Below are 54,954 nucleotides of genomic sequence, written 5' to 3'. Positions count from 1 at the left end.
TGGCCTTGCTTTCGTCAGATTGACTATACATTATGTATATCTAATTTCCCAGCCCATTCTCAATGCCCTTTGGAGCAACATCATGCAGACCGCCCTCATCATAGCCCTGTCCCTTCATGTCCTGTCATCGGTGTTTTGGGCCGGCTCCAGCTTCACCTTGGCGCGCACCGGCGGTCTCGGCGGCGAGAAGCTGCTGGGCCCGCAGATCGGCGCCGCGACGGTCGCGATCGTCACCGGCGCCACGCTCTGGCGTCTGGTCCATGAGGGCTCGTTTGCGCTGTCGGAGAAGATCCTGGCCGGGGGCGCGATCGCTGCGCTGGCCGCAATCGCGGTGCAGATCATCGTCGGCGGCGGCGCCGTCAGGCAGTTGCGCACCAGCGCAGGCGATCCGTCAGCGGCGCGCGCGCGGCTCGCGGTCGCCCAGCGCATCGCGGCCGGGCTGCTCGCGATCACCGCGCTGTGCATGGGCGCGGCGCGCTATGCGTGAGCTCAAAACTTCCGCACCAGGTCCGGGGTGATCTCCTTCAGGCTGCGGATGCCGAGCAGGGCGAGGTCGCGGTCGATCTCGTCATGCAGCAGCGAGATCGCGCGCGCGACGCCGGCTTCGCCCGCGACCACGGCGGCATAGAGGAACGGACGGCCGACCCAGACGAAGTCCGCTCCCAGCGCCAAGGCCTTGATGACGTCGGTGCCGCGACGGATGCCGCCGTCCACCATCACGGTCATGTTGCCCTTCTGCGCCGCGATCTCCTGCAGCGTGCGCAAGCCGGAGACGGTGTAGTCGAGCTGGCGGCCGCCATGGTTGGAGACCATCACGCCGTCGCAGCCGTGCTCGCGCGCCAGCCGCGCGTCTTCCGGCGAGATCAGCCCCTTGACCACCAGCTTGCCGCTCCAGCGCTTGCGGATCAGCTCGACATGCTTCCAGGCCAGCTGGTCGCGGCTGCCGATGTTGCGCATCAGGTTCTTGGACAGCACCGGCGGACCCTGCTTGGCGTCCATGTTCTCGAAATGCGGCATGCCGTGATTGAACACGGTGCGCGCCCAGGTGTTCAGCAGCCAGTCGGGATGGCTGATGGTGTCCCAGAACACCCGAGGCGTGATCGCAAGCGGCACCTGGAAGCCGTTGCGGATGTTGTTCTCGCGGTTGGGCGGCACCGGGACGTCGGCGGTGACGACGAAGGTGTCGTAGCCGGCCGCCGCGACGCGATCGACCAGCGGCTCGATGCGTTCGTCGAGCCCGGCGAGATAGGCCTGGTACCAGGCTAAAGGGTTGGCGGCGCGGACGTCCTCCAGCGTGATCAGCGAGGAAGCCGAGAGGATCATCGGGACGTTGGCGGCGGCCGCGGCGCGGGTCAGCACGATGTCGCCGCGATAGGCGCACAGCGCTGACGAGCCCATCGGCGGAATGCCGAACGGCGAGGCGTAGGTCTTGCCGAACAGCGTCGTGGTCTGGTCGCGGCCGGAGACGTCCTTCAGCACCCGCGGCACGAAGCCGTATTCGTCGAACGCCCTGCGATTGTCGGTGCGGGCCGCGTCGGTCTCGGCGCCGCCCGAGATGTAGCCGTAAAGGAATTTCGGCAGCAGCCGCCGGGCCTGCGGCTCGAAATCGTCGAGCGTGAGATAGTGCCGCAAGCGCCGCGGCACAGCGGGTGCGGCGCGGTTGACGGTTGCGGGAGGCGGGGAAGGGGCTGCGGTTCGGTCGTGCACGTCTGGCGTTTCCGTTGTTCTTGGTTCTTGGTTGGAGCTTCAGGTTAGCGCCTGCCCCCTGAACCGACAATCTTCTCGTTGAACTTGTTGACGGACTGGCTGACGTCGATGAGTGTCTTGCGGGTCTCGGCGATCACGGCGCCGGATTTCTTGTCAAAGCTCTGGATCAGCTCGCGCAGCGAGATCACGGTCGGCAGCAGATCGCCGCCATATTTGTCGCTGCCGAAACTCTTCAGGAACTTGTCGGCCGAGGTCATCTTGTCGTCGACCGCGCTGACGCCGGCGTCGGCGGCGTCGATGAAGGCGGCGATCAGCTCGCCATTGCCCGACAGCGAATTGGTGAAGTTCTCGAGCCCGAGCAGCGAGTCCTTGATGTCGGCCTCGTTCTCGGTGATGACGCGGTCGACATTGCGCAGCGCGACGCGCAGCTTCTCTTGGATGCCCATCGTGCCTTCGGCGTCGGCGGTCAGCTCCGGAATGCCATCGGCGCCGACCGGCGGCGCCGCGGCGTCGTCGGTGCCGCCGCTGAAGGAGATCGAGGCGATCCCGGTCAGGCCCTGGAATTCGAGGCCGACCTGGGTGTCCTTCTTGATCGGAGCGTTGCCCTCGATCCGCGTCATCGCCACCACACGGTGGCGGTCGAGCCTGATCGAGACCACCTCGCCGATCCGCACGCCGGCGAAATTGACGCTGGCGCCGCGGCGCAGGCCCGACGCCGAGCCCTCGAACACGACGCGGAACGGCACCATGCGCTTGATGCCGGCATAGCGCTGATAGCCCAGCCAGCCGCCGAGCGAGCCGGCGATCAGGGCCAGCGTCAGGGTGCCGATCAAGAGATTGCTGGCGCGCGCCATATGTTGGGACCTGTCCGCAAAGCAGACCCTAGGAGATAGCGGATTTGCCGCCGATAGTCACCGCAGACCTCGGGGGCGCAGGGACCGATCAGGCCTACTGCTTCCGCGACGCCACGAAGACGCCGGCCAAGACCAGCGCGAAGCCGATGAAATGGAAGGCCTGCGGATGCTCGCCGATGAACACGATCGACATAATGGTGCCGAACACCGGAACCATATGGAAGAACGGCGCGGCGCGGTTGGCGCCGATCAGCTGCACCCCGCGGTTGAAGCACAGATAGGCCAGCGTCGAGGGGAACACCGCGACATAGAACAGCGACAGCAGGTTGTTGGTCGTGAGCTGCATCACCGGGCGCGCGCCGAGTTCCCAGATGAAGAACGGGACCAGGAACAGCGCGCCGCAGCCGAAGGTGAAGGCCGCGACCGACAGGCCGTGGATGTTGGGCCGCTTCAAGGTCAGCACCGAATACAGCGCGAAGATCACCAGCGCGACGGTGAAGATCAGGTCGCCCTTGTTGAAGTCGATCTTCGACAGCGTGGTGAGGTCGCCATGCAGCAGGATCACCAGCACGCCGCACAGCGACAGCGAGACGCCAAGCAACTGCGCCAGCGTCAGCCGTGTGCCGAGCAGGATCAGCGACCACAGTGCGACCACCAGCGGCGCCGCCGATTGCAGCAGCAGCGTGTTGAGCGCCTGGGTGTGCTCGAGCGCCCAGTATTGCAGCGTGTTGAAGGCGCTGATGCCGGTGATCGACAGCAGCATCATGATGCCGAGATTCTTGCGGATCGCGGGCCAGTCGCGGGCGAGGTGCTTCCAGGCGAACGGCAGGATGATCAGGAACGCCGCCGACCAGCGCAGGAACGACAGCGTCACCGGCGGAATGTGGCCGGCGGCGAGCCGGCCGACGATGGCATTGCCGGCCCAGCACATCGCGGTGATGCAGAGCAAAAGATACGGCTGGTTGGCGATCCAGGAACCGGACGCAGGCGTGGTGGTGGAATCGGAGGCAGACATGCGACAGGCCCGGGTTCACGACGCCGCGGCCTGCCCGGCTGGCATCGCCGGGCCGGTATGGATCTCCCCGGCCCCTGTCACAGACACGGATTCCGCCGATCCTTCAATGGGGATGGACGCATCGCGACCATGCGCGAAGGCCCCTTTCGCGGCGGGCGACGGCGCTTCCGCTACTACGGCGCTTTGCGGGCCGGGATGAGCCTCTAACTGGTTTGCGGCGGCGTGGTCTGGCGCTTGACGATCTGCTCGGCGAGCTCGATCAGGATCCGCTTGGTGTCGGGATCCTGCACCTCGCGGAACACCCGCAGCATGCGCAGTTCGAGCAGCGATTGCAGCGATTCCGCGGTGTGGCCGCCGCCCTGTGTCGGCGCGGTGGTTGCGCTCCGCCGGTTGAGGATGTCGGCGGCGATCCCGAGCATCTCGGCGACGGTCGCCAGACGGCCGGTATCGATCTTCACCGTACCGCTCACGCCGTTCTTTTGCAGCGAGGCGCCCGCGCACAGGATCTCGGCGAGATCGGCCTGCGACAGCCCGATCTCGCGCCAGCGCGCCTGCACCAGTTGGTCGATCTGGTCGTCCTGCGATGTGCTCATGGTGCGTTCAGACCATCTCCGGCAATGGCTGTGGACCGCAATTTGTCGACGAAGGCTGCCGGCAAATGACCAGCGCGCCGCAATGGGACTCCGGCGGATCATTCGGATAGACAAATGGTCCCACCGAACCGGGCGACGCGCAGGACGATCCGTACCTGGACTCCAGCCGCCCAATCGCGCGGCCCGCGCACCCCATGGCCCGAGATGCTCGCATCCGCATCATCCGACCTTCGCTTTTTTATCAAGACCGTCCGCGAATGCAATCAGGGGGCGATGCGTGTGACGAACCCAACCCGGATAGGTGACCTTGCCACATAATGCCGCGTTTGCTGTTCGCGGGGCCATGCGGTGGGCGCGGCAGCAGCCCTGAGCACGCTGCGATGGCCGCGCGGCGCCGCTCACAGGTCGATGATCCCGAGCGCGATGCTCTTCGCCACGCCGTGTGTCTTGTTGGACGCCTGGAGCTTGCGCAGCGCCTGCTTGATGAAGCCCTCCACGGTCTCCGGCGAGATGCCGAGGATCTGCGCGGTGTCGACCACGGTCTTGCCGCGCGCCGCCCACGCCATCACTTCCTTTTCGCGGGCCGTGAGCTTGATCGTCTCGGCAGCGTCGGCAGGCCGCAGGATGGTCGGCGCGTTGCGCTGGTCGCGGTTGACGATGTCCATCGCCCGCTGCACCCAGTAGATCATCAACAGATGCAGTTCATGCCGATGGCAGACGAACAGCTTGTCGAAATCGCGCGGCTGGTCTTGCCAGAAAAACACCGTCGAGCTCGAATGCACGGCGCCGAGCCGGTCGCGATAGTGGAACGGCACGACGAAGCCGTCCTTGAATCCGAACTCCCGGGCGGCATCCATCGTCTTGACCTCGGGCGCCCGCTTGTGTCCGCTTCGCTCCGGCAGCTTCAGGCTGCTCCAGCTGAACGGCGTGTTGGTACGTCGCGAGCGCGCCAGCGCCGGATCGGCATGCACGAACTCGTTCTGCACATACGCCCGCTTCCAGGCGTCGGGAAATGTGCCGATATGGTAGGGCAGATCAAGATCGGGCCGGCCGGCATCGACAAAGGCGAAGCCCGAGAAGCCGTAGTTCTGGACAATGCGATGCAATGACGAGCTGAGCTCGTCGATGGTATCTGACGCCTCGATGGTCGAAATCGCGTCTACCAGGCCCATTGACTAAAACCCCCGGTTTCCGGGGGTACCACAGTTGGCCCCTTTTGTTCCAGATGTTCCGCATTTGGAGGAAAGGATAATGCCGCATTCATTGGACGGCTTTCATGCACTCATCACCAGGGAAGAGCTTGATCCGGCGCATGTCGGAGCGATGTTGCGGCTGCGCAAGCGGCTGTTCGTCGACCATTGCGGCTGGCTTCTGACCACGGTCGGGGATGTCGAACGCGATCAGTTCGACTGCTGGTATACCGAGCACTGCCTGTTGTTCTCCGGCGTCGAGCTCGTCGGCGGCTTCCGGGCGGTTCGCACCGATTATCCCTATCTCACCAAGTCGGTGTTCCCGCAGCTTGCGGTGCGCCGCTTTCCGAGCCGCCGTGACGCCTGGGAGATCAGCCGTTTCGGCGTGCTGCCTGGTGTCGCGAGGTCGCAGACTGCACGCGTGAACTACGCGCTGATGTTCCGCTTCGCCGAGCTGCGCGGAGCGAAGGCGCTCGTGGCGCTGGCCGACCTCTCCTATGAGCGTTTTCTCACCCGCATGGACGTCCGCACCCGCCGCTACGGCCCGCCGCAGGTGATCGGCAATGATCGCATGGGCCGCCCGCTGACGGCGCTCGCCGGAGAAATCCCGCTTGGTCTTGCCGACAATCCCGGCCTGACCAAATTCCTCGACCTTGGACGGCAATTGGAGATCCACGATGCTTCACATGTTCTCGGACGTTCGAGCATTCCAGCATGATCCGCTGCGTCTGTTGCTGACGCGCGGTAACGAGGCAGAGCGGGGGCTGGTGCCGTTGCGGCTCGGTCCTGCGCCGGTCTTCCTGGTGAACGATCCCGATCTGCTGCGCCCGATCCTCAAGGCGCCGGAGACCGACATCGGAAAGGGCAAGCTGATCAAGAAGCTGACGCCGGTGCTCGGCCGCAGCTCGCTGATGCTTAGCGGCGAGGAGCACAAACGGCGGCGGGCGGTGCTGCAGAAACACATGGCCAAAGGCAGCGTCGAGAAATTCCTGCCGCATATGTGCGCTGAGATCCGTGCGGTCGGCGCCAGCCTGGCGCGGCTCGGATCGTTCGATCCGCACCACGTCACCGCGATGCTGGCGCTGCGGACGATCTGCGTCGCGATCTTCGGCTCCCAGGTGATGTCGTCTGGCGACGAGGAAGCCCTGGTTCAGGCCGTCGGCGCGATCGAGGACGATCTGGCGGAGGAGATGTTCCGCGCCTTGCCGTTCGGTCCGGTGGCTTGGTACCGCCGCCGCAAGAACCGGGTCTGTGCCAAGCTTGCCATGTCGACGGTGGTGCAGCGGCTGCGCCGCAAGGCGGGTTCGAGCAGCGCGCTGCGCGATCTCGAGGCGCTCGGTCTGAGTGATCGCGATCTCGAGGACGAGATCCTGACATTGCTGCTGGCCGGCCATCACACCACAGGTTCGACCGCGGCATGGATGTTCTACCACATGGCCGCCGATCCCGCGCTGATGGACGACATCGCCGACGAGGCCGCGGAGTGCCTTGGCGACGACGGCGAACTGCGACTAGACGCAGTGAAGCGCGCCAATCTGAGCGCGACGCTGGTCAAGGAGGTCTGCCGGCTCTATCCCAGCGCATGGTGGTTCTCGCGTGAGGTGATGCAGCCGGTGACGATCGGCGGGCACGACCTCAAGGTCGGCACCTCGCTGTTGATCTGCCCCTGGCAATTGCAGCGCGATGGCAGGCATTTCGAGGATCCCGACCGCTTCCTGATGACGCGGCGCTACAACACCGATGCCTACATCCCGTTCGGTGCCGGTCCGCGCGCCTGCGCCGGGATGGGGGTTGCGATGCTGGAGCTGCAATTGCTCGCGCTCGAGATCGCCGCCGCCTATCGCTTCACCGCCGTCACGCCAAATCCGGCGCCGTGGCCGAAAGCGTCGGTGACGTTGATTCCGCCGCCCATGACGATCGACATCGAAGTCCGCGAAGTGCCCTCGCGCATCCTGCGCCTGGGCGAGGAAGCTCAGCACCTGCCCTACATTCCGTCCGCCGCCACGGCGTCCATCAGCACACTACAATCGGTATCCCAATGACAACACACATCACAACGGCCAGCATCGGGCAGAGGGCGATGGATCAAGTGCAAGTGCGCAGTTTGCGCGACGTCATCACGGTGTTGATCGAGCAGCGCAACATCGTGAGGGCGGCCGGCGCAAGCTTTGCGGCACATTTGCTCGACCTCGCGATCATGCAGCTGCGGCTCAACGTCAACGATATTTCGGCAGAGGAATTGTCCGGCCTGTCCGACCTCGTTGGCGCCGAGTTCGGCAGGGACAAATCCCCGCATTGATCGCATCAGAGCGTTTTCAAGCGAAAAAGATCATGCTCAAAACAAAGGGATGGGGCGGGACGACGTTTCGAAGAAAAGTCATCCCGCTCTAGTCTTGCGTCGCCACCAGCGCCTTCATCGTGGCGCCGGCGGCGAGCGCGGCGTCGTTCGGATCGATCTCGATCTGCAGGCCGCGCTGGCCGCCATTGACGAACACGGTGATGTGGGTGAGGGCGGTCTCGTCGATCGCGGTCGGCACCCGCTTCTTCTGGCCGAACGGGCTAATGCCGCCGACATGGTAGCCGGTCAGCCGCTCGGCATCGGCCGGGCGCATCATCCTGGCCGACTTGCCGCCGAGCGCGGCGGCGAGCTTCTTCATGCTGACCTCGCAGTCGGACGGCACCACGGCGCACACCGGCTTGCCGTCGACCTCGGCCATCAGCGTCTTCAGCATCCGGTTCGGCTCGACGCCGAGCGCCTCCGCCGCCTGCAGCCCGATGCTCTCGGCGCTGGAATCGTAGACATAGGTGTGGAGCTTGAAGGCAAGGCCTAGCTTCCGCAGCGCCATGGTTGCTGGTGTCGAATTGGGCATGGACCCTGCCGGTTAATCCAGCTGAATGATCGCCGCAATGGCGGCTGCGATCAATCGGCCGATCGGGTCGCACCGGGCCGCGCCAACATTAAATTCCGGCCAGGGCGCCGCCGCCGCGCACGGGGTGGAATTTTTAGGGGATATCAAAGGGTTGTCGCTCGTCTAAAAGGCATAAACGACCCCCTTCTTGCTTGCGAAGCCGGGCCGCTTCCTTTATCCGGTAGGCGCCTTGCGTGCGCGCGGCCGGGCGCCGTGATTTGGGCTGGGCATATCATGCAGGATCGCTGTGGGCGGACGCGTTTTCGCCGCGATCATGGTCTGAAACACCTGAAGGGAACATCTTCGAAATGGCCAATGTTGTCGTCGTCGGCGCCCAATGGGGTGACGAAGGGAAGGGCAAGATCGTCGACTGGCTGTCGGAACAGGCCGACATCGTCGTGCGCTTCCAGGGCGGCCACAATGCCGGCCATACGCTCGTGATCAATGGCGAGACCTACAAGCTGGCGCTGCTGCCGTCCGGCGTGCTGCGCCCGAACAAGCTGGCGGTGATCGGCAATGGCGTGGTGTTCGACCCGCAGGCCTTTCTCGACGAGGTCGCCAAGCTGAAGGGGCAGGGCGTTGCGGTCGGGCCGGACAATCTGCGCATCGCCGAGAACGTCACGCTGATCCTGCCGCTGCATCGCGAACTCGACTCCCTGCGCGAATCCGGCAACGCCATCACCTCGATCGGCACCACCCGCCGCGGCATCGGCCCGGCCTATGAGGACAAGGTCGGCCGCCGCGCCATCCGCCTGATGGACCTCGCCGACCTCGACACCCTGCCGCACAAGATCGAACGGCTGCTGGCGCATCACAATGCGCTGCGCCGCGGCCACAATCTGGAGGAGATCGACGGCAAGGGCATTCTGGCCGAGCTGACGGCGATGGCGCCGAAGCTTTTGCCCTATGCCGAGACGGTGTGGCGGCTGCTCGACCTCAAGCGCCGCGAGGGCAAGCGCATCCTGTTCGAGGGCGCGCAGGGCGCGCTGCTCGACGTCGACCACGGCACCTATCCCTATGTGACGTCGTCCAACACGGTGGCGGCGCAGGCCGCGACCGGCACCGGCATGGGTCCGGGCGCGGTCGGCTATGTGTTGGGCATCTGCAAGGCCTACACCACCCGCGTCGGCCAGGGTCCGTTCCCGACCGAGCTGAACGACGAGATCGGCGAGGAAATCGGCCGCCGCGGCAAGGAATTCGGCGTCAACACCGGGCGCAAGCGCCGGGTCGGCTGGTTCGACGCCATGCTGGTGCGACAGACTGTCCGTACCTGCGGAATTGCCGGGCTGGCGCTGACCAAACTCGATATTCTCGACGGGTTCGACAGCATCAAGGTCTGCATCGGCTACAAGCTCGACGGCAGGGAAATCGACCATCTGCCGGCAGGCGAGGGCGCGCAGGCCCGGGTCGAGCCGATCTACGAGATCATCGAGGGCTGGAAGCAGCCGACCGCCAATGCGCGCTCCTGGGCGGACCTGCCGGCCCAGGCCATCAAATACGTTCGCCGGGTCGAGGAGCTGGTGGGGTGCCCGGTCACCCTGCTGTCCACCAGCCCGGAGCGTGAAGATACTATTCTGGTACAGAATCCGTTCGAGGCTTAACGGGATATTACCTATATCCCACCAATTGTGTGGAAATGGCTGACTACTACCCGCTGATCGCCCGTGCCATCGCCGGACTGGACCCCAACGCTCCCGGCGAAGCCCGCCGCGCGCTGTACGCGCGGGCGCGGACGGCGTTGATCCAGCAACTCCGTGGCGTGCAGCCGCCGCTCTCGGAGTCCGAGATCACCCGCGAACGGCTGTCGCTGGAAGAGGCGGTTCGCAAGGTCGAATCCGAGGCCGCGCAGCGCGCCCGTGAGGCCTCCCGCCCCGGTGGCGGCGGTGCCGCCCGCAGCAGCGATACGCTGCGCCGCGCGAATCCCCGGCCGCCCGAGGCCAATTCCGCCGACGCTGCCGCGCGCCCGCGGCCGCCGGCCGAACCCCGCCCGCCGCGCAATTTGCGTCCCGATGCGGCGCCGGCCTCGCCGCGGCCGCAGAACCCGCAGATTCCCCCGAACGTCCCGCCAGGCCTCGATACCCAGCCGCCACAGGCCCGGCCGGGTCAGCCGCGCCGCGGTCCGGAAGGTGCGCAGCCTCCGGCGCCGCCGGCCGCGCCGGGTGTGCGCGGCTTCCGCGACATCACCGCCGACGCCGACGATCTCGGCCGCGCCGCGGCGCAGGCCAGCCGCAACGCGCGCAAGACCTACGCCAACGTGCCGTCGCCCTCGCCGGAATTCGACCGGGTCGAGCCGAGCCTGGAGAACCGCGGCGCCGATCCCGACGCGCCGTATTCCTATGAGGAGTCGGTCGAGGAGGCGGAGCGTTACACCCCGCAGCCGCCGCAGGCGCCGCCGCCGCAACGGTCGCGCATCGGCAATGGCGAGCGCGAGCCGAGCAAGCCGCCGCGCGTCCGGTCGATGTTCCCGTTCAAGACCGCGATCGCGATCGGCATTCTGCTGATCCTGGTCGGCACCGGCATCCTGTTGCGGCAGCAGGTCACCACCTTCGTCAGCAGCCTGTTCAAGTCCTCCGCGCCCGTCGAGGCGCCGAAGGATGCCGCCGCGACGCCTGCGAGCAAGAAGATCACCGACCGCGTCGGGCAGCCCTCGTCGTCGGGCGAGCCGGTCGCTCCGGTGGCGCAGCGCGTGGTGCTCTATGACGAGGACCCGTCGGATCCGAAGGGCAAGCAATATGTCGGCTCGGTGGTCTGGCGCACCGAGCAGATCAAGGGCTCCGGCAACCAGAAGCCCGACATCGCCGTGCGCGCTGACATCGACATCCCCGACCGCAAGTTCAAGATGACGATGTCGTTCCGTCGCAACACCGATTCGTCGCTGCCGGCGAGCCACACCGCGGAATTGACCTTCATCCTGCCGCAGGACTTCGCCAATGGCGGCGTCGGCAACGTGCCGGGCATCCTGATGAAGTCCAACGAGCAGGCGCGCGGCACGCCGCTGGCCGGGCTCGCGGTCAAGGTCACCGACGGCTTCTTCCTGGTCGGCCTCTCCAATGTCGACGCCGACCGCTCGCGCAATCTGCAGCTGCTGAAGGAGCGCTCGTGGTTCGACGTGCCGCTGGTCTACACCAACCAGCGCCGCGCCATCATCGCCATCGAAAAGGGCGCCCCCGGCGAGCGGGCCTTCAACGACGCCTTCGCGGCGTGGGGCGAGTAGCGGCCTTAGCGCTCGCCTCGGTGCCTCACGACCTCATCGCCCGGCTCCGTCCGGGCGATTCCGTATCGCAGCGACATCGCGGCGGCCGCCTGTTGCAGCGCATTCGACGTGCAGAGCGCCGGAACATTGCCGGGCGTTTTCGATTTTCTCTAGCTCCGTCGCGCGACTGCGTTACACTCGCCTGACGTCGGGCAAGGGCACGCCATGAAACGCTATCTGATCTTCGCAGCCATCGGGCCGTTCATCGCAGGCTTCCTGCTGCTGCTGATGACCACCTATCAGTCCGGCTACTGGACCGAGACCAATGGCGGCGAGGTGGCGAAGCTGCTCGTCGTGTTCGTGAAGTCGCTGCAATACAATTATCTGTTCGGCATCGTGCCGTCGCTGATGTTCGCCGCGATCGACGACATCCTGATGCATGTGAAGCGGATCGCGCCAACGGTGCGTATGCTGATCGTCGGCCTCGTGGCGTTCGTCGGCGCGGCGCTGATGTATGCCTCGCACGGCTCCGAAAGCGGTCCGGTGCAGTTCATCCTCTACGGGCTGGTCGGCTTCATCCCGTGCGTGATCACGTCCTGGCTGGCGCACAAATATGCCGAAGAGCTCTACCAGCCGGTGACGCCGTCGGTGTCGGCCCAACACTAGGGCAAGTCGTCGTACTCACGATCGACAGCTTCCAAGGGAATAGCGGAAGTCGCCAGCTTCGGCGTCATCGACTGCGACCCAACCGCGAATGAGCGGATCGCAATCGGAAGCTCAGCATAACGCGTGGCGCGCAGCAATCGCGACATTACGGTAGTCTTATCAATAGATTAGACGCTGGCCGCAAGCCGGCCGAGCCCTCCTTCACGCAACTGTCACATGGGCGTCATGTAAACGTAGTCCCAATGTCACATGGCCGCTTTTGTCCTCCCGCGGCTGTGAGGGGCGATCGATGAGCGATCTAGCGTTACCTGGTTCGATCGAGCCTGCGCGGCGTGGCGGGCCCGATCTCGAGAAGGGCTTTCATCCCCTCACCGGCATTATCTATCTGGGAGTGATCGGGGCCGCGCTTCTTTTCGTGGCCTACAGCATTTACGCCGACGTTGGTGCCACAGGGGCCGGCAAGACCTCCTATCTCGCGTTCCTGCTGCTCTTCGTCGCGTTGCTGATCGCGCTCGGTTTCGAATTCGTCAACGGCTTTCACGACACGGCGAACGCCGTCGCAACCGTGATCTACACGCGTTCGATGCCGGCCCACATTGCCGTTGTCTGGTCAGGCTTCTTCAACCTGATCGGCGTCCTCCTATCCAGTGGTGCCGTTGCTTTCGGCATCGTCTCCTTGTTGCCGGTCGAATTGATCCTTCAGGTTGGCAGCAGCGCCGGTTTCGCAATGGTGTTTGCGCTTCTGATCGCTGCCATCATCTGGAACGTGGGTACTTGGTATTTTGGACTGCCCGCCTCGAGTTCGCACACCCTGATTGGATCGATCATGGGCGTCGGGATCGCGAACGCCCTAATGCACGGAAGAGAGGGGACGTCCGGCGTGGATTGGTCGCAGGCCGCCAATACCGGCAAGGCGCTGCTGCTGTCGCCGCTGTTCGGATTTGCGCTTGCTGCCATCCTGCTCTACGGGCTGAAAAGCGCGCTGTTGCGCGCAACACCAGCCCTGTTCGGCGAGCCGCAAGGCGAGCAGCCACCGCCGTGGTGGATTCGAGGCATCCTGATCCTGACCTGTACCCTGGTCAGCTTCTTTCACGGATCGAACGACGGTCAAAAAGGCATGGGTCTCATCATGCTCATTTTGATCGGTGTGGTCCCAACCGCTTACGCACTCAACCGCGCGATGCCTGCTGGTCAGATAGCAGCATTCACCGCGAATTCGGCTGCGGCGAGCAAGGTCGTCGAGAGCAGGGGAGCCGATCGCAAGGTTGTGGGCGACCCCCGTCCCATCGTGACGAACTACATCGCGCTTCGGCAACTCACTGACGATACCTATCCAGCGCTTGCCGTTCTCGTCCGCGAAATCAGCGACCAGGTCGTTCAGCACGGTTCGCTGGCAAAATTCCCGGCCGAGACCGTCGGCAACACGCGCAACGATATGTATCTGGTATCGGAGGCGCTTCGCTTGCTCATGAAAAGCAGCGACAGCGGGCTGAGCGATGCCGACGTCGCGACGCTCAATCGCTACAAGGGCTCGCTGGATGCCGCCACCAAATTCATTCCGTCCTGGGTGAAGATTGCGGTCGCCATCGCGCTCGGCCTCGGCACGATGGTTGGCTGGAAACGGATTGTCGTGACCGTGGGTGAAAAGATCGGCAAGACCCACCTGACCTATGCGCAGGGTGCCTGCGCCGAGATCACCGCGGCTGCGACCATCGCCGCTGCGGACGGATACGGCTTGCCGGTGTCGACGACCCATGTGCTGTCGTCCGGTATCGCAGGCACCATGACTGCGAACGGGTCCGGGCTGCAATGGTCGACAATCCGCAATATCGCCATGGCCTGGGTTCTGACCTTGCCGATGGCGATGCTGATCTCGGGCCTTCTGTACTTTGTTTTCGCGCATTTGTTTTAGCCGGAGCCGCAGACGGCCGGGACGTATGAGACCTGCGTCCGGCTTCGGGGAAAGGGTTCAAGAGTGGTAGATGCAAGCTTTAGCCTTCTGACGGGCAACAGTATCGAAACGCGGCTGGTCCGGGCCGGTGGCATCATTTTTCGCGAGGGCGAGCAAGCCAACGAGCTCTTCGTGATCAAGAGCGGCTACGTGCGCATTCAGGTCGGCAACAAGACCGTGGCGGACCTGGCGGCTGACACGATCTTTGGCGAAATGGCATTGATCGACAACGAGCCAAGGAGCGCGTCCGCCACAGCTCTCACCGATGTCGAACTCGTCCCGGTCTCGGAAAAGCAGTTTCTCTTCCTCGTCAGCCAGACGCCGCATTTTGCCCTGAAGGTGATGAGGACGCTGGCCCACCGACTCAGAACCATGAACAAGGTCGTCGACTAAACGCGGCGAGCGAAAACCGCTGCTTCCGCCGCCGCTTCGGCGCGCGGTGCTTGATGCGGCCGTGACGGAGCCTCAAACGTGACACAGTGGTAATGTGACGCAACTTGAACCGCCTGCCTGCGTTACCATGTGATGGCCATGCCCGAGGACGACATTTTCATGCCCCACGCTGCGCGATCGCGGCCGCCTTTCGGCGGGGCGCAGGCGCGCGGCAAGGTCATCGACCAGGACGGACGCGAATTCTCAGACGCAGCGCTGCATCCGCAGTTCGAGGGTTTCCAGTTCGACTTCCGCAACGCCAGCGCCAATCCGTTCGGCAATCTGACGCGCGAAGAGCGGCTGGCGCGGCTGGAGATGATCGCAAAGCTGCTCGACGTCGCCTTCATCGTGCCGGGCACCAATGTCCGCTACGGCATCGACGGGCTGATCGGCCTGATCCCCGTGGTCGGCGATATCATTACCACCGCGATCTCGCTGTGGCTGGTGCGCGAAGCCCGCTTGCTGGGCGCGCCCTGGCACATCACGGCGCGGATGCTCGCCAATGTCGCGGTCGACGGCGTGATCGGCATGGTGCCGGTGGCGGGCGATGCGTTCGACGTCATGTTCCGCGCCAACATGCGCAATGTGCGGATGCTGCGGCGCTGGCTCGACAAGCAGCCGCGGCTCTAACGAACTCACCAAAACAAAAGCCCCCGGATCGGTCCGAGGGCTTTTCGTTTTAGGAGGAGCGGAAAGGTTACGCGGCGTCGGCGTCGGTCTGGCTGGCGGCGGGGCGCGGACGACGCGGCAGCGGGAAGCCTTCGCTCTCATAGAGAGAGCGGATGCCGTTCTGGTCGAAACGGGCTTCCTCGACCTGCAGATAGGCGCCGTTCAGCGAATCCGCCGGCAGCTCTTCCATCGCAAAGCGCACGGCTTCGGCGGCAGTGCCGAAACGGCGATAGGCGAAACCAGCCCGCTTCTTCTTGCGGATGGCGGCAGGAAACAGCTCGGCAGACGTGTTGTAGTTGAACGGACGCAGGGGACGCATGGTCGACGACCTCTTGTGTTCTTGGCGCGATGCGGCGAAAGGGATTTTGGGGACGGCGGCCTACCATCGGCGGCGCGCCGTACGTGTCATTTCGACCCCTAATATAGGCCTCTTTGACAAAAATGCGACCCCAGAAGCGGCCCCGGCAAGGCACATGCTGAATCCGCGCATAGCACGCGGTCGTGCCGAATAATCCTTTTTATTTCAGAGCCTTAAGGCTCTCATATCTTGTCGAGCCAGGCCAGGATCGCGACCACGATCAAAATCACCCCGAAAAGGCCCATTCCGGAGTGGCCGAGGCCATAGCCATAGCCGCGGATCCGGCCGCTATAGCCGCCTAGGAGGATAATCAGCAGGAGGATGATGAGGATCAGTCCGAGCGACATGGCGCCCTCCTCAGAATAGGCGGCAGCCGCACGGCGAGACGCCGACGGCCCCGCGAATTCGGAGCAAAGCACATTCCGGCCCGCGAGTCGTTAAGGCGCCCCGCCGATCACAAGGATGTTGTCGGGGCGCCGGGGCGACTACTTCTTGCTTTCGTCGATCGGCAGCACCTTCAGCGGGGTCGGATAGGGCTCGACCCGCAGCGAGTCGCTGGCGATCAGGCCGATCTTGTGCAGCGGCGCCTGTTCGAGATCGCCGGCGGCCGACTTGTGCACGGCGTATTGCCAGACGCTCATCGAGCCCTTGGCGACCAGCATCTTGGCGATGCCGCCGGCATTCTGGCCCTCGACCTGCGCGAGGTCGGCATCCGTGAGGCCGATGACGATTTCGTCCTTGGAGGTGATGACCTTGAACAGCGAGATCTTGTCGGCGGCGAACGCTGGCATGCTCAAAGTGCTCCCCATGATCAGGCCGGCAAGACCGAGACCCAACAAAAGCTTTCCTGGAATCCGTGACATCAAAATTTCCTTGTGTTCAGGCGCGCCAAGGCCGCTGCGGCCAAAACAAACCCCGCGCGACCGGTTCTTGGTCGCGCGGGGCGGGGAAATTGTTCGACGCTGGGAGCAGGATATTTGCCAAACCCCACTGCCGTCATTGCCGGGCTTGACCCGGCAATCCATCGTGATGAAAGACTCATTCCTTGATGGATGCGCGGGTCGAGCCCGCGCATGACGAGCGGTAGTGACTGCCGCGTTACTTCTTCTCGTTCAGCTTCAGCGCCGCCGAGTTGATGCAGTAGCGCAGGCCGGTCGGGCCGGGGCCGTCGTTGAAGACATGGCCGAGATGGCCGTCGCATTTCGCGCACAGCACCTCGGTGCGGATCATGCCGTGGCTGACATCGTGCTCCTCGTCGACATGGCTCTCGATCGCCGGCTTGGAGAAGCTCGGCCAGCCGCAGCCGGAGTCGAACTTCTGGTCGGATTCGAACAGCGTCTGCCCGCAGCCGGCGCAGACATAGGTGCCCTTGCGGGGATCATGCTCGTATTCGCCGGTGAAGGGGCGCTCGGTCGCCTTTTCCCGCAGCACGGCGTACTGCATCGGCGTCAATTCCTTGCGCCACTCGGCCTCGCTCTTGTGAACCTTGCCGTCGGTTTTGGTGTCGGACATTCAACCTCCTTTGCGAGATGCTCAGTTGGTGGCCTTCGTGCTGCTCACCAGCGTCGGCTTCTCGATGTAGTTCTCCGCGAAGATCTTCTTCAGGCTCTCGACCTTCGGGATGTCGTTATAGGCAATATAGGGTTGGCTCGGGTGCAGCGTCAGATAGTCCTGGTGGTAGCCTTCCGCCGGATAGAACGCCTCCAGCGCGCCGACCTTGGTGACGATCGGCTTCTTGTAGACCTTGGCCGCGTTGAGCTGGGCGATATAGGCGTCCGCGACCTGCTTCTGCTCGTCGCTGGTGGTGAAGATCGCCGAGCGATATTGCGTGCCGGAATCGGGGCCCTGCCGGTTCAGCTGGGTCGGGTCGTGCACGACCGAGAAGAAGATCTGCAGGATCTTGCCGTAGGAGATCTTCTGCGGGTCGTATTTGATCTCGACCGATTCCGCGTGGCCGGTCGTGCCGGTCGAGACCTTCTCGTAGTCCGCATTCGCCTTGCTGCCGCCGGAGTAGCCGGACACCGCGCTGACGATGCCGGCGGTGTGCTGGAACACGCCCTGCACACCCCAGAAGCAGCCGCCGGCGAGCACCGCGGTCTTGATGCCGGCCTCGGGCGCGCTTGCTGGGGGCGGCGGGATGATCACGGCGTCCTCGGCGGCAAGCGAGGGCGCAACGGCAAAAGCGGCGACGGCCAGCGCGCCGATCGCGGCGGCGCAAACCGAGAGGCGGCTGAGGGAGCTTTTGGGCATGGGTTCCTCGTGGGATCGCAATTGGGGGCCAGTCTAGAGCGGCAGCCGGCATTCGCAAATCGGGCCGAGCCGCTCCGACGCTTTAAAATACGGGTCAAAGCGCGTTTTGTTACGCCGCCGGCCACACGGTTTCGTGAGCAAAATCACGCTCGGGCAAGACCTTAGGCGGGCGGCCGCCCCACGAGGACTTCTACTTCGTCGCGGCGAAATCGTCATCTCGTTATTGCGAGGAGCGATAGCGACGAAGCAATCCATGTCTCAACAAGCGGAACGATGGATGCTTCGCTCCGCTCGCAATGACGGTGGATCGGGCGTCACACCACAATGCTCAGCCGCTTCGCGGCCCGCGTGATGCCCGTATACAGCCACCTCGCGCGCGAATCCTGGAACGCAAAGCTCTCGTCGAACAGCACGACATCGTCCCATTGCGAGCCCTGCGACTTGTGCACGGTCAGCACATAGCCGTAGTCGAACTCGTCATAGGGCTTGCGCTGCTCCCACGGAACGCCCTCGACGCCGCCGTCGAAGCATTCGCCGCGCACCGAGACTTTGGTGACCTTGTAGCCGAAATCCTCATCCGGCATCACGCGCATGGTGATGATCTTGGATTTCGACTGCGCCCGCGCCTTGACCCGCCATAGCCCGCCATTGAACAGGCCCTTCTTGCGGTTGTTGCGCAGGCAGACCAGCTTGTCGCCGGCGACGGGGAGCGGATCCTCGATATTTTGCCGCTGCCGCACCCGCATGTTGTAGGCGCGGCGGGTGTTGTTGCGGCCGACCAGCACCTGGTCGGCGCGCATCACGCGGTCCGGATCGAGCTCCTTGCGCGACACCACCTCGCTTTCGCCGTGGCGGCCGATCTCGAGCTCGCGGCCCTCGCGGATATCCATCGACATCCGCACGATCGGATCGTCCTGGGCCTGGCGGTGCACCTCGGTCAGCATCGCGTCCGGCTCGGCATCGGTGAAGAAGCCGCCGCCCTGGATCGGCGGCAATTGCGCGGGATCGCCGAGCACCAGCAGCGGGCAGTCGAACGACATCAAGTCGCGGCCGAGCTCGGCATCGACCATCGAGCATTCGTCGATCACGATCAGCTTGGCCTTCGATGCCGGCGCGTCGTCCCACAGCTCGAAGCTCGGCTGCTCGACGCCGGATTCGCGGGCGCGGTACATCAGGGAATGGATCGTGGAGGCGCTGTCGCAGCCCTTGTTGCGCATCACCAGCGCCGCCTTGCCGGTGAAAGCCGCGAACTTCACCTCGCCGTCGACGCCTTCGGCGATGTGGCGGGCAAGCGTGGTCTTTCCGGTTCCGGCATAGCCGAACAGCCGGAACACCGGCGGCGTGGCGCCCTTGCCGGGCTTGGCTTTGAGCCAGTCGGCAACTGCTTTCAGCGCGGAGTCCTGATGCGGCGTGAAGGTGGTCATGTGGCTTTCGGAGGAATGAGCGCGCGACCGATAGCGCCGCGACTCGTGCCAGCACAAGCTAAACATTCATGCGGTCCGATCAAGCTATCTCCCGCTGCACGGAATTGGAGTTTCGCCCCCGAGGCTGGACTTGGGTCGCGCCGCCACTAGACTGACCGAAAACAACAAGCGGTCGGGACCACAATAAGTGGTCGGGAGCGCGACCTTGGGAGTGACGCCATGAAATTCGGCATCTTTTACGAGCTGCAACTGCCGCGCCCGTGGAACGACGGAGACGAACTCCGCCTCTACCAGAACGCGCTGACGCAGCTCGAGACCGCCGACCGGCTCGGCTACGACTATGCCTGGGTCGTGGAGCATCACTTCCTCGAGGAATATTCGCATTCGCCGGCACCGGAATCCTTCCTCGCCGCCGCAAGCCAGCGCACCAGGAATATCCGGCTCGGCCACGGCATCTTCCAGCTCACCACCAATCATCCCGCCCGCGTCGCCGAGCGGGTTGCGGTGCTCGATCTGCTCTCCAACGGCCGTTGCGAGTTCGGCATGGGCGAGAGCGCCTCGATCACCGAGCTGACGCCGTTCGGCCGCGACATGGAGACCAAGCGCGAGGTGTTCGAGGAGGCGGTCAGTGCGATCTTCCCGATGTTCACCAAGATCGGCACCGAGCATCACGGCAAATATTTCGACATCCCCTTGCGCAACGTCGTGCCGAAGCCGGTGCAGAAGCCGCATCCGCCGCTCTGGATGGCCTGCTCGCAATTGCCGACCATCGAGCGCGCCGGGCAGAACGGATTTGGCGCGCTCGGCTTCCAGTTCGTCAGCGCCGAGGCGGCGCATGCCTGGGTGCATGCCTATTACAACGCGATCACCAAGCGGCTGAAGAAGCTCGCCGACTACGAGATCAATCCGAACATGGCGCTGGTCTCGTTCTTCATGTGCGCCGAGACCGACGAGGAAGCACGCAAGCGTGCCGATGGCGCGACCTTCTTCCAGTTCGCGCTGCGCTATTACGGCCAGGCGCAGAACCGGCAGCGGCCGGCGCCCGGCACCGTCAACATGTGGGACGAGTACAACAAGTGGAAGCGCGAGAATCCGGAGGCGCAGGAGGCTGCGCTGCGCGGCGGCCTGATCGGCTCGCCGGAGACGATCGCCAAGAAGCTGCGGCGCTTCCGCGCGTCGCATATCGACCAGGTGATCCTGCTCAACCAGGCCGGCAAGAACACCCATGAGCACATTTGCGAGTCGCTCGAGCTTTTCGGCAAGGAAGTGATGCCGGAGTTCCAGCACGATCCGGAGCACGATGCCTGGAAGAAGGGCGTGTTGAGTGGTGCGATCCAGCTCGAGGAGATCGACACACAGGCGTTCTCGGATCGCTACGGTAAACTCGCGGTCAATGTCGCGCCGAAAACCGCCGCCGCGGGCTGATCGATTGTTGTGCAGCGACCTCGCGATCTCGTGAGGAAAATAATTCGCTACGCGCGATCCGCGCCTTAAAAGAAACGACTCGCGCGATGCCTGCACCGAAGTGCTGGCATCGCTATTTTTGTGCGGTGCTCGACAGCTTCATTCGCGCGCCCCATCATCCTGACAACGCATGATCGCGTGTTGAGAAACGCGCTTGATCGTCAGGAGAGTTTTGGAATGAAGCGTCGTGAGTTCCTCCAGCTGTCGCTCGTCACAGCCGCCGCTGCCGCGCTGTCACGGGGTGCGCAGGCCCAGGCGGACGCGAAGGAAATTCGTATCGGCTACCAGAAGAACGGCGTGCTGGTTATCACGCGCCAGCGTGAAGCCCTGGAAAATCATTTCAAGCCGCAGGGCATCAGTGTGAAATGGGTCGAGTTCTCCTCGGGCCCGCCGATGATGGAAGCGATGAATGTCGGCAGCGTCGATTACGGCGCCGTCGGCGATTCCCCGCCGATCTTCGCCCAGGCCGCGGGCGCGGCCATCGTCTATGCCGCGGCCCAGCCGATCATCAATGGTTCAGGCATCCTGGTGCCGCAGAATTCGGCAATCACAGGCATCGCCGATCTCAAGGGCAAGCGCGTCGGCTTCACCAAGGGATCCAGCGCGCATAACGTCGTGATTCAGACGCTGGAGAAAGCCGGGCTGACCTATGGCGATATCACGCCGGTCTATCTGACGCCCCCCGACGCCGGCCCGGCTTTTGCCAATGGCGGCATCGATGCCTGGGCGATCTGGGATCCGTATTTCGCGATCGCCGAGACCAAGCAGCACGGTCGCATTCTGGTCAAGACTCGCGACATCACCAAGACCAACTCGTTCTACATCGCCAACCGCGACTTCGCCCGAAATCACGGCGCCGTCCTGCAGCAGATCGTCGATGTCACGACGTCGTCGGCGGCGTGGGCGCAGGCGCATCCCGATGAGGTCGCGAAATCCCTGGCCGCCGTCACCGGCGTGCCGCTCGATATCCAGACCATCGCGGCGCGGCGAGCCGGCTTCTCGGTCGGGCCTGTGACTGACGACATCATCGTGACCCAGCAGGGCGTCGCCGACCGCTTCTTCAAGCTCGGCCTGATCCCGAAGCAGATCGCGATCCGCGACATCGTCTGGCGCAATCCCCAGACCTGATCGCTCCTTGGTCAATTCAATGCAGAGGACATTCCCATGACGCGTTTATTTCGACGCTGGATTGCTCGCGCAGTGCTGTCGGTCGGCATCGTCGCAGCCAGCGTCGGCGTTTCCTACGGCCAGGACAAGGTCGTCCGCATCGGCTTCCAGAAATACGGCAAGCTGGTGCTGTTGAAGAGCAAGGGCTCGCTCGAGGAGAAGCTGAAATCGGTCGGCTACAAGGTCGTCTGGACCGAGTTTCCGTCGGGTCCGCCGCTGCTGGAAGCGCTCAATGTCGGTGCGATCGATTTCGGCAACACCGGCGAGGCGCCGCCGATCTTCGCGCAGGCCGCAGGCGCACCGATCCGGTACGTCGCCTATGAGCCACCGGCGCCGAAGGGCGAGGCGATTCTGGTGCCGAAGGACAGCCCGATCAAATCGGTCGCGGAGCTGAAGGGCAAGAAGGTCGCGCTGAACAAGGGCTCCAACGTCCACTATCTGCTGGTGAAGGCGCTGGAGAAAGCCGGCGTAAAATATTCCGACGTCGAGGTCGCCTATCTCGCGCCCGCCGATGCGCGCGCGGCGTTCGAGCGCGGCGCGGTCGATGCCTGGGTGATCTGGGATCCGTTCCAGGCTGCGGCAGAGGCTGCGACCGGCGCCCGCACGTTGGCCGACGGCACCGGCGTCGTCGCGAACTATCAGTTCTACTTTGCCTCGAAGCAGTTCCTGCACAGCGACCCGAAGATCGTCGAGCTGGTGCTGGCGCAGCTCAGCGAGGTCGATGACTGGGCCAAGGGCGATATCCACGCCGTTGCCGAACAGCTGGCGCCGAGCATCGGCCTGTCGGTGCCGGTGGTGGAGGTCGCGCTGAAGCGGCAGTCCTACGGCATCAAGCCGGTCACCGACAGCGTGGTCGCGGATCAGCAGCAGGTCGCCGACGCGTTCTTCGCGCTCGCCCTGATCCCGAAGCAAATCAAGATTTCCGACGTCGCATGGAGACCGGGCACGTGAGCACCGCAACCAACGCCAATATCCTCTGGTTCCTGCCGACCCACGGCGACAGCCGCTACCTCGGCACGGCGATCGGCGGCCGCGAGGTGAACTTCAACTATCTGCGCCAGATCGCGCAGGCCGCGGACCAACTCGGCTATTACGGCGTGCTGCTGCCGACGGGGCGGAGCTGCGAAGACTCCTGGGTGGTGGCGTCAGCCGTCGCGCCCTGGACCGAGCGGTTGCGTTATCTGGTGGCGGTCCGGCCCGGCCTGCAATCGCCGAGCGTCGCCGCCCGCATGACCGCGACGCTGGACCGGCTGTCGAACGGCCGTCTCCTGATCAATGTCGTCACCGGCGGCGATCCGATCGAGAGCAAGGGCGACGGCATCTTCCTCGACCACGACGAGCGCTACGCGGTGACGCGCGAGTTTCTCAACGTCTACGGCGATCTGCTCGCGGGCAAGACGGTCAATGTCGAGGGCAAGCACATCAGGATCGAGGACGGCCGCCTGCTGTTCAATCCGGTGCAATCGCCGCGGCCGCCGCTGTATTTCGGCGGCTCGTCGGACGCCGGCATCGACGTCGCGGTCGACACCGTCGACAAATATTTGACCTGGGGCGAGCCGCCGGCGCAGGTCGCCGAGAAGATCGCCAAGGTGAAGGCGGTGGCCGCGCAGCGCGGCCGCGAGCTCTCATTCGGTATCCGCCTGCATGTGATCGTGCGCGAGACCAATGCGGAGGCGTGGCGCGCCGCCGACGAGCTGATCCAGTACGTCACCGACGACACGGTGGCGGCCGCCCAGAAGATCTTTGAGCGGATGGACTCGGTCGGCCAGCAGCGCATGGCGCAGCTGCATGGCGGCCGGCGCGACCAGCTCGAGATCAGCCCGAACCTCTGGGCCGGCGTCGGCCTGGTGCGCGGCGGGGCCGGCACCGCGCTGGTCGGCGATCCGCAGACGGTCGCCGCGCGCATCAAGGAGTATCAGGACATCGGCGTCGATACCTTCATCATGTCGGGCTACCCGCATCTCGAGGAAGCCTATCGCTTCGCCGAGCTGGTGTTCCCGCTGCTGTCGCTGGCGCAACCCGGCAATGTGACGCCGATCCGCGTCAACACCGGGCCGTTCGGCGAGACCATCGGCAACGACTACCGTCCGCAGAAGCAGGCATCGCAATCATGAGTCTCATCGACAGTCTTCCGCGCCGCAAAGCGTTTTCGAGCGAAGTGGATGCCGGTTCGCGTGAAGAAAACGCGTCAAAACAAAAATCTGGAGCTCCGTTCCGATCCCGTCGGAACGGAAACAGCTCCAGCGCACCCAAACTCCCCAAGGTCGACGGCCTGATCCCCTGGATCGTGCCGCTCGCCATCATCCTGGTCTGGCAGCTGGCCTGCGTCACCGGTTTCGTTCCCTCGCGCGTGCTGCCGGCGCCGTCCGACGTCGCACTGGCGGGCTGGAAGCTGCTGCTGTCAGGTGAGCTGATCCGCAACATCTGGGTCAGCTTCTGGCGCGCCTCGATCGGATTTGTGATCGGCGGCAGCATCGGCTTCGCCTTCGGGCTCGCCAATGGGCTGTCGCAGCTGTCGGCGAAGCTCACCGACACCACGCTGCAGATGGTGCGCAACATCCCGCATCTGGCGCTGATTCCGCTGGTCATCCTGTGGTTCGGCATCGACGAGTCGGCAAAACTGTTCCTGGTCGCGCTCGGCGTGTTCTTCCCGATCTATCTCAACACGCTGCACGGCATCCGCACCGTCGACCCGCAGCTGATCGAGATGGGCCGCATCTACGGCATGAGCGACGGCGAGCTGTTCCGCCGGGTGATCTTCCCTGGCGCGCTGCCCTCGATCTTCGTCGGCCTGCGCTTCGCGCTCGGCATCATGTGGTTGACCCTGATCGTCGCCGAGACCATCGCGGCCTCGTCCGGCCTAGGCTACATGGCGATGCAGGCGCGCGAGTTCATGCTGATCGACGTCGTCGTGCTCTCGATCCTGATCTACGCCTTGCTCGGCAAGCTCGCCGACAGCGCCTCGCGGGCGCTGGAGCGGCTGACCTTGTCGTGGCACCCCGCCTTCCAGAAGAAGTGAGAATGAGAATGCAAGAAGCGCTTCGTTTCCAGCCCGTCGACGCCGAGCCGGTCGACCGCGCCGATATCGTCGTGCAGGCACGGCAGCTGCGGCGCGGATCGGAAGGTGCGACCCGTGGCCTGTCGCTGACCATTCGCGGCCTGCGCAAGGCGTTCGGCGACAATGAGGTGTTGCGCGGCATCGACCTGCACATCCCGGCCGGCCAGTTCGTCGCGATCGTCGGCCGCAGCGGCTGTGGCAAGAGCACGCTGCTGCGCCTGATCGCTGGCCTCGACGCGCCGACGGCGGGCGGCATCGCCTTTGGCGAACAGCCCCGGGCGCAGGATGTCCGCGTCATGTTCCAGGAGCCGCGCCTGCTGCCCTGGGCGCGGGTGCTCTCCAATGTCGAGGTGGGTCTGGGACGGGAGCGTTCCTCCGCCGACGCGCAGGCACGTGCCGAGCACGCGCTGGTCGAGGTCGGCCTCGACGACAAGCGCGGGCAGTGGCCGTCGGTGCTCTCGGGCGGCCAGAAGCAGCGCGTGGCGCTGGCGCGCGCGCTGGTCAGCCAGCCGCGCGTCTTGGCGTTCGACGAGCCACTCGGCGCGCTCGACGCGCTGACCCGGATCTCGATGCAGCAATTGCTGGAACGCGTCTGGCGCGACCAGGGTTTTACCGCGATCCTGGTGACGCATGACGTCGCCGAGGCGGTCGCGCTCGCCGACCGCGTGCTTGTCATCGAGGACGGCCGCATCGCGCAGGACGTCACGATCGACCTGCCGCGGCCGCGCCGGCGCGGCTCGGCCGAACTCGCCGCGCTGGAGGGCGAGATCCTGAAGCACCTGCTCGAAGGCAGCGAAGACACCCTGTGAGGTCGCCATGAATTCCGTCGTCCGCAATGTTTCGATCGAGCCCGCGGTCGCGGCCGCCGAGTTCCGCGGCGCGATGCGCCATCTCACCGGTGGCGTCGGCGTCATCACCGCCGGTCGCGGTAAGGACATTTCGGGGATGACGGTGACCTCGGTGTCGTCGCTGTCGGTCGAGCCGCCGTCGCTGATCGTCAGCATCAACCGCGCCGCCTCCTCGTGGCCGTTGATCGCGCGCCATGGCGTGTTCGGCGTCAACATCCTGACCGCTGACCAGCTCGAGATCGCCGAGCGCTTCACCGGCAAGGGCGGTCTGAAGGGCGCCGACCGCTTCACCGGCGCCGAATGGACGACGCGCGCGTCAGGCGTACCGTTGCTGGTCGGCGCGCTTGCCGCTGTTGATTGCGAGGTCGAGGAGATCATCGAACGGCATTCGCACGCGATCGTCATAGGTCGCGTGCTCGACGTGATCACCTCGGAGCGAACCGCCGCGCTGGCGTACTGGCACGGCGAATATGTCGCGATCGACCGGGAAGAAGACGCCGTTCGGCTGGCCGAGGTCAGCCTGCCGTCGCGCCACGTTCACGCTCGGGGCGTGCGTTAACGCGCGGCGCTCGACCGGATCAGGGCTTAGATCATCGCGGTCAGCGTCGCCGGGCTGTCGATGATCACGGTGCTGCCGCGGACGCCGTACCAGACGGCCTGGACGGTCTGGGCAGCGTTGCCGAGCGGGATGCCGACGACCAGCGTCGTCGGGATGCGACCGGTGCTGGTCGGGGCCGGGTCGTTGTAGGTGAAGCTCGCCGTAACCGTCGAGACCGCGCCATTGAGGGCGATGCCGAACGTGCCGCCCGGCGTATCGGTGCCGGTCGCGTAGGGCATCGGAACGTTCAGGATGATGATGGCGGTGGTGCCGACGCCCTCGGGGATCGTCAGGGTAAGGCCTTGCATCGGCGTGAAGGTCGAGGAGTTGGTGGACAGGGTGCCGACGGTCTGCGCGTAAAGGGCCATATCTCTCTCCAGTTGTCAAAGAACGAAAAAACAATAAGAGATTGAGTAAGGCAACCGGCCGCAAGATACAAGGGATGACAGGCGGCGGGTCCGGCGCGGCATGTTGGCCGTAGCGCTTTCTTGATCAGCGCATTAAAAGCCGGTCGGATTTCAGAGACGTGACGGTTCGATGAAGCGCGCAGGAACCTGGCTGTTCTATCTCGTCGGTGCAATAGCCGTCGGCTATCTTGCCCTATATGCCTATGCGACCTTTACCGGCCGCGACATCACGCCGGGCGATCCGATCCGAATCTTCCGTAAGCCCGACGCTCCAAGCTACTCGTGACGTGAGGCAATCGCGGCAGGAGGGCCCTGCCACCTGCGGTTCTCAACCAGCGCTGGCCATCCGCTGATAGTCGGGCGCGCCATTGCCGGCCGGTGTGATCGGGATCCCGCCGTCTGCATATTCGTTCAGCTTGTTGCGCAGGGTGCGGATCGAGATGCCGAGGATGTTGGCGGCGTGGGTGCGGTTGCCGAGGCAGTGCTTCAGGGTTTCCAGGATCAAATCGCGCTCGACGTCCGCGACGGTGCGGCCGACCAACGCGCGGGTGACCTGCTCGGCGGCAAGCGTGGCATGCGCGACCGCGGGCGCGGTCTTGGCGAGGTCGAGACGGTCGCCGTCGGGGGTGAGGATCGCCTCAGCACCGATCTCGTCGCCCTGCGCCATCAGGACGGAGCGATGGATGGTGTTCTCTAGCTCGCGGACGTTACCCTGCCAGCGGTTCGCGGTCAGGACGCGGCGAGCCTCGGTCGAGACCGGGCGGACCGGCAGGCCGTTGGCCTCGGCATATTTCTTGGCGAAGTGCTGCGCCAGCTCGAGGATGTCGGCCGGACGGTCGCGCAGCGGCGGGATCTTCAAATTGACGACATTGAGGCGGAACAGCAGGTCCTCGCGGAAAGAGCCTTCGCGCACCGCCTCCGACAGATTGCGGTTCGAGGTTGCGATGATGCGGATGTCGACCGGGACCGGCTTGGTGCCGCCGACGCGGTCGATCACGCGCTCCTGGATCGCGCGCAGCAGCTTCGACTGCAAACGGACGTCCATCTCGGAGATTTCGTCGAGCAGCAGGGTGCCGCCGGTCGCTTCCTCGAACTTGCCGATGCGGCGCGCCACCGCGCCGGTGAAGGCGCCCTTCTCATGGCCGAACAACTCGGATTCCAGGAGGTGCTCCGGGATCGCCGCGCAGTTGATCGAGATGAACGGCCGCTTGGCGCGGGCCGAGCGGGCGTGGACATAGCGCGCCAGCACCTCCTTGCCGGTGCCGGACTCGCCGGTGATCATGACCGAGGCATCCGAGCCCGCGATCTGCTGCGCGAGCTTGATCACCCGGCCCATCGCCTCGTCGCGCCAGATCAGGTCGCGTGCGTCGTTGGCGACCGCGGCGAGCACGGCAGCGATCAATTCGGGGTCGGGCGGCAGCGGGATGTATTCCTTGGCGCCGGCATGGATCGCGGCGACCGCGGCGCGGGCGTCGTTGGAGATGCCGCAGGCGACGATCGGCACGTGGATGTGCTCGGCCTCGAGCCGCATCACGAGGTCGCGGATGTCGAGGCCGACATCGACCAGCAGCAGATCGGCGCCCTTGCCGCCGCGCAGCACGTTCATCGCCTGTTCGATGGTTTCGGCGTGGGTCACGGAAGCGCCGTTGTCCATCGCGATCTTGGTCGCGGTCGTGAGCTGGCCCTTCAGGGTGCCAACGATGAGAAGCCGCATGATGATCTCCTGTTCGTCTGGTCGCGCAGGTTCCGCGCGCTACCGTTGGGTCCGTTTAAGAACGTTCAGTCTTGATGATTTCGGTCATGGTTACGCCGAGCTTGTCTTCCACCAGCACCACTTCGCCACGCGCCACCAGGCGGTTGTTGACGTAGATGTCGATCGCCTCGCCAACGCGGCGGTCGAGTTCGAGCACGGTGCCCGGTCCGAGCTTCAGGAGATCGCCGACGTCCATCTTGGAGCGGCCGAGCACCGCCGAGACCTGCACCGGCACGTCGAACACGGCTTCGAGATCGGCCGCGATGCGCGCGGCATTTTCGTCCTCGTTGTAGCCGATGTCGTCGATCCCCGGCGCGTCGGCGGCGTTGAGGTCGGGAAGCGGGACGTGGGAGTCGGTGTCGCTCATGGTTCAGCCCTCAATCGCCGTCAGCCGGCCTGGCCGCGGGACGCCAGATAGCGCCCGACGAGTTCGTCGATCTTGCCTTCGATCGCGGCGCGTTCCAGCACCACGCCGCCGTCAGCCCATTCGATCCGGCAGTCGCCGGTCGCAATCGTCGGCTCGGCCAGGATCACCAGCCGGCCCTGGAAGCCGGAATGCGCCGCCATCCGCTCGATATTGTCATGCGCCGCCTCGTAGAGCGCGTCATTGATGCGGACCACGAGATGCGGCGTCGCCACCAGATGCGAGAAGCAGTCAGAGACCAGCGCGGTGATCTCGCCGAGCGGCTCGCGCGCAACCAGTTCGGTGCAGAGCTTGCGGGCCACCGCGACCGCGACGTCCACGGCCTCGGTCTCCATCCGCGTCTCGATGCCGGCAAAGCGCGCCGCGATGCCCTTGATCGCGGTGCCGATCTCTTCCAGCGCCTGCGCTGAGCGGCGGTCGCTCTCGACCTTGGCCTCGCGCAGCGCAGCTTCATAGCCGGCACGATAGGCCCGCGCCTCGGCGTCGGCGACCTTCTGCGCGATCTCGGCCGCCGTAGGCGCGCGCTCGCGGGCGCGGTCCGGCGCCGAGAAGTCCGTGTCGAACAGGAATTTCGCGGGTGCGGCCATCAGTACACCAGCTCGTCGTCGGCGCGGTTCTTGGTCAGCGTGATCTCGCCGCGGGCGGCGAGATCCTTGGCGAGGTTGACCAGCAGCGCCTGCGCCTCGTCGACGTCGCGCAGGCGCACCGGGCCCATCGCGGCCATGTCGTCCATCAGCATCTTGCCGGCGCGGGAGGACATGTTGCCGAGGAAGAAGCTGCGCACCTCCTCGTTGGCGCTCTTCAGCGCGACGCCGAGCTTGTCCTTGTCGATGTTGCGCATCAGCGTCTGCGCCGAGGCGGCATCGAGCTTGATCAGGTCGTCGAAGGTGAACATCAGCGCCTTGATACGCTCGGCGGATTCGCGGTTTTCCTCTTCCAGCGAGGTGATGAAGCGGGTCTCGGTCTGGCGGTCGAAATTGTTGAAGATTTCGGCCATCACCTCATGGGCGTCGCGGCGGCGGGTCTGCGACAGGTTCGACATGAACTCGGTGCGCAGCGTCTGCTCGACGCGCTCGATGACTTCCTTCTGCACCGCCTCCATCCGCAGCATGCGGCCGACCACGTCGAGTGCGATGTCCTCGGGCAGGATCGCCAGCACGCGGGCGGCGTGCTCCGGCTTCAGCTTCGACAGCACCACGGCGATGGTCTGCGGGTATTCGTTCTTGAGGTAGTTGGCGAGCACCTCTTCCTGCACGTTGGAGAGCTTCTCCCACATGTTGCGGCCGGCGGGGCCGCGGATCTCGTCCATGATGCCGGTGACGCGCTCGGCCGGCAGGTACTGCTGCAGCAGCCGTTCGGTGGCGTCGAAATTGCCCATCAGCGCGCCGGAGGCCGACATCCGCGACACGAATTCCAGCATCAGATCCTCGACCACGTCGGCCTCGACGGTGCCGAGCGTCGACATGTGGACCGACAGCTCGCGGACCTCCTCGTCGTCGAGCATCGACCAGATCTTGCCGCCATACTGCTCGCCGAGCGCGAGCATCAAAATCGCCGCCCGCTTCGGGCCGGGCAGCGGCTTGCCCTTGGGCCGGGCACTTTGCCGGTTCGCCAGCGTCGACAGGACGGTGGCGATGTCGTTGGCGTTGGTGGTCTGCGGTACTGCGGCCATGTCAGTTCTCTACCGGCTCGCTCAGCCATTGACGGACAATGGAGACGGTTTCGTTCGGATTGCGTTCGGCGAGTTCGCCGACCCGGTGCACGGCCTGGGCGTGGACCTGGCCCTGGATCTGGGCGACGTCGATCAGTTGCGCCGCGCCGCTGCCGCTCGGGATCAGCGCCTGGCCGGTCGCGCCCGCGCTCTCGGCATGGGCTTCGGCCATCGCCGGCACACCCGCGCCGATCAGCGCCGGAATGGCGTCGGCCGCCACGATACGCTTGACCAGCGGGCGGACCACCATGAACAGCACGACCAGCCCCAGCATCATCATGACGCCGAGCTCGATGACGTACATCACGTCATCCTTGGTGAATTGCAGCATGCCGAGCAGGCCGGTCGGCTCGGCGATCGGCTGCGTGGCGGGCGGTTCTGCGAAGCGCAGGTTGACGACCTCGACCTGGTCGCCGCGCTTCTGGTCGAAGCCGATCGCGGAGCGGACCAGGGTGGCGATGCGGTCGAGCTGCTCCTTGCTGCGGTCCTGATAGACCATCTCGCCTTTTTCATTCTTGGAATAGGCGCCGTCGACCAGCACCGCGACCGAGATGCGGTTGACGCGGCCGGCCTCGGTCACCTCGGTCTTGGTGGTGCGGGAAATCTCGTAATTGTTGGTCTCTTCGCTCTTCTTGCTCTGGTCGCGGGCGCGGACGGCGTTGTCCTGGTTCTGGTTGCCCGGCAGCTCGTTGTTGACGGTGACCTGGCCGGAATTGTCGGCGGTGGCGCTGCTTTCCTCGCGGGTCTGGGTCGAGCGCAGTACGCGGCCCTCGGGGTCGAACTTGTCCGAGGTCTGGGTGATCTTGTTGTAGTCGAAGTCGGCGGAGAGCTGGACGCGGGCGCGGCCCGAGCCGACCACCGAGGAGACGATGTCCTCGACCTGCTTGCGCATCCGCTTCTCGAACGCGGCACGGCGCTCGTCGCCGACCGTGGCGTCGGCGTCGCTGGCGGCGCCATCAGCGAGCAGCGAGCCGGCCTCGTCGACGATCGAGACCCGCTGCGGCTTCAGCCCGTTGACCGCGGAGGCGACGACGTGGCGGATCGCCCGGATCTGCTGCGGCTCCAGCGCACCGCGCACCCTGAGCACGATCGAGGCCGAGGGCTCCGGCGTTTCGCGCGAGAACAGCGGCTTTTCCGGCAGCACGAGGTGGACGCGCGCGGCCTGGACGCGGTCGATGGCGCGGATGGTGCGGGCGAGCTCGCCCTCCAGCGCGCGCAGATGATTGATGTTTTGGACGAAGCTCGTGGTGCCCAGGGCGTCCGACTTGTCGAAGATCTCGTAGCCGACGCCGCCGCCCTTGGGCATGCCGCCCTCGGCGAGCTTCATCCGGAGCCGCGTCACCTTGTCCTTCGGCACCATGATCGCGGCGCCGTCATTGCGCAGCTCGAACGGGATCGCCTGGCGCTCCAGCTCCTTGATGATTCCGGAGGAATCCTCGGTCGACAGGTCGGTGAAGAGGGTGGTCATCTGCGGCGTGGTGACGCGCATGATGACGAAAGCGAAGAAACCGATCAGGGCCGCGGTGACCGCAACCATGGCCCCGAGGCGAGCCGCACCAAGACCTCTCAGGAAAGCAACCAGACTTTGCACCAACGGCCCCCAGGGATTCGGCCCACGCGGGTCCGACTGGGCAAATATTGCCTAGGGTATGGTTTCCATATGGTTAACGAAGGTTAAGAACCGCGGCAAAATCGCGGACATGAAAAAAACCGGCTTCGAAAAGCGAAGCCGGTTTTCGTCAAATGCCACGGGTACGGGCGGATTTACTGCCGGTACTGCTGGATCCGGGTGGTGCGCAGCCCGGCCAGACCATGCTGGTCGATCGAGAACTGCCAGGAAAGGAATTCATCGACGGTCAATGTGTAGCGGCTGCAGGCCTCCTCAAGGGAGAGCAGGCCGCCGCGCACCGCAGCGACGACTTCGGCCTTGCGGCGGATGACCCACCGTTTGGTACCGGGGGCCGGCAAATCCGCAATCGTTAACGGGCTGCCGTCAGGCCCGATGACGTATTTCACCCTCGGGCGATGGGGTTCTGTCATGGCGTACTCACAAACTCTCAACCACTGAACTCGCAAGAGGTAACCTACGCCCGCCGGTTTAAAATTTGCCTAAGCCCAAGCGTTCAATACGAATCTCGTTGGACCGGCCGGGAACTGGGGGGCGGATCGGACGGCCGGGGGCCCATTGCTGGCCTGCCGTCAGGCTCCGGAGCGAGCGGCACCCCTCTCCCTAACCCTCCCCACAAGGGGGGCGGGAACCCTCCTGCCGGTGCGTCCCTTGCGTCTCTTACCCGCAATTCCCTCGCATCTCCCACGTTGTGCAACGTGAGGTAAGCACACTGCTCGGGCTCCCTCCCCACGCAACCGGGGTCTACCCCGGTTGCGCATCATTGATCTGCGCAAGTCGGGCAGGCCCGACTTGCGATGGGGGAGGGTTGGGGAGAGGGGGTCCCGGGCGAGATAATCGACGTGAGACTCGCTTCCGCAATCATCTCGCGTGTGACAACATGTGTCGAAAGATTGCCGGACGGCACCTTGGTCAATTTTCTTTGACGAACACGACAGCCCCGCGCCGTAACGACGCGCGACCGCCTGCGTACGAGAGATTGTCCGTTCACCGCAGGTGGACGCGCCCCTCCACTCACTCGATCCGAGCATTTGTCATGATGATGAACAGACGCACTTTCTCGACCGCCTTGCTCGCCGGCGCCGCGGCTTCGCTGGTGTCCTCGCGCGGCATGGCCGCAACCACGCCGCCGGTGAAGGCGCGCAACGTCGTGCTGGTGCATGGCCTGTTCGCCGACGGCTCCTGCTGGACCGAGGTCATTGCGCGCTTGCAGGCCGCCGGGCTCAATGTGACGTCGGTGCAAAATCCGTTGACCACGCTGCCGGAAGCGGTCGCCTCAGCGCAGCGCGTGCTCGATCGCCAGGATGGCCCGACGGTGCTGGTCGGTCATTCCTTCTCCGGCATGATCGTCACCGAGGCCGGCGTGCATCCGAATGTCTCGGCGCTGGTCTATGTCGCCGCGCGCGCACCCGATGCGGACGAGGACTACACCGCGTTGGCAAAAACCTATCCGACGCCGCCGGCCAGCGCCGGCATCGTGTTCGATGGCGACGAAGGCCGGCTGTCGGAAGAGGCCTTCCTGCGCGATTTCGCCGGCGACCTGCCGGAAGCGAAAGCAAAGGTGCTCTATGCCGTGCAGCAGCCGTTCCACAAGCAGCTGCTGGCCGGCAAGGTCAGCCACGCGGCCTGGCGCAGCAAGCCGAGCTACTACGCGGTCTCGACCGAAGACCGCACCATCAATCCGGATCTCGAACGCTTCATGGCGAAGCGGATGGGCGCCACCACGATCGAGGTGAAGGCGAGCCATCTCGCGCTGATCTCGCAGCCCGACGCGATTGCGCGCCTGATCCTCGACGCTGCGGGGCAGTCGAAGTGAGCGTGGGCGCCAACTGCGCTGCAGAGCGCGCCCGCTTCTCCCACGCGCGATAACGAAAGCAGCCCTGGGGGCGCGGCGACGCTCCCAGGGCCGCTTTGCGATTCGGTTCCGCCTAGAGCCTATTCCGTTCCGATTGCATCGGAACGGGGCTCTAAACTCTAGTTTTGACGCGTTTCTTCACGCGAACCGGTACCCACTTCGCTCGAAAACGCTCTACAGGATGTGCGCGCCATGGCTGTCGAGGATGCCGTGATGGCTCGCGCGTGGAATCAAATCATGCACGACGGCATCGACGTCGACCTGGCGCTTGCGCTTGGTGCTGAGCGCGTTCAGTAGCGTCGCGACGAGGATCATCACCAGGACGCCGGCAAGACTGAGCACGATCTGCATCGAAAGCCGGTTCGAGCTGTCGAACAGATCAAACTGGCTGACGAGCGCCAGCAGGACGCCGAGACAATAAATCGGCAGCGAATTCTCGCCACAACACCGCGCGCTGCGCAGGATCGGGGTCGATAGCCCTCGCCAGCCCTCGGGAACCAGCCATAACGCCACGATCGCAAGCGCCAGAAAATGCAGCAGCCGCAACGGACTCAAGTTCGATTTGTCCAATGGAAACAATAGATCCGTCAGGATCGGCGGGACCAGCTTGATGTCCTGGCCCAGCGCAAGGACCAGGCTGAACGCCAGATAGAGAGCAGAAAGAATGAGCGCAGGGCGCGACGTCACCCATCCTCGGATCCTCTTCCTCTCGATGACGTACCACGCGCCCAGCACGACCGGCAGCTGCCACGCCAGCGGATTGAAGAACCAGACGCCATCGGGCCAGGCAGGAACGCTCCAGCCGAAGACGTGCACCAGCGCATAAAGCAACAACGAAAGGCCAAGCGTCATGTTTGGTGCTCGCAGCAGCAGCCACAACAGCGGCGCGAACAATACGTGACAGATCACAAAGACCGGCAAGACATCGGTATTGACGGGGCGGTATTGCAGGATCGCGGCGTGCGCAAGCGTGGCGCCCGGACGCTCGAACAGGACCCGCGTATTGCTCTCGTCGGCAAGACGGTCGCTGCCCGTGAGGTAGACGAGGATGGCGCAAGCGAGCGTAAGCAGCAGAAAGGCGGCATAGATGTCCCATCCCCGTCGCAGCGAACGGCCGATCATGCCGCTCCAGCCGTCACGCTGACGCGCTCTGCCGTAGGCCAGTGCGCAGGTCACGCCCGAGATGAACATGAATATCTCGGCGGCATCGCAGAAGCCGTAGTTGCGCAGCGTCAGCCAACTTCCGACGTTATTTGGAATGTGATCGAGAAAGATCCACCATAACGCGATCCCGCGGCAGACATCGATGCGCGGGTCGCGGCCGGTCGATCTGAACTCCGGCGGAGTTTCGCCGATCAATCGCTTCGAAGTGTGGGTTCGATCAAGCATCTGTTGATCTGTCTGGCGTGCGCGCGCGGCCTGATCGCGTACAGGTCCGTGAGCCGATCGGACGCTCCGAGGCGTGCGCGTGCCGGACTAGCCTCCGGTCAACCTATGGGATTGCGCGCTGCAGCTATCCGATGGTTGGCGGCGCTTTCGCGGGCCAGCCACGTTCGTCGAGGCCAGAAGGATCATCGTCCTCCGACGGCGCCAGCAAGGTTCCGCCGATGACCGGTATCAAAAGCTGTTTCCGCATTTCGGCGAGGCGGGCACGGCAGTACTCGTGATAAAGCATGTCGAATATGGTGGACATGATCGAACCCTTTCCTGATCACTAAGGCTGACTTCCCATGTGACAGATTTCGACCATTTCAACCGGGGCCAAAAAACCAACGGTGCCGCCGGCAGTCCAACGAATACTGATAGCGATTTGGCCGGAGCGACCAAACAAAATCGAGACCAGTAGTTCTACCAGGGAGCCTTGCGTGCGGCTCCTTAAGCTGGGTCAATCGCAAACAGGGTCGTAGGGCTGATTTGCGCTTGCACTCTGCCAGGAATGTTTGAACCGGATCCGATGGCAGCAATCATAAATTGAGCCGTCACGACCGTATCCTCTTAAAGGAGAAAAATCGGCTGCGACTTTCGCGGATATTATACACGTAATATTCTGGCGACTGAGTGAACCAGTTCACACTACTATCAATCACAGGCAAATCAGACTAGCAGACTGATAGCGTGGCTTCTTGGACTCATGCGCACGGATCAAGAGCAGGCCGGTGCGTGAATTGCAAAATGCAGATTCCGACGTTGGTGTGCCGCAGTACTTCATTCTGATGTTCTGTGAAGGCTGGAGGTCCCCATGCCTACGGACGCAGCCAATTTCATATCGTATCGATTTTCAACGCGCGATCTTCCGGAGCGCATTCGCATCCCCGCATGGCGCGAGCACTTTGGGCGATGCGTCGTGCATGCAGATATCGAGCCTCTATCGAACGTTCCGTTCCAGGCCGATGCGTCCCTGTATGCGGTTCGGGGTTTGCGTACGCTCGCGCTGAAAGGCACTTCCATGCGTTTTAAGCGCTTGCAAGCGAACCTTGCCGATGGTGATGACTCAATCGGCGTAATCTTCTGCTCTTCCGGCGGAAGCCAGCTGTCGCAGCGCGGCGGCGAAGTTGAAGTTCGCGGCAGCGATGCAATCGCAATTCTGCATTCCGAGCCCGTCAGCGTTACTTATGTCGAGGGATTGCAATTTGGTCTGGCCGTGCCGCGCGAGGTGCTTGCGCAGCGCTTGACCGACGTCGAAAGCCTGGCCATGCGGCCGATTTGGCACCGGACCGAAGCATTCCGGCTGTTCACGGCATATCTGAAGTCGGTCATTAAGACGAGGGCGCTGTCCGCCCCCAGGCTTCATGATACGGTCGTGACCCACATCCATGATCTCATCGCGCTCGCAATCGGCGAGGGGCCTGCCTTGGGCGAGAGCAGCGCGAGCGCCGTCGTGGCCGCTCGGCACAACGCAGTGCTCGACTACCTGGCCATACACTTTCAGGAGCCCGGGCTCAGCGTTCAAACGGTCGCCCGTTGCCAGGGCATTTCACCTCGCTATCTGCAGCGCCTGATGGCGTCATCGGGGTCATCGTTCACCGAGCGCTTGAATGAATTGCGTCTGCAACGGGCGCTCAAATTGCTGACCGAGTCTCACGCCAGCCGTCAGCGAATTTCCGATATCGCGCTGGAGGTTGGTTTCTCGGACGTTTCGTATTTCAATCGCCTGTTCCGAACGCGTTTCGGCGATTCGCCGCGCGGCGTCCGCCTCGCCCGAAAGGATTCTCACTGAGCCACGCTGCCCTGATCGGCACGTGTCCAGGATGCCCCTTCAGGATCGCCCCTCTTGATCGAGGGGGAACGCGGGCCAGAACCAGTTGCATGCCGGGTGGGCCAAAAGCTGACCGTGAGCAATGCCCACTACGAGTCGATCACGAGCCCGGCTCTTCATCGCGGGTTCGGTGCCGGCCGCCAGGAAAGGTCATCCGACCAAACGTAGATGGCGATTGCCGCCAGGCACAAAGCGATGCCGATCCAGAAAATTGGCGAATGATGGATCGGCCGTCGATGGCCCGGAGCTGGCTTCATTCGATCAACTCATCGCGCGGGAGCATTGAGGTCGGCAATCACCCGGAATTGAGAGTGTTGCTCAGGCAAGACGTCCTCTGCAAGACCTTGCATCACAGGCACGCCGCCGGCGCGGCCGCCATTTGCTGCGAAACAGTCCAGCAGCGGACGCCAGGCCGCTCCCGCTCCCCGGGCGGCGTCAACCGGAGATGGATTCCGGGCTCCGCGCGTAGGATGGGTGGAGCGCAGCGATACCCATCATTTTTATCCGCGCGGTGAGATGATGGGCATCGTTATGGCAACCGGTGTTGCCAATTCGACACGACGGGCAACTCAGCAAAACCTGTCAAGCCGTCGCGAGAGAAGTATTTCGGTTTATCGGAATGAAAACTCAGTGTATGGTTCGCCCGTCTCACCCGATCGAGGGGCGCTTCGCGATCGTCACGAACGCGGTGTGGGATGCGGTGGACGCCAAGCGCGCAGTCGACGAATGCGCGTGAAGCGGACGGTGAAGTCGTGTGGTCCTGACGCCCTAGCTAGCGGCAGGTGTCTCGTCGCAACACGCGAAGGCGTGACGCGATGGCGGTGACAAGCAAGCCCAGTCTCGCCGGGGAGAGCACGAAGTAAGCCGTAACCCATCGCGCAGGGAAAGCCGGAGTTCCCGGTTACACCTGTGGTCCTACCCCCTAGCTTTCTACCTTTTGCTCGGGGCCCATGGGTGCGATCGGCACCCGGCTTTCCCTGCGCCCTCTGTGAGAGGAGGGCGGAACGAAATCCAAAGCTCGGACAAATCAATGTCGCGAGAATGCGGATGTATGGCTCACAGATCGTGCAACACACTCGCCGTCGTCCCGGCGAAGGCCGGGACCCATTACCACAAATGCGAATTGTTGCGTGGCGCAGGGGCAACAGCCTGTTTCCAACAACACAATCCTGTGGTTATGGGTCCCGGCCTTCGCCGGGACGACGGTGGAGTGTGCGGAGAAAGTCGCGCGACGAACGCGAAGCTGCATTCTCACCCACATCTGTCATCGCCCGGCTCGACCGGGCGATCGAGTACGCCGCGGCCCCTCGGCTCAAGTACCGGCGTCTCTGGAATACTGGATCACCCGCATGCGCGGGTGATGACACCGCGATGTTTGATAGTGAATCGAGAACCATCGCCAACGTTGGCGAGGCGCAGGTCGGGACGACGTAGCTCAACTGCTGCTGCCGCTCGACGTGCCGCGCACCACGCGCTTGATCTTGTCGGTGGTGTAGGTCTGTCCGCCGATCGAGAGCAGCGGCGGCGAGGCGGTGAGGTCGACGGAGTCGACGACGCCCTGCACTTCGGTGGAAATCGCGAGGTCCTTGCCACTGGAATCCTTGCCGGTGGCGGTCAGCGTGTAGGTGCCGGCCGGCCATTGCGTGCCGTCATTGCCCTTGCCGTCCCAGACGAAGCTGGCATTGCCCTGCTTCAGGTTGAAATTGCCGGAATAGGCGGTCTGGCCGGTCGAGCTCGTGATCGTGATGGTGGCGCTGGTGGCTTGCGGGGACACCAGATTCCAGGTCGCCGATTTGTCGAACTGCGTCTTGCTGCCGTCGACCGCAACGGTGTTGCCGACATAGACCAGCGCCTGGGTCGACTGCGCGCTCTTCTCGATCTCGATCAGCGACTTCAGTTGATCGTTGGATTTCAGCTGCTGCTCGACGCCGGCGAACTGCACGAGCTGCTGGGTGAACTGGTTGGTGTCGAGCGGATCGAGCGGGTTCTGGTTCTTCAACTGGGTCGTGAGCAGCGTCAGGAAGGTCTGGAAATTGTCGGCGATACCGGCCGTCGTCGTCGACGCACCGGTGCTGCTGCTGCTACTGCTGCTCCCGGAGCTTGTTCCGCTGCCGGTGCTCGGTGCGGAGACGACGGGCGTCGGCATGGTTGCATCGACTGACATCGTGAACTCCTTACACTCTGATATCGACGCCGCCGAGGGCGCCGGTTGCACGTCCGTAGGAGCGGCCTGCCACCGCGGCGGGAACGCTGTCCTCCTCGGCGACGATCAAACGGTGGGCATTCGGGTTGGGCTGGCCATTGTTGTTCTGGCCCGACTGCGACTGGTCGCGCAGGCTGAACTGCAGTCCGCCATTGCCGGTCGAGAGGCCGGCATTGTCGAGCGCGCGCTGCAGCTGGTTGGCGTCCTGGCGCAGCATCGACAGCGTTTCCGGGCGCTCGACGGTGAGATGCGAGGTCACCTGGCCGTTACGATCGACGTCGATGCGGACATCGATGCGGCCGAGCTCGGCGGGGTCGAGCCGGATCTCGAAGCGGCTCTTGCCGCTCTTGGCGGAGGCTGCGATCTGCATCGCAAGCCCGCTGAGCGGCACGGCGGCGCTTTGCGCGGCGGTGGTCACGGTCAGTTGCGCGGTCGCGGACGGCGTCGTCTGCGTGGTCGTCAGTTGCGGCTGGACTGCGTTCGAAGCCTGCGCGGAGGGATCGGGCGTCGTGAGCTGGGTCGACGCAGCCGTGTGGCCGCCGACAGGCGACGTTGGTGCGGCGCTGCCGTCGCCGCTCGCATCGGCCTTGATAGCATCGGCGGCACCGTCGGCAGCCGCCTTCGCCTTGCCGGCGGCCGGCGCGGCTGCGGGAACGATGGTCGTCGGCGCAGCCGGTGCGGCGCTGCCGCCGTCCGCCGCTGCGCTGTCCTGGTCCGCAGGTGCCGTGGCGGTCGCGTCCTTCGCGGCCACCTGGACCTTGGCCTGCGTCGGCTTCGTCGGTGTTCCGGCGGCAATTGTTGCAGCGAGCGTCGCGTCGCCGGTCGCTGTCGCTGCGCCCTCGACCGTCGTTGCATCGGCTGTGGTGATGACTGGAGTCTCGGTCTTGACGCCGGCCGCCTTGGCGACCTTGCCGGCATTCGCCGTCGTGGCCGCCGCCGTTGCGGTGTCGGCGCCGGTAGGCGCACCGTTGCTGCCCGGCGTCCCGGTGCCGGCGATGGCCGCGCTCGCCGCAATCGCCGCGGCCGCGATCGCAAGCGGTGCGGCCGGCTGGTCGGATGGCGTGGTGGCCGTCGCTGCCGGGTCAGTCGCCGGAGCAGCGGTCGCGGCAGCAATTACCGCGGCGGCCGTGGCAGCACTGGATGGATCGGGCTGCGCAACGGCTTGCGTCGTGGCCGGCGTGTCATCGGTGGATGGCGTATCGGTGCTCGCGTCATCCGACTTCGATTTCGACTTGGTCTTGCGCGGCGCGTCGCTGTCGCTGTCGACCTTCTTGTCGTCAGGCGAGCTGCTGGAATCCCGCGTCCGGTCGGGGGCCGTGCTGCTGCCGCGGGAGCGCGCATCCGTCGTCGAGGACGAATCGTCGGAGCGGCGCGACGGCGCCGGTTGCGAGTCGTAGCGGCTCGAGTCGTTGCTGGACACAGTGCTGCTGTCGACCAGCGCGGCAAAGCCGTCGTTCCCCGCCTGCGCGGCGGGGTCGGGCCGCGACGACCGCGGCGTCGTGCCCTGAAAAGACCGGCTTGCCAATGCTTCCGACGTGACGCTGACCACTGCCAACCCTCGCAAATGAGACTTCCGGGCTTTTGTCAGCAAGGAGCGGGCCAATCATGGCGTGTAATAAATGCCAAGCTATTTCAGATGGTTACGTGTCGCGCCCATGGGCTGGAACAGGTTCCCAACGGGTCTCCTTTTTGCCCGGCGGCAAGATTTGCCGTCCGCGCGCGGCAAGGTGTCGTTTCCGCCGGATTGCCTCACCGGAATACGGCCTATATTAAGGGTGGCCTCCGACGCGTCCTGAACCGACCGAAGCCGCCGTGGATGCGTTCTAAGGCTTTCTGGATAAAAGGCTTTTCCAATTTCGTCGCGGAGTGCGTAAGCTCGCCGCGACACTGCTCAATGACCCCTTGAAGATGCTCAACAGTCTGGATCTCGAAGGCCGCCCTGAAGACACACGGATCGTCGTCGCCATGTCCGGCGGCGTCGACTCGTCGGTGACGGCTGCGCTGTTGAAGTCGCAGGGCTATGACGTGGTCGGGATCACGCTGCAGCTCTACGACCACGGCGCCGCGACCCATCGCAAGGGCGCATGCTGCGCCGGCCGCGACATCCACGACGCGCGCAATGTCGCCGAGCGGATCGGCATCCCGCATTACGTGCTCGACTATGAAAGCCGGTTCAAGGAATCCGTGATCGACAATTTCGCCGACAGCTACGCGCTCGGCGAGACGCCGGTGCCGTGCATCGAGTGCAACCGTTCGGTCAAGTTCCGCGATCTGCTCGCTACCGCGCGCGAGCTCGGTGCGCAGGCGCTCGCCACCGGCCACTATGTCGCCTCGCGCCGGCTGGCCGACGGATCGCGCTCGCTGACTTGCGCGGCGGATGCCGATCGCGACCAGAGCTATTTCCTGTTCGCCACCACGCGCGAGCAGCTCGACTTCCTGCGCTTCCCGCTCGGCGACATGACCAAGCCGCAGACCCGCGAGCTGGCACGGCGCTTCGATCTCGAGGTCGCCGACAAGCAGGACAGCCAGGACATCTGCTTCGTGCCGACCGGCCGCTACACCGACATCATCGGACGGCTGAAGCCGAACGCGATCGCCCCGGGCGACATCGTCGATCTCGCCGGCAATGTCGTCGGCCAGCACCAGGGCATCGTTCATTTCACCGTCGGCCAGCGCAAGGGTCTCGGCATTGCGTCGGGCAGCCCGCTCTATGTGGTCAAGCTCGACGCGGCGACGCGCCGTGTCGTGGTCGGGCCGCGCGAGGCGCTGCGGATGGATCGCATCGCGCTGCGCGACGTCAACTGGATCGGCGACGGCGCGCTGGATCGCGTGATCGGCGAGGGCATCGAGATGTATGTCCGCGTGCGTTCGACGCGCGCGCCGCAGCCGGCGTGGTTGCGCGCCGCCGATGGCGGTTATGAGGTCGAGCTCGTCGCCGGCGAGGAGGGCGTGTCGCCCGGCCAGGCCTGCGTGTTCTACGACGCGGCCTCGGGGCAGGCGCGTGTGCTCGGCGGCGGCTTCATCAGGAGTGCGAGTGCGAGCCGCGTGGCGCGAACCGCTGTGCGGGATGCGACGGCGGCGCTCGCGGAAGCGGTTCGCGGATAGATCAAAGAAAATTCGGGGCAGGGAATGGCTGGGGACATCGACCGCGAGGGGGTCGAAAAGGCGTATGGCCGCTGGGCACCGATCTACGATCTGGTGTTCGGCAAGGTGTTCGATCAGGGCCGTCAGTCGACGATTGCGGAAGCGGACCGGATCGGCGGGCGCGTGCTCGATGTCGGCGTCGGCACCGGGCTGTCGCTGTCGGAATATGCGCGCACCACAAAACTGTGCGGCGTCGATATTTCCGAGCCGATGCTGCGGCGGGCGCTGAAGCGCGTGCGCGCGCTGGGCCTCTCCAATGTCGAGACGCTGGCGGTGATGGACGCCAAGAACCTCGCATTTCCGGATGCGTTCTTCGATGCAGTGGTCGCGCAATACGTCATCACCGCGGTGCCGGATCCCGAGGCGACGCTCGATGATTTTGTTCGCGTGCTGAAGCCCGGCGGCGAACTGATCCTGGTCAATCACATCGGCGCCGAGAGCGGTCCGCGCCGCATCTTCGAGCTCGCCTTTGCGCCGCTGGCGCGGCGGCTCGGCTGGCGTCCGGAATTTCCGTGGGAGCGGTTGACCAATTGGGCGGCCAAGCACGGCGGTGTCAGCCTCGCGGAGCGTCGGCCGATGCCGCCGATGGGCCACTTCTCGCTGATCCGCTTCCGCAAATCGTGAGGCTGCGGCAATTTTCATAGGGAACATCGGCGCGTCGTCACGGTTCTCCCGTCATGAGGATTCGAACGCTCGCTTTATCCTGTGTGCTGATGACGGCACCCATTGTGGCCGCCGCGCAGGCGCCGCCGACGCCGGCCACGCCGCCGGCACGGACCGCGCCGCCGGCACCGTCGCGCGCTGCCGTGAATTGCGGGCCGCAACAGCCTTCGCATCCCGGCGTCGTGGTTCCGGAGGGAACCACCACCGGGCAGGCGCTGGGCGACAAGCTCGCCAAATCCGACGGCGTGCTGTGCCCGCCGGCCGGCGTCGATCCCGAGATGCAGGCGCCGACCCCGCAAGGCGGCAACACGCCGGTGATTCCACCGCCAGGCAGCCGCGGCGGCGACCCGTCGGTCCGGCCGAAATAGCCTCTGTCTGCAATAAGTTGCTGACATGTCCGCCTTTGCTTGACAGGCGAGCATGCCACTCTTTATATGCCGCCCGTTCGCACCCGCGGCTGCACGCCGACGTTCGCGAGCCCATGGCGGGGTAGCTCAGCTGGTTAGAGCACGGGAATCATAATCCTGGGGTCGGGGGTTCAAGTCCCTCTCCCGCTACCATCGTTCCCCCCGACATAGCTATGTTCGGAAAAAGGGCTGGGTTGTCGCAAAGCGCGGCCAGCCGACCTCTTATGTCGATCCTCACACTCCGGTCATCCTCCGCATTCGCTTTGGTTCCCGCACCGCCAGGCCGGCTTGGGCTGGCATGCACGATGATTGCCGTGACCAACTCGCGGACGGTCGCGAACTCGGTGGGGTTGCCGCGCTTCAGTTCATCGGCCAGTGCCACAACGGCGCGCTTGTAGCGGTCGAGCGCCTTCGGGTGCAGTGCGATGACGTTGTCGCTTTCCTCGGCGCTTACAAGCCCGGCCACGACTTTGTTTTTTTCGGCCTCAAGTTCCTGCATGCGGGCGACGAACCGTTCCGGCGGCATGCCCGCGACGACAATGGAGTCAACGATCCGGTTCATCTCGCGCTCAATCTCGCCAAGCCGCCGTTCCAGCCGTGCGCATTCGTTGCTCGCCTCCTTTTTAAGGCGCTTGCGCTCGATATTGTAGGCCTCGACATATTCGGTGAGCACCACGGGGTGCGCGAGGTGCTGGCCCAATCCCTTGATTGCGAGCGCCTCGATGTCGTCGAGGTAAACGCGGCGGCTATTCTTGCAGGAACCGCTCTCGCGATACGCCGTGCACTGCAGGCGGAGACCCTTGGCATCGCTCCCGATTGACGCCATGCCACTGCCGCAACAGCCACACTTAATAAGTCTAGAAAACACTCGCTTCGGCGCGCGAGCCTTTTGAGCCGCCGCTGGCGTTGCGTCGCGGCGGCGCTCGATCTTGATGGCCTGTGCGGCCTTGAATGTCGCGTCATCAACAACGCGTAGATGCGGAGCATCGACGATCTTGTATTGATCCTTAGGATTGGGCCGCGAGAGACGCTTGCGCGTCACCGGGTCTTTCACCATGCGCACCTTGTTCCAAACGATGCGCCCCGCGTACAGATCGTTCATGATCATGCCGCCGCCACGTGACACGTTGCCATTTATTGTCGACGCGTTCCACAGGCCTCCGCGAGGAGGCTGGACACGTCGATTGTTGAGGTTGTGCGCGATCTGGCGCGGTGTCTGACCGCCAATGTAGTCAGCAAAATTTTGGCGGACGATCTCGGCCTCCTTCTCGACGATCTCCAACTCGCCGGGCTTGCCGGAATCGCACGATAACCGTACGCGCGACCGCCTGCGTGTCGGCCATCGCGAATGACACCCTCAAGCCCGCGCCGAGTGTGGACCGCCAAGTCCATGAGATACTGCTCCCCCACGAGCGCACGCAACGCGCCGTCGATCAGCATGATGAAAGCCATGGGACTTGCCGCCACTGCGACTGACGGCGTTTTCGCAACACGGCTCGCCGCACAGGGCTTTACCGGCCCTTCCGGTACGCTCGATTGGTTGGCGTCGAAGATGAAACCCGCCAAAGAGGGTTTTGCCGTTGACCTTGAGCTTGGGGGATACCGGCTGCCCCAGGTGGCATTCAAGCGCTTCCCCGTGCAAATTGAGTTGCAGGCCGCAGCAGAGGCTGGCGCATTACTCTCGGCGAAGATCAAGGGGCGAACACAAGAGATACGGGCTATTACGGTTGAGAGCTATCCCGGGATAATCGAGCGCGTTGCGGATCCTGCAAAATTCCGGCCGCAGACGAAGGGTACCGCCGATCACAGTCTTCCCGTTTGCGTCGCGATGGCTCTTCTCGACGGCGATGTGACTGTAGCGCAACTCGAGAAAGACCGCAGGCGAGCCAAGGACGTCATGGTGCTGGTGGAGAAGACGTCGGTGAAAGCGGGATCTTCTCTGATGGCCAAGCTCCCCAAGGGACGCGGCGCCAGCGTAGAGATCGTTTTCGCAGACGGTCAGTCTCTGCGCGAGACCGTGGAGGTTCCGGAAGGCGACGTCGAGCGCCCCCTTTCGCGATCGTCCCTAGAAGGTAAATTCATGAACTTTGCGGTTCCAGTCGTTGGCAAGGCTGGCGCAGAGCGGGTCGTTTCACTCGTCGATGGTCTCGAAGAGTTAAAGGATGTACGAGAATTGGCCCGAGCCCCTAGGGGAAGCGGAAAACAAGATCCGGCGTGAACTTGAACCGCTGGTCAACGGGGTAATAGGAATAACGACGTCGGGTGAGGCCCTTTGCGGAAGCGCCACGCTGGCTATCGAAAGTCCGGTGTCGGGAGTGACGCGGACCTCGCGGTTGCGCGTTCCGACGTCCCAATTTGACCCGAAGCTGACTTCACGCCTTATCCCGACAGACGAGACTTTGAGGAGGGTGTCGCAGAAAGCCGAGTCTTTGTCGTATAAAGCCCTACCCAATTTCCGAAGGCGGAATAAAAGGGCCGCGCTGGCGCTCTCGTTCATATCGTGTGGAGAAATCTATGCCGGCTCTTTTGCCCTGCTCGTTGTTCGAAGCTCATCTAAATGTCAGTGAACTGAGCCGCTCAACAGCCTTTTATTCCGAAGTGCTCGGACTTGAACTGGCACACCTTGATAACGAGCGCGGTACCGCTTTCTTCTGGATCGGTAAACGAGGACACTCGATGCTCGGATTGTGGGCAGGCTCTTCGTCGCCAAATGTGATGCAGCTCCATCTCGCCTTTCGCGTGGAGTTGGAAGACCTTTTGCGTTGGCAGCAGCAGCTCACTAGTGCAGGTGTTGTTCCTCTGGACTTTTTTGGCTTGCCGGCGGCGGAACCCTCCGTCATAGGATGGATGCCTGCGGCTTCCATCTTCTTCAGGGATCCCGATCACCACCTTCTTGAACTATTGGCGTTGCTCCCAAATGAGCCCTGCCCAAGTGCCGGTATCGTGAGCTACAGCACCTGGATGCAGCAGATAAAGACCGATCAAAGCGCCATGAGATGACCGGCCGACTTCCGAAACAAAATTCCGCATCTTCCGTCCTTCCCACGTTCCAAAATCAGGACGAAAAGCGCCTCGCTTCGGCGCGAGCAGCCCTTGCAAAGGCACGGCAGATGCGAGTGGACAATCCTCGTCCCTCACGGTTGCGCGTTCCGACTTCCGAGTTTGACCCGAAGCAGACATTCCCACGCCAAAGCGCTCTTGTTATTCAATCGTCGCGTCCTCATCGCGCAATGGCGAGCGGATCGCACTCGAGAATGACGTCGTAGTCTAGCGTCGGCCGCCCATCAGGCGCAGCATCATCATGAACAGGTTGATGAAGTTGAGGTAGAGTGACAGCGCGCCCAACACTGCCTTGCGGCCGGCCGAAGTGGTGTCATCGCCGCCGTCGTACATCCCCTTGATCCGCTGGGTATCGTAGGCCGTGAGCCCCGCAAAGACGCCGACTCCGATAATGGAAATCATCCAATCGAGCCCGCTCGATCTCAGAAACAGATTGACCAGGCTAGCGACAATGATGCCGATCAGGCCCATAAGCAGGAACGTTCCAAATCCAGACAAGCTTCGCTGGGTACTGTAGCCCCAGATACTGAGCGCGCCGAAGGCCGCCGCTGAGATGAAGAACACTCTGGTGATCGAGGACTGTGTGTAAATGTGGAAGATAGTCGACAATGAAATCCCGACCAGGGCCGCATAGAGGAAAAACAATCCTCGCGCAGCTTCCACCGACAGCGTGTTGATTCGTGCACTGATAAAGAACACTAAACCCAGTGGCGCCAGCATTAGCACCCACATCAGCGGACTTTGAAGCAATTCAGGGCCGGTGAACTGATAGGTCAAAAACGCGGCAACGCCGGTCAAGCCAACGCCGGCGGCCATGTAATTGTATACGCGCAGCATAAAAGCGCGAAGGCCGACGTCTATCGCTATGGCGCCGTTTGCGGGGAAGCCCGGCGCAGCTGCATTTCGATCATAGTTCGACATGAGTTGTGTCCTTCTTGATAGGCTCCTGTGGGAAGTAGCCGACTGTACTCGTGATTTACGGCTTCATTGCCGGGGAGACGGAACACTCATGATCGCTCCCACGTTTCGGTAACGCCCGGTGAGGTCCGCCTCCGCCCTGGTACCGAAGATTGCGCTCATGAACTTAACAAAAATGCTCATCCCTGAGTCCAACATCCTTCGGCGTTGGGCGGCACTTCCTAGCCGACAGCGTAGTGGCCGGCCGGTGGCAGCGGTCTTGATCTGGATCAACAGTATAATTGCTCAATCACGCCCGTTGCCGTTTCGCGATGTCGTTGCCCGCGCGCCGACGAGGCGATCGATTGAGCTGGCCATGTCCGCATTTGGCCTTAGCTGACGTTTGCTCAGAACGCCGCAATGTCCGCTGTCGGGAGGGAAGTCGACGAAGGTCGAGCGAGGCGTCTATGGTCGGCTTTTGACCCGGAACGGACATTGACTACCTCAAAATTAAAGATGAGGGTCTTGGTTTCGCCACCAACGAAAGGTTGCGACCATGTCCAAGACGTTAGCCTCATTCGTCGGATTGTTGGCCTTCCTTCTTGGCGCGACGGTCAATGCGCAAACCAAAGCCGACAGCGATTTCAAGGTCACCTTGCTCGGCACTGGCACGCCGATCCCCGATCTAGATCGTTTTGGCCCAAGCACGCTCGTAGAGGCGGGAAATCAGAAACTGCTTTTTGACGCTGGGCGGGGTGCTACTATCCGTTTGCTGCGACGAAGAGCACGATCATGAGCAGGATCGATGCGCTCTTCATTACCCATTATCATTCGGACCACACGTTGGGCATCCCCGATCTATGGCTTACGGGGTGGTTGGGGAATAGCCGGAAGGAGCCATTCCGGCTGATTGGCCCGGTCGGTGCCAAATCGCTGATGAGCAATCTGGAAAGCGCTTACGCTCTGGACATCAAAATCCGGCTGGAGGACGAAAAGCTGTCGCCCGAAGGCATCGCAACAGTCGTGGAGGAGTTCGACAAGGACGGCGTCGTTTACGATAAAGATGGCGTCAAAGTGATTGCTTTCACGGTCGATCACGGGGCGGCCATCAAGCCTGCCGTGGGTTATCGCATTGAATACAAAGGGCACGCGGTGGTGATTTCGGGCGACACCCGCTATGACAGAAATGTCATAAAGTACGGTACCGGCGTTGACCTGCTGATACACGAGGTGTGTGTCGTACGACCTGAACTGCTGTCAAATGCCTACATCCAGCGCGTTGTCGACCACCATACTAGTCCGCGGGAAGCTGGGCAGATATTTTCGTTGGCCAAGCCGAAACTGGCCGTCTATTCGCATCTAGTTTTTCTCGGCAGCGACAAGGTTCCTCGGGCAACGGTTGACGATATCGTCGCGGGAACGCGCGAAACCTATGACGGTCCGCTGCAAGTTGGCGAGGACCTGATGTCGTTCGAAATCGGCGATACCGTCACTGTACGCCAGCGTAATCCGTAGGAAGCAGATTTGAGGCTGTGATGTCAGCCGTTAGCGGGAAAACCGCGAGGGCACGTCTCCCGTTGGCCCGCGGTCGTCGACTGTCGTCATCGCAACGGCGATGCCAAGCGCAAACGCGTATTGGCGTCGATGTCCTACTTGTCCGGCATTAGAATCTTGCCGACGAGCTCGAAATCCATCCCATTGGGCTGGAGAACGAAAAAATCGCCCATGGCAATCGATGGTTCAAGAACAATGTTGGAAATGTTGAGATCGTGGGTGATCATCACCAGGTTCGCAGAAGCGCGGTGGCTCCGGATGTCTTGCAAGACCCGCTCCTGATCCAACTTGGCCTGATCGTCGGATAAGACGCCCGGGGGCATCAGATATTGGACCGGCGTCGCGCGACCGAATGCAAGCTTGCCGGTGTCGACGCAACGGCAATAAGGGCTGGTGAGGACCTCTCCGACCACAATGCCGTGAGCGCGGAACACTTCTCCGATGCGCTTGGCCTGCTCAATGCCGTGGGTGGAAAGGTTCACCTCCTCAGCGCAGTTACCGCGCACGAGGCGTCCTATTCCTTCTCGCATATCGACGTGAGTGTGGCGCAGCAGCACGATCTTGCCGCCTTGCCTTAGCGCGGCCCATACCTGCTCGTCGTCGGCAAAGGCGGGACCGGCCAAGATCGCCAGCAAACACACCAAACGAAGGAGGCGCGCAGCTACCCGACTGTTGAAGACTGTAAGCATGGGTAGGGATGCTCGGGTTCAACAAGAAGGGCCTAAGAGATATCATGATTTCGCGAGTTGGAAGTCGCAGGATCACTTCTGCTCCCCCATTGTCGCTGCGGCGCGCACGCCTGATGGCGTCTCGCCGAAGTATCGGCGGAACATGCGATTGAAATGAGAAACATCACCAAAGCCGACCCCAAACGCAATATCGATGATCGCCAAGCGCCGATGGTGCGGGTCAGTCAACATCGCGAAGGCACGCTCAAGCCGGCGTTCTGAAAGGTGCTCGGTGAACGACTTTCCGGTCCCCTCGTCGAGCAGTTTTTGCACGTATCTCCGCGACATGCCGAGCACCCCGGCGACATTGTCCAGATCGAAATTGGGATCGTTGAAGCGTCGCGCGACCACCGCCAGGATCGCCTGCAGCCTGGCTGCTTTCACGCCGCGGTCCGTAACGATGTTTGCAGCTTCGTCGGTCGTCCCGAGCGTCGCGGCCACGAGATCAAGGAGATGTACGCCGATGGTGGAGGCCAGTTCTGATGACGGAGGCTCTTTGAGGGTTGCGAGCGATCGCAGGTAGCAGCCTAGGAGTCTAAGCGCCGGTCCGGGACGCACCGGCCGACCTGATAGATCTTCCGGCTGCGCAACCAGAGACTTAAGGGCGGCAGCCTGCACGGTCACGTATCTGACTCTGGCACCACTCGGCCCAAATACTCGCAGCGGCCTTCCCCGGTCAATCAAACAAGCGGAGCCGGCATCATAGACATGTTCCTGGCCAGCATTTGCAAATTGGACCGGTCCGGTCTCGACGATGTTCAGTCCGAATTGGTCACAACTATCCTTGAGGTGGTGTTTGTGACGGATGAACTCCACCGGCGTGGCGACAACGCCACAAACGCCGACCGCGCCAAGCGGCAAGTAGGTGACGTCGATACGCGGGCGGCCGCCGCTGTGATCTATCACGTCCAATGCGAGGTTCAGCCGCGCAAACTCCTCACGGAACGTGGAGAACCTCGCGCGTTCCGGCAGCATCTCGGTCGACCATCGCAAAAGGTGAGATGATGTTGGCATCTCGACCTCCCACTTCGGGGCCCCCGCAAAAAATTATATCGGACGCGCTTCGCTGCATGTGTGAAATGGATTACAAAGGAGAGGTAGCCTGCGCGACATGACCGAGCGCGACGCGTTGCTCGCTGCACGCGATGAGTTGGCGCGCACCGCGCGCTGATTGTGGCGGCCAACGAGACCGCAGCTTCCTTCACTTGCGAGAACAACCAGCCTTTATGCGCTTAATCGATGCGATACCTTCAACGACGACTCATTGAAGTAAGGTTTTCGACCACGAACCGGGCTAAGTGGTTGCCTGCGTTCACGTCGGCCGTTGCAGACCTATTAAGTTTGGATCGGCAGCGAGGAGTTGAAATAAGGCTCTCTCCCCCGCGTACTTGGCGGCTCGCCGTGTCCGTTCTCGTCCGGGCATGAATGTATTGCCAGAATGGTCGCGAAGCTGCCACTCCCACCCGCGTCTATCACGGTCAATCAAGACGACTTCTAACATTGTCGCAGGCCGCCTTAAGCCGCGTCAGGCGATGCTCGTCGCGGGGCGTTCACGGCACCTAACTCAAGAGGAAAAATGGCCATCGACAGCGTCTCTATCGCGGTCTGCTCTTCGGAAATGCGGCGCTCTAGGTATTGACGCTCAAGCTCGGAGAGCTCCGTTGCGAGCAATTTACGGTAGCGATGGATATTGTTTCGGTGGCACCGCAATAGCACAAAATTTTCGTCGATCATCGTCGTCATTCCTCTGACGGTCGTTCTGCCTATCCTTGAAATATAAGGGCTATGCCCGTCAAAAAATTAGATCAGGCGGGTTAACTGTCAAGACGTCGGACGGCCGTTTTTTAGCGCCGGGGGAGGTTGCTTTGGCCCATTTCGGACGTACCGTAGTGTCCGACTTGAGTCTGGAATGCGTGCAAAAGCGGAAGCCCGCTGCGCTGTGGAGCTAACAATCAGCGCCGAATTTCGCGATCCACTGGACGGACCACAGGGGCGCGCACAACGGGGGCAATACCACCACCGGCCGAGGCCGCAACACGACGCCGGGCCTTACGACGCACCCGGCGGGATAGTCAACGTATTGGCAGTACACTACGGCAGCACTGGCCTTTTCTGCGCTTACGGCTATGAACCCAATGACCAACAGCGTGGATTCTTCTCCGCAAAGGTCGTTGTTCTGCAAGAGGCGTCACATAAGATCGCATCCAGCGGTTGGGCGTTGATTCAGATCAAAGCAGGCCACCACGATCTATCTGCTCGTGACACAGGACCCGTTTCGGACTTGGGAATAGAGGGACATCGGCCCACAATTCTGATACATACCATTTAATTTCCCCGAGCTTGGGGGTGCGTCTTGAGAAGCGAGCACGTAGAGCGGCCGCTGGCCGCGGACGTTCGCGGGCGTCGCAGGTCCGCAGAAATACAGCGGCAAGGGCATGGCGAACTCGCACGGGCGCCTGTCCGTTTTCGCATAGTTGGAAGTACGAGGCCTTGGTCTTTGCGGCTGTACGCGCGGCAATTAGGGCATGCAGCGATGTCCATCGGCCGACGCGTCTGGAGCGACGAGCATGATGTCGATAAAGTTGCCGCTGTGGCTTCGCTTTTTCCTGGTTATCGGCGTCGTCGTCTTTGCGGCAGGCGCATGTCTCCTTGGCTATCGGTACTACACTCGCCCGGTAACGCTGATCGTGGCGGTCGGCTCAATCGACGGCGAGGCTGCCAAGGCAATGTCAGCGATAGCAGGCGAGTTCGTTTCGACGAACGCGCCGGTGCGGCTCAAGGTTATCGACAGCGGCACCGCCCTTGAGGCCGCTAACGCCTTCTCCGCGGGTAAGGTCGATCTCGCCGTGGTTCGCGGCGATGTCGGTGACTTGTCGCAGGCGCAAGCCGTTGTCGTAGTCAGCCATATGGTCGTACTGATCATCGCGCCGCCGGGATCATCCATCGAGAGCATGGGCAACCTGAAGGGACGCACGGTCGGCGTGGTCGGCGGAGTAGCGAACGCGAAAATTGTCGATGTGTTGACCAAGGAATACGATCTGGCGGGCGCCAAAGTTGTATTCAAGAACCTTGCTTTGACGGATGTTCGGCAGGCCATTCAGTCAAAACAGGTCAGTGCCCTGCTTGTCGTGATCCCGCTCGCCGAAAAATACCTCTCACTCGTTCGCGGATTTTTTCAGCTCGACCATAAAATGGTCCCGGTACTGATCCCAATCGGGTCCGCGGGGGCAATTGCAGAGAATGTACGCGCCTTTGAAAGCTTCGACGTCCCGAAGGGCACGCTGCGGGGATCGCCGCCGGTCCCGGAAGATGACCTGACGACCCTGAGGACCTCGCTATACCTGGTTGCGCAAAAGAAGCTCGGCACTGATCTGGTAACAAGCCTCACGGAGGCGATCATGAGCGCGCGCAGGAATCTTCTGCGCGAGCAGCCGATTTTCGCGCAGATCACCGCGCCCAGCACCGACCAGGATGCCTACCTTCCGCTACACCCTGGCGCGGCAGCCGTCTACAACAGCACCACGCAGAGCTTCATGGATGAATACGGCAATTGGATCTATTTGACGCCGATGGTACTGGGTGGCGCCGCCACCTTGCTTGCGGCGGCGTGGAAATTCCTGGGCGTCGGCAACCGCGCAACCGAAGGCCCGCTCGATTCTCTCTATGCCTTGGCGCGCCGGATTCGGAAAGTCGATACAGAGGCTGAACTTTCGGATATCGAAGAAGAAATCGACGGCATTCTAAAGGCGGAGCGCGCCAAATCCGCTGCTGGAGACGAGAGCGCGGTGGATGATGCCACATTGTCCGTGGCAGCCCTCCGGCTGGAGAGCTTGATTCACGACCGACGCATGTTGATCGCTAAGGGACCCGCAGTTGCCTCCGCGGCGTAGGCGACACACCGCGGTCGACGCATCAGGATGCCCCGTCAACGATACGCGGCAGAGACCGAGGCTATGCTCAGGCGAACGAGCTTGAAGCTACGGCCTAAAACTGGATGACTAGCAGAGAGACGGCCGCTGCCTCGCGAGACACAGGTGAATCATGAATGCAATCGCGCTATCGTGCATCACGTTTCTATGCATCTCAGGTGGCGCCCTGCTCGGTATGTTCCTTCCTGGGCATCACCTGAGTACAGATGACAAGGATGTGGTCAGGCTGGGCACGGGCCTTATCGGGACGATAGCCGCGCTTGTCCTCGGCCTGCTGATCGCCTCGGCGAAGAGTTCCTACGACACGCAGAGCGCTCAAGTCACGCAGATGACGAGTAATGTTGTCGTGCTCGACAATCTGCTGGAGCAGTACGGACCGGAGACGAACGACGTCCGCAATCTGTTGCGGCGCAGCATCGTTGTTTTAGCCGAGCGAATGTGGCGCGAGAAAGGTTCCGAGGTTACCAAGGCGCATCCCTTCGAGGCGAGCGCCGCAGGCGACGCATTCTTTGCGAAGCTTCAGCGGCTTTCGCCGCAGAACGAGTCCCAGCGCTCCCTGCAAACCAGTGCCATACAGATCGCCACCGACATTGCGCAAACCCGCCTGCTGCTGTTCGCACAGACGAACAACTCAATCCCTATGCCGTTCCTGGTGGTGTTGATTTTCTGGCTCACCATCATCTTTGGAAGCTTCGGCCTGTTTGCCAAACCCAGCGCAACCGTTTTCGGCTCGCTGTTCGTTTTTGCACTGTCGGCCGCCGGGGCGATCTACCTGGTCCTAGAGCTGGGTCAGCCATTCGCGGGTTTGATGCAAATTTCCAGCGCGCCACTGCGCAACGTCCTCACGCCGCTCAGTCCCTAAGCCATTCGCATGATCGGGGTCGCCGGCCATAGCAAGCCCCGACTGCTATCGCGGTCGTCGCGATCTGCTGCATGGCTTTTCGAATTGATCAAGATGCGCGTTGTGCTGAGATGTCCGAATCTGGCCCT

Annotated in this window: 57 protein-coding genes and 1 tRNA gene; 30 read left to right on the top strand and 28 right to left on the bottom strand. The window is 63.4% G+C overall.

Annotated elements, in window-relative coordinates; genetic code table 11:
• The first annotated feature begins 82 nt into the window (after nt 1-82).
• Entirely contained in the window at nt 83-487 is a 405-nt protein-coding gene (locus K359_RS0109740) for a hypothetical protein (RefSeq protein ID WP_029079168.1), read from the top strand.
• A 2-nt stretch (nt 488-489) separates the two neighbouring features.
• Here K359_RS0109740 and K359_RS0109735 read toward each other — a convergent pair whose 3' ends face one another.
• The 5 genes from K359_RS0109735 to K359_RS0109715 form a co-directional block, all read right to left on the bottom strand.
• Nucleotides 490-1,644, bottom strand: coding sequence for an alpha-hydroxy acid oxidase (locus K359_RS0109735; RefSeq protein WP_029079167.1), 1,155 nt, complete (start codon nt 1,642-1,644; stop codon nt 490-492).
• 107 nt (nt 1,645-1,751) lie between these two features.
• On the bottom strand, nt 1,752-2,561 hold the full coding sequence (locus K359_RS0109730; RefSeq protein WP_029079166.1) for an MlaD family protein: 810 nt from the start codon (nt 2,559-2,561) through the stop codon (nt 1,752-1,754).
• A gap of 94 nt (nt 2,562-2,655) precedes the next feature.
• Nucleotides 2,656-3,576, bottom strand: coding sequence for a DMT family transporter (locus tag K359_RS0109725; protein WP_029079165.1), 921 nt, complete (start codon nt 3,574-3,576; stop codon nt 2,656-2,658).
• A 203-nt stretch (nt 3,577-3,779) separates the two neighbouring features.
• Nucleotides 3,780-4,169, bottom strand: coding sequence for a hypothetical protein (locus K359_RS0109720; protein ID WP_029079164.1), 390 nt, complete (start codon nt 4,167-4,169; stop codon nt 3,780-3,782).
• 398 nt (nt 4,170-4,567) lie between these two features.
• Entirely contained in the window at nt 4,568-5,341 is a 774-nt protein-coding gene (locus K359_RS0109715; protein ID WP_029079163.1) for a LuxR family transcriptional regulator, read from the bottom strand.
• Nucleotides 5,342-5,420: 79 nt separating this feature from the next.
• On the opposite strand from K359_RS0109715, the gene K359_RS57185 reads away from it, so the two are divergent.
• The 3 genes from K359_RS57185 to K359_RS0109700 are packed head-to-tail and all read left to right on the top strand — an operon-like array spanning nt 5,421 to nt 7,658.
• Complete coding sequence (locus K359_RS57185; protein WP_029079162.1) at nt 5,421-6,077, top strand: acyl-homoserine-lactone synthase; 657 nt, start codon at nt 5,421-5,423, stop codon at nt 6,075-6,077.
• Nucleotides 6,037-7,401, top strand: a complete 1,365-nt coding sequence (locus K359_RS0109705) for a cytochrome P450 (RefSeq protein ID WP_245284559.1) — start codon at nt 6,037-6,039, stop codon at nt 7,399-7,401. The genes K359_RS57185 and K359_RS0109705 overlap by 41 nt, the downstream gene beginning before the upstream one ends.
• A gap of 38 nt (nt 7,402-7,439) precedes the next feature.
• Nucleotides 7,440-7,658 (top strand): hypothetical protein, encoded by a 219-nt coding sequence (locus K359_RS0109700; protein WP_029079160.1) that lies wholly within the window; start codon nt 7,440-7,442, stop codon nt 7,656-7,658.
• Nucleotides 7,659-7,746: 88 nt separating this feature from the next.
• On the opposite strand, the gene ybaK is transcribed toward K359_RS0109700, so the two are convergent.
• On the bottom strand, nt 7,747-8,229 hold the full coding sequence (ybaK, locus tag K359_RS0109695) for a Cys-tRNA(Pro) deacylase (protein ID WP_029079159.1): 483 nt from the start codon (nt 8,227-8,229) through the stop codon (nt 7,747-7,749).
• A gap of 347 nt (nt 8,230-8,576) precedes the next feature.
• Between ybaK and K359_RS0109685 the strand changes: the two genes are divergently transcribed.
• The 6 genes from K359_RS0109685 to K359_RS0109655 all read left to right on the top strand — a co-directional run bounded on the left by K359_RS0109685 (nt 8,577) and on the right by K359_RS0109655 (nt 15,140).
• On the top strand, nt 8,577-9,869 hold the full coding sequence (locus K359_RS0109685) for an adenylosuccinate synthase (protein ID WP_029079158.1): 1,293 nt from the start codon (nt 8,577-8,579) through the stop codon (nt 9,867-9,869).
• Nucleotides 9,870-9,904: 35 nt separating this feature from the next.
• Complete coding sequence (locus K359_RS0109680; RefSeq protein ID WP_029079157.1) at nt 9,905-11,482, top strand: hypothetical protein; 1,578 nt, start codon at nt 9,905-9,907, stop codon at nt 11,480-11,482.
• Between the two features lie 204 nt (nt 11,483-11,686).
• Nucleotides 11,687-12,127: a DUF5413 family protein gene (locus K359_RS0109675; RefSeq protein WP_029079156.1), complete on the top strand. Its 441-nt coding sequence runs from the start codon at nt 11,687-11,689 to the stop codon at nt 12,125-12,127.
• Nucleotides 12,128-12,416: 289 nt separating this feature from the next.
• Nucleotides 12,417-14,039 carry an inorganic phosphate transporter gene (locus tag K359_RS0109665; protein WP_029079155.1) on the top strand — a complete coding sequence of 541 codons (1,623 nt, stop codon included), beginning with the start codon at nt 12,417-12,419 and terminating at the stop codon, nt 14,037-14,039.
• Between the two features lie 63 nt (nt 14,040-14,102).
• The gene (locus K359_RS0109660) at nt 14,103-14,471 is read left to right on the top strand and encodes a Crp/Fnr family transcriptional regulator (RefSeq protein ID WP_051346070.1); all 369 of its coding nucleotides are present in this window, start codon (nt 14,103-14,105) and stop codon (nt 14,469-14,471) included.
• 132 nt (nt 14,472-14,603) lie between these two features.
• Nucleotides 14,604-15,140, top strand: a complete 537-nt coding sequence (locus tag K359_RS0109655) for a DUF4112 domain-containing protein (protein ID WP_029079153.1) — start codon at nt 14,604-14,606, stop codon at nt 15,138-15,140.
• Between the two features lie 67 nt (nt 15,141-15,207).
• On the opposite strand, the gene K359_RS0109650 is transcribed toward K359_RS0109655, so the two are convergent.
• The 6 genes from K359_RS0109650 to K359_RS0109625 all read right to left on the bottom strand — a co-directional run bounded on the left by K359_RS0109650 (nt 15,208) and on the right by K359_RS0109625 (nt 19,211).
• Nucleotides 15,208-15,498 (bottom strand): hypothetical protein, encoded by a 291-nt coding sequence (locus tag K359_RS0109650; protein WP_029079152.1) that lies wholly within the window; start codon nt 15,496-15,498, stop codon nt 15,208-15,210.
• Between the two features lie 221 nt (nt 15,499-15,719).
• Nucleotides 15,720-15,884 (bottom strand): DUF3309 family protein, encoded by a 165-nt coding sequence (locus K359_RS51565; protein ID WP_016844323.1) that lies wholly within the window; start codon nt 15,882-15,884, stop codon nt 15,720-15,722.
• A gap of 138 nt (nt 15,885-16,022) precedes the next feature.
• The gene (locus K359_RS0109640; RefSeq protein WP_035976387.1) at nt 16,023-16,400 is read right to left on the bottom strand and encodes a hypothetical protein; all 378 of its coding nucleotides are present in this window, start codon (nt 16,398-16,400) and stop codon (nt 16,023-16,025) included.
• Between the two features lie 235 nt (nt 16,401-16,635).
• Complete coding sequence (gene msrB, locus K359_RS0109635) at nt 16,636-17,049, bottom strand: peptide-methionine (R)-S-oxide reductase MsrB (RefSeq protein ID WP_029079150.1); 414 nt, start codon at nt 17,047-17,049, stop codon at nt 16,636-16,638.
• Nucleotides 17,050-17,070: 21 nt separating this feature from the next.
• On the bottom strand, nt 17,071-17,787 hold the full coding sequence (msrA, locus tag K359_RS0109630) for a peptide-methionine (S)-S-oxide reductase MsrA (protein WP_029079149.1): 717 nt from the start codon (nt 17,785-17,787) through the stop codon (nt 17,071-17,073).
• A 314-nt stretch (nt 17,788-18,101) separates the two neighbouring features.
• A complete protein-coding gene (locus K359_RS0109625; RefSeq protein ID WP_029079148.1) occupies nt 18,102-19,211 on the bottom strand; it encodes an ATP-dependent RecD-like DNA helicase in 1,110 nt (369 codons plus the stop codon).
• A gap of 219 nt (nt 19,212-19,430) precedes the next feature.
• On the opposite strand from K359_RS0109625, the gene K359_RS0109620 reads away from it, so the two are divergent.
• The 7 genes from K359_RS0109620 (at nt 19,431) to K359_RS0109590 (ending at nt 26,307) form a co-directional block, all read left to right on the top strand.
• The gene (locus K359_RS0109620) at nt 19,431-20,636 is read left to right on the top strand and encodes an LLM class flavin-dependent oxidoreductase (RefSeq protein WP_029079147.1); all 1,206 of its coding nucleotides are present in this window, start codon (nt 19,431-19,433) and stop codon (nt 20,634-20,636) included.
• A 216-nt stretch (nt 20,637-20,852) separates the two neighbouring features.
• Nucleotides 20,853-21,803, top strand: a complete 951-nt coding sequence (locus K359_RS0109615) for a sulfonate ABC transporter substrate-binding protein (RefSeq protein WP_029079146.1) — start codon at nt 20,853-20,855, stop codon at nt 21,801-21,803.
• A 36-nt stretch (nt 21,804-21,839) separates the two neighbouring features.
• The gene (locus tag K359_RS0109610; RefSeq protein ID WP_029079145.1) at nt 21,840-22,793 is read left to right on the top strand and encodes a sulfonate ABC transporter substrate-binding protein; all 954 of its coding nucleotides are present in this window, start codon (nt 21,840-21,842) and stop codon (nt 22,791-22,793) included.
• Nucleotides 22,775-23,956 carry an FMNH2-dependent alkanesulfonate monooxygenase gene (gene ssuD, locus K359_RS0109605; RefSeq protein ID WP_029079144.1) on the top strand — a complete coding sequence of 394 codons (1,182 nt, stop codon included), beginning with the start codon at nt 22,775-22,777 and terminating at the stop codon, nt 23,954-23,956. Before K359_RS0109610 ends, ssuD begins: the two co-directional genes overlap by 19 nt.
• A gap of 158 nt (nt 23,957-24,114) precedes the next feature.
• Nucleotides 24,115-24,861 (top strand): aliphatic sulfonate ABC transporter permease SsuC, encoded by a 747-nt coding sequence (ssuC, locus tag K359_RS51560; RefSeq protein WP_051346088.1) that lies wholly within the window; start codon nt 24,115-24,117, stop codon nt 24,859-24,861.
• 8 nt (nt 24,862-24,869) lie between these two features.
• Nucleotides 24,870-25,709 carry an ATP-binding cassette domain-containing protein gene (locus K359_RS0109595; RefSeq protein ID WP_029079143.1) on the top strand — a complete coding sequence of 280 codons (840 nt, stop codon included), beginning with the start codon at nt 24,870-24,872 and terminating at the stop codon, nt 25,707-25,709.
• Nucleotides 25,710-25,716: 7 nt separating this feature from the next.
• Complete coding sequence (locus K359_RS0109590; RefSeq protein WP_029079142.1) at nt 25,717-26,307, top strand: flavin reductase family protein; 591 nt, start codon at nt 25,717-25,719, stop codon at nt 26,305-26,307.
• A 26-nt stretch (nt 26,308-26,333) separates the two neighbouring features.
• Here K359_RS0109590 and K359_RS0109585 read toward each other — a convergent pair whose 3' ends face one another.
• Nucleotides 26,334-26,714: a hypothetical protein gene (locus K359_RS0109585; RefSeq protein WP_029079141.1), complete on the bottom strand. Its 381-nt coding sequence runs from the start codon at nt 26,712-26,714 to the stop codon at nt 26,334-26,336.
• Nucleotides 26,715-26,883: 169 nt separating this feature from the next.
• On the opposite strand from K359_RS0109585, the gene K359_RS63220 reads away from it, so the two are divergent.
• Entirely contained in the window at nt 26,884-27,039 is a 156-nt protein-coding gene (locus K359_RS63220) for a hypothetical protein (protein ID WP_029079140.1), read from the top strand.
• 42 nt (nt 27,040-27,081) lie between these two features.
• Here K359_RS63220 and K359_RS0109575 read toward each other — a convergent pair whose 3' ends face one another.
• From K359_RS0109575 to K359_RS0109550, 6 genes are all read right to left on the bottom strand, one after another.
• On the bottom strand, nt 27,082-28,467 hold the full coding sequence (locus tag K359_RS0109575) for a sigma-54-dependent Fis family transcriptional regulator (RefSeq protein WP_029079139.1): 1,386 nt from the start codon (nt 28,465-28,467) through the stop codon (nt 27,082-27,084).
• A 55-nt stretch (nt 28,468-28,522) separates the two neighbouring features.
• Nucleotides 28,523-28,873 (bottom strand): flagellar motor switch protein FliN, encoded by a 351-nt coding sequence (fliN, locus tag K359_RS0109570; protein WP_029079138.1) that lies wholly within the window; start codon nt 28,871-28,873, stop codon nt 28,523-28,525.
• Nucleotides 28,874-28,893: 20 nt separating this feature from the next.
• Complete coding sequence (locus tag K359_RS0109565) at nt 28,894-29,517, bottom strand: FliH/SctL family protein (RefSeq protein ID WP_029079137.1); 624 nt, start codon at nt 29,515-29,517, stop codon at nt 28,894-28,896.
• Complete coding sequence (fliG, locus tag K359_RS0109560) at nt 29,517-30,602, bottom strand: flagellar motor switch protein FliG (RefSeq protein ID WP_029079136.1); 1,086 nt, start codon at nt 30,600-30,602, stop codon at nt 29,517-29,519. The genes K359_RS0109565 and fliG overlap by 1 nt, the downstream gene beginning before the upstream one ends.
• A gap of 1 nt (nt 30,603) precedes the next feature.
• Nucleotides 30,604-32,232, bottom strand: a complete 1,629-nt coding sequence (gene fliF / locus K359_RS0109555) for a flagellar basal-body MS-ring/collar protein FliF (RefSeq protein ID WP_029079135.1) — start codon at nt 32,230-32,232, stop codon at nt 30,604-30,606.
• A 173-nt stretch (nt 32,233-32,405) separates the two neighbouring features.
• On the bottom strand, nt 32,406-32,681 hold the full coding sequence (locus K359_RS0109550) for a DUF1153 domain-containing protein (RefSeq protein ID WP_002714638.1): 276 nt from the start codon (nt 32,679-32,681) through the stop codon (nt 32,406-32,408).
• Between the two features lie 623 nt (nt 32,682-33,304).
• On the opposite strand from K359_RS0109550, the gene K359_RS0109545 reads away from it, so the two are divergent.
• On the top strand, nt 33,305-34,084 hold the full coding sequence (locus tag K359_RS0109545; protein WP_029079134.1) for an alpha/beta fold hydrolase: 780 nt from the start codon (nt 33,305-33,307) through the stop codon (nt 34,082-34,084).
• 213 nt (nt 34,085-34,297) lie between these two features.
• Here the strand turns inward: K359_RS0109545 and K359_RS0109540 are convergent, their stop codons facing one another.
• Together K359_RS0109540 and K359_RS51555 are read right to left on the bottom strand one after the other, a co-directional pair.
• Nucleotides 34,298-35,512: an OpgC family protein gene (locus K359_RS0109540; RefSeq protein ID WP_029079133.1), complete on the bottom strand. Its 1,215-nt coding sequence runs from the start codon at nt 35,510-35,512 to the stop codon at nt 34,298-34,300.
• 124 nt (nt 35,513-35,636) lie between these two features.
• Nucleotides 35,637-35,816: a hypothetical protein gene (locus K359_RS51555; protein WP_035976386.1), complete on the bottom strand. Its 180-nt coding sequence runs from the start codon at nt 35,814-35,816 to the stop codon at nt 35,637-35,639.
• A 546-nt stretch (nt 35,817-36,362) separates the two neighbouring features.
• On the opposite strand from K359_RS51555, the gene K359_RS0109530 reads away from it, so the two are divergent.
• Nucleotides 36,363-37,340: an AraC family transcriptional regulator gene (locus tag K359_RS0109530; RefSeq protein ID WP_029079132.1), complete on the top strand. Its 978-nt coding sequence runs from the start codon at nt 36,363-36,365 to the stop codon at nt 37,338-37,340.
• Nucleotides 37,341-38,814: 1,474 nt separating this feature from the next.
• On the opposite strand, the gene K359_RS0109520 is transcribed toward K359_RS0109530, so the two are convergent.
• Complete coding sequence (locus tag K359_RS0109520) at nt 38,815-39,543, bottom strand: flagellar hook assembly protein FlgD (protein WP_029079131.1); 729 nt, start codon at nt 39,541-39,543, stop codon at nt 38,815-38,817.
• A 10-nt stretch (nt 39,544-39,553) separates the two neighbouring features.
• A complete protein-coding gene (locus tag K359_RS0109515) occupies nt 39,554-41,131 on the bottom strand; it encodes a flagellar hook-length control protein FliK (RefSeq protein ID WP_029079130.1) in 1,578 nt (525 codons plus the stop codon).
• Between the two features lie 359 nt (nt 41,132-41,490).
• Between K359_RS0109515 and mnmA the strand changes: the two genes are divergently transcribed.
• From mnmA to K359_RS0109495, 4 genes are all read left to right on the top strand, one after another.
• Nucleotides 41,491-42,687: a tRNA 2-thiouridine(34) synthase MnmA gene (mnmA, locus tag K359_RS0109510; RefSeq protein WP_029079129.1), complete on the top strand. Its 1,197-nt coding sequence runs from the start codon at nt 41,491-41,493 to the stop codon at nt 42,685-42,687.
• Nucleotides 42,688-42,711: 24 nt separating this feature from the next.
• Entirely contained in the window at nt 42,712-43,350 is a 639-nt protein-coding gene (locus tag K359_RS0109505; protein ID WP_029079128.1) for a class I SAM-dependent methyltransferase, read from the top strand.
• A gap of 89 nt (nt 43,351-43,439) precedes the next feature.
• Entirely contained in the window at nt 43,440-43,757 is a 318-nt protein-coding gene (locus tag K359_RS0109500; RefSeq protein ID WP_371261141.1) for a hypothetical protein, read from the top strand.
• A gap of 115 nt (nt 43,758-43,872) precedes the next feature.
• A tRNA-Met gene (locus K359_RS0109495) sits at nt 43,873-43,949 on the top strand.
• On the opposite strand, the gene K359_RS58695 is transcribed toward K359_RS0109495, so the two are convergent.
• The gene (locus K359_RS58695) at nt 43,906-45,078 is read right to left on the bottom strand and encodes a recombinase family protein (protein WP_084518353.1); all 1,173 of its coding nucleotides are present in this window, start codon (nt 45,076-45,078) and stop codon (nt 43,906-43,908) included. The two genes, K359_RS0109495 and K359_RS58695, sit on opposite strands and share 44 nt — an antisense overlap.
• A gap of 168 nt (nt 45,079-45,246) precedes the next feature.
• Between K359_RS58695 and K359_RS0109480 the strand changes: the two genes are divergently transcribed.
• Nucleotides 45,247-46,014 (top strand): MmgE/PrpD family protein, encoded by a 768-nt coding sequence (locus tag K359_RS0109480; RefSeq protein ID WP_198031131.1) that lies wholly within the window; start codon nt 45,247-45,249, stop codon nt 46,012-46,014.
• A 296-nt stretch (nt 46,015-46,310) separates the two neighbouring features.
• The gene (locus K359_RS58310; RefSeq protein ID WP_029079124.1) at nt 46,311-46,796 is read left to right on the top strand and encodes a VOC family protein; all 486 of its coding nucleotides are present in this window, start codon (nt 46,311-46,313) and stop codon (nt 46,794-46,796) included.
• Nucleotides 46,797-47,063: 267 nt separating this feature from the next.
• Here the strand turns inward: K359_RS58310 and K359_RS0109470 are convergent, their stop codons facing one another.
• A complete protein-coding gene (locus K359_RS0109470; RefSeq protein ID WP_029079123.1) occupies nt 47,064-47,777 on the bottom strand; it encodes a Bax inhibitor-1/YccA family protein in 714 nt (237 codons plus the stop codon).
• Between the two features lie 532 nt (nt 47,778-48,309).
• Here K359_RS0109470 and K359_RS64315 point away from each other — a divergent pair.
• On the top strand, nt 48,310-48,549 hold the full coding sequence (locus tag K359_RS64315) for a hypothetical protein (protein ID WP_245284558.1): 240 nt from the start codon (nt 48,310-48,312) through the stop codon (nt 48,547-48,549).
• Nucleotides 48,546-49,268 (top strand): MBL fold metallo-hydrolase, encoded by a 723-nt coding sequence (locus tag K359_RS51550; RefSeq protein WP_245284557.1) that lies wholly within the window; start codon nt 48,546-48,548, stop codon nt 49,266-49,268. The genes K359_RS64315 and K359_RS51550 overlap by 4 nt, the downstream gene beginning before the upstream one ends.
• Before the next feature lie 134 nt (nt 49,269-49,402).
• Here K359_RS51550 and K359_RS51545 read toward each other — a convergent pair whose 3' ends face one another.
• The 3 genes from K359_RS51545 to K359_RS51535 form a co-directional block, all read right to left on the bottom strand.
• Nucleotides 49,403-49,996, bottom strand: a complete 594-nt coding sequence (locus K359_RS51545; RefSeq protein WP_051346068.1) for a histidine phosphatase family protein — start codon at nt 49,994-49,996, stop codon at nt 49,403-49,405.
• Nucleotides 49,997-50,068: 72 nt separating this feature from the next.
• On the bottom strand, nt 50,069-51,049 hold the full coding sequence (locus K359_RS57175; protein ID WP_084518337.1) for an AraC family transcriptional regulator: 981 nt from the start codon (nt 51,047-51,049) through the stop codon (nt 50,069-50,071).
• Between the two features lie 501 nt (nt 51,050-51,550).
• Nucleotides 51,551-51,769: a hypothetical protein gene (locus tag K359_RS51535; RefSeq protein ID WP_035976424.1), complete on the bottom strand. Its 219-nt coding sequence runs from the start codon at nt 51,767-51,769 to the stop codon at nt 51,551-51,553.
• Between the two features lie 833 nt (nt 51,770-52,602).
• Between K359_RS51535 and K359_RS0109440 the strand changes: the two genes are divergently transcribed.
• Complete coding sequence (locus tag K359_RS0109440; RefSeq protein WP_029079121.1) at nt 52,603-53,925, top strand: TAXI family TRAP transporter solute-binding subunit; 1,323 nt, start codon at nt 52,603-52,605, stop codon at nt 53,923-53,925.
• Nucleotides 53,926-54,076: 151 nt separating this feature from the next.
• Nucleotides 54,077-54,826 (top strand): DUF4239 domain-containing protein, encoded by a 750-nt coding sequence (locus tag K359_RS0109435; RefSeq protein WP_029079120.1) that lies wholly within the window; start codon nt 54,077-54,079, stop codon nt 54,824-54,826.
• Nucleotides 54,827-54,954 lie beyond the last annotated feature (128 nt).

The sequence above is a fragment of the Bradyrhizobium sp. th-b2 genome (assembly GCF_000426785.1).
GTDB lineage: Bacteria > Pseudomonadota > Alphaproteobacteria > Rhizobiales > Xanthobacteraceae > Bradyrhizobium > Bradyrhizobium septentrionale.
This window is presented reverse-complemented; position numbering and strand designations above follow the sequence as displayed.

Bases quoted from the DNA above. Each gene is read 5' to 3' on its own strand.
- K359_RS0109620 (WP_029079147.1), top strand. From the start codon at position 19,431: ATGAAATTCGGCATCTTTTACGAGCTGCAACTGCCGCGCCCGTGGAAC.
- K359_RS0109520 (WP_029079131.1), bottom strand. From the start codon at position 39,543: ATGTCAGTCGATGCAACCATGCCGACGCCCGTCGTCTCCGCACCGAGC.
- K359_RS0109530 (WP_029079132.1), top strand. From the start codon at position 36,363: ATGCCTACGGACGCAGCCAATTTCATATCGTATCGATTTTCAACGCGC.
- K359_RS0109700 (WP_029079160.1), top strand. From the start codon at position 7,440: ATGGATCAAGTGCAAGTGCGCAGTTTGCGCGACGTCATCACGGTGTTG.
- K359_RS0109435 (WP_029079120.1), top strand. From the start codon at position 54,077: ATGAATGCAATCGCGCTATCGTGCATCACGTTTCTATGCATCTCAGGT.
- fliG (WP_029079136.1), bottom strand. From the start codon at position 30,602: ATGGCCGCAGTACCGCAGACCACCAACGCCAACGACATCGCCACCGTC.
- K359_RS0109545 (WP_029079134.1), top strand. From the start codon at position 33,305: ATGATGATGAACAGACGCACTTTCTCGACCGCCTTGCTCGCCGGCGCC.
- K359_RS0109505 (WP_029079128.1), top strand. From the start codon at position 42,712: ATGGCTGGGGACATCGACCGCGAGGGGGTCGAAAAGGCGTATGGCCGC.
- K359_RS0109675 (WP_029079156.1), top strand. From the start codon at position 11,687: ATGAAACGCTATCTGATCTTCGCAGCCATCGGGCCGTTCATCGCAGGC.
- K359_RS0109650 (WP_029079152.1), bottom strand. From the start codon at position 15,498: ATGCGTCCCCTGCGTCCGTTCAACTACAACACGTCTGCCGAGCTGTTT.
- ssuD (WP_029079144.1), top strand. From the start codon at position 22,775: ATGGAGACCGGGCACGTGAGCACCGCAACCAACGCCAATATCCTCTGG.
- K359_RS0109565 (WP_029079137.1), bottom strand. From the start codon at position 29,517: ATGGCCGCACCCGCGAAATTCCTGTTCGACACGGACTTCTCGGCGCCG.
- K359_RS0109540 (WP_029079133.1), bottom strand. From the start codon at position 35,512: ATGCTTGATCGAACCCACACTTCGAAGCGATTGATCGGCGAAACTCCG.
- K359_RS63220 (WP_029079140.1), top strand. From the start codon at position 26,884: ATGAAGCGCGCAGGAACCTGGCTGTTCTATCTCGTCGGTGCAATAGCC.
- K359_RS0109590 (WP_029079142.1), top strand. From the start codon at position 25,717: ATGAATTCCGTCGTCCGCAATGTTTCGATCGAGCCCGCGGTCGCGGCC.
- K359_RS0109550 (WP_002714638.1), bottom strand. From the start codon at position 32,681: ATGACAGAACCCCATCGCCCGAGGGTGAAATACGTCATCGGGCCTGAC.
- K359_RS0109585 (WP_029079141.1), bottom strand. From the start codon at position 26,714: ATGGCCCTTTACGCGCAGACCGTCGGCACCCTGTCCACCAACTCCTCG.
- K359_RS51550 (WP_245284557.1), top strand. From the start codon at position 48,546: ATGAGCAGGATCGATGCGCTCTTCATTACCCATTATCATTCGGACCAC.
- K359_RS0109575 (WP_029079139.1), bottom strand. From the start codon at position 28,467: ATGCGGCTTCTCATCGTTGGCACCCTGAAGGGCCAGCTCACGACCGCG.
- K359_RS0109655 (WP_029079153.1), top strand. From the start codon at position 14,604: ATGGCCATGCCCGAGGACGACATTTTCATGCCCCACGCTGCGCGATCG.
- K359_RS0109665 (WP_029079155.1), top strand. From the start codon at position 12,417: ATGAGCGATCTAGCGTTACCTGGTTCGATCGAGCCTGCGCGGCGTGGC.
- K359_RS0109470 (WP_029079123.1), bottom strand. From the start codon at position 47,777: ATGTCGAACTATGATCGAAATGCAGCTGCGCCGGGCTTCCCCGCAAAC.
- K359_RS0109740 (WP_029079168.1), top strand. From the start codon at position 83: ATGCAGACCGCCCTCATCATAGCCCTGTCCCTTCATGTCCTGTCATCG.
- K359_RS0109705 (WP_245284559.1), top strand. From the start codon at position 6,037: ATGCTTCACATGTTCTCGGACGTTCGAGCATTCCAGCATGATCCGCTG.
- K359_RS58310 (WP_029079124.1), top strand. From the start codon at position 46,311: ATGCCGGCTCTTTTGCCCTGCTCGTTGTTCGAAGCTCATCTAAATGTC.
- K359_RS57185 (WP_029079162.1), top strand. From the start codon at position 5,421: ATGCCGCATTCATTGGACGGCTTTCATGCACTCATCACCAGGGAAGAG.
- K359_RS0109440 (WP_029079121.1), top strand. From the start codon at position 52,603: ATGATGTCGATAAAGTTGCCGCTGTGGCTTCGCTTTTTCCTGGTTATC.
- K359_RS0109640 (WP_035976387.1), bottom strand. From the start codon at position 16,400: ATGTCACGGATTCCAGGAAAGCTTTTGTTGGGTCTCGGTCTTGCCGGC.
- K359_RS51555 (WP_035976386.1), bottom strand. From the start codon at position 35,816: ATGTCCACCATATTCGACATGCTTTATCACGAGTACTGCCGTGCCCGC.
- ybaK (WP_029079159.1), bottom strand. From the start codon at position 8,229: ATGCCCAATTCGACACCAGCAACCATGGCGCTGCGGAAGCTAGGCCTT.
- K359_RS0109685 (WP_029079158.1), top strand. From the start codon at position 8,577: ATGGCCAATGTTGTCGTCGTCGGCGCCCAATGGGGTGACGAAGGGAAG.
- K359_RS51545 (WP_051346068.1), bottom strand. From the start codon at position 49,996: ATGCTTACAGTCTTCAACAGTCGGGTAGCTGCGCGCCTCCTTCGTTTG.
- K359_RS51565 (WP_016844323.1), bottom strand. From the start codon at position 15,884: ATGTCGCTCGGACTGATCCTCATCATCCTCCTGCTGATTATCCTCCTA.
- K359_RS0109500 (WP_371261141.1), top strand. From the start codon at position 43,440: ATGACGGCACCCATTGTGGCCGCCGCGCAGGCGCCGCCGACGCCGGCC.
- K359_RS0109615 (WP_029079146.1), top strand. From the start codon at position 20,853: ATGAAGCGTCGTGAGTTCCTCCAGCTGTCGCTCGTCACAGCCGCCGCT.
- K359_RS0109720 (WP_029079164.1), bottom strand. From the start codon at position 4,169: ATGAGCACATCGCAGGACGACCAGATCGACCAACTGGTGCAGGCGCGC.
- fliN (WP_029079138.1), bottom strand. From the start codon at position 28,873: ATGAGCGACACCGACTCCCACGTCCCGCTTCCCGACCTCAACGCCGCC.
- K359_RS0109725 (WP_029079165.1), bottom strand. From the start codon at position 3,576: ATGTCTGCCTCCGATTCCACCACCACGCCTGCGTCCGGTTCCTGGATC.
- K359_RS0109595 (WP_029079143.1), top strand. From the start codon at position 24,870: ATGCAAGAAGCGCTTCGTTTCCAGCCCGTCGACGCCGAGCCGGTCGAC.
- msrA (WP_029079149.1), bottom strand. From the start codon at position 17,787: ATGCCCAAAAGCTCCCTCAGCCGCCTCTCGGTTTGCGCCGCCGCGATC.
- K359_RS0109625 (WP_029079148.1), bottom strand. From the start codon at position 19,211: ATGACCACCTTCACGCCGCATCAGGACTCCGCGCTGAAAGCAGTTGCC.
- K359_RS0109730 (WP_029079166.1), bottom strand. From the start codon at position 2,561: ATGGCGCGCGCCAGCAATCTCTTGATCGGCACCCTGACGCTGGCCCTG.
- mnmA (WP_029079129.1), top strand. From the start codon at position 41,491: ATGCTCAACAGTCTGGATCTCGAAGGCCGCCCTGAAGACACACGGATC.
- K359_RS64315 (WP_245284558.1), top strand. From the start codon at position 48,310: ATGTCCAAGACGTTAGCCTCATTCGTCGGATTGTTGGCCTTCCTTCTT.
- K359_RS51535 (WP_035976424.1), bottom strand. From the start codon at position 51,769: ATGATCGACGAAAATTTTGTGCTATTGCGGTGCCACCGAAACAATATC.
- K359_RS0109680 (WP_029079157.1), top strand. From the start codon at position 9,905: ATGGCTGACTACTACCCGCTGATCGCCCGTGCCATCGCCGGACTGGAC.
- K359_RS0109610 (WP_029079145.1), top strand. From the start codon at position 21,840: ATGACGCGTTTATTTCGACGCTGGATTGCTCGCGCAGTGCTGTCGGTC.
- msrB (WP_029079150.1), bottom strand. From the start codon at position 17,049: ATGTCCGACACCAAAACCGACGGCAAGGTTCACAAGAGCGAGGCCGAG.
- K359_RS0109715 (WP_029079163.1), bottom strand. From the start codon at position 5,341: ATGGGCCTGGTAGACGCGATTTCGACCATCGAGGCGTCAGATACCATC.
- K359_RS57175 (WP_084518337.1), bottom strand. From the start codon at position 51,049: ATGCCAACATCATCTCACCTTTTGCGATGGTCGACCGAGATGCTGCCG.
- K359_RS0109480 (WP_198031131.1), top strand. From the start codon at position 45,247: ATGGGACTTGCCGCCACTGCGACTGACGGCGTTTTCGCAACACGGCTC.